This window comes from Streptomyces sp. NPDC007905, from assembly GCF_042959345.1.
GTDB lineage: Bacteria > Actinomycetota > Actinomycetes > Streptomycetales > Streptomycetaceae > Streptomyces.
Genome location: NZ_JBIBKS010000006.1, coordinates 237,064 through 292,509 on the forward strand (window position 1 = coordinate 237,064; position 55,446 = coordinate 292,509).

At 67.9% G+C, this 55,446-nt stretch carries 59 protein-coding genes and 1 tRNA gene (1 of these 60 only partly in view); 46 read left to right on the forward strand and 14 right to left on the reverse strand.

What is annotated here, in order from left to right:
- Positions 1-242, reverse strand: partial view of a non-homologous end-joining DNA ligase gene (ligD, locus tag ACFZDC_RS13380; protein WP_391323225.1) — the 5' portion only. It extends 640 nt beyond the left edge of the window; the window shows 242 of its 882 coding nt (coding positions 1-242); its start codon is at positions 240-242; its stop codon lies beyond the left edge, outside the window.
- 62 nt (positions 243-304) lie between these two features.
- Here ligD and ACFZDC_RS13385 point away from each other — a divergent pair, with 62 nt between their 5' ends.
- The 5 genes from ACFZDC_RS13385 (at position 305) to ACFZDC_RS13405 (ending at position 6,422) form a co-directional block, all read left to right on the forward strand.
- Positions 305-1,453, forward strand: coding sequence for a Ku protein (locus ACFZDC_RS13385; RefSeq protein WP_391323227.1), 1,149 nt, complete (start codon positions 305-307; stop codon positions 1,451-1,453).
- Positions 1,454-1,629: 176 nt separating this feature from the next.
- Positions 1,630-2,715: a hypothetical protein gene (locus tag ACFZDC_RS13390; RefSeq protein ID WP_391323229.1), complete on the forward strand. Its 1,086-nt coding sequence runs from the start codon at positions 1,630-1,632 to the stop codon at positions 2,713-2,715.
- A gap of 172 nt (positions 2,716-2,887) precedes the next feature.
- Positions 2,888-3,826, forward strand: coding sequence for a Ku protein (locus tag ACFZDC_RS13395; RefSeq protein ID WP_391323230.1), 939 nt, complete (start codon positions 2,888-2,890; stop codon positions 3,824-3,826).
- 193 nt (positions 3,827-4,019) lie between these two features.
- Positions 4,020-4,385 carry a hypothetical protein gene (locus ACFZDC_RS13400; protein ID WP_391323232.1) on the forward strand — a complete coding sequence of 122 codons (366 nt, stop codon included), beginning with the start codon at positions 4,020-4,022 and terminating at the stop codon, positions 4,383-4,385.
- Between the two features lie 369 nt (positions 4,386-4,754).
- Entirely contained in the window at positions 4,755-6,422 is a 1,668-nt protein-coding gene (locus tag ACFZDC_RS13405; RefSeq protein WP_391323234.1) for an SWIM zinc finger family protein, read from the forward strand.
- A 355-nt stretch (positions 6,423-6,777) separates the two neighbouring features.
- Here ACFZDC_RS13405 and ACFZDC_RS13410 read toward each other — a convergent pair whose 3' ends face one another.
- On the reverse strand, positions 6,778-7,053 hold the full coding sequence (locus tag ACFZDC_RS13410) for a DUF6191 domain-containing protein (RefSeq protein WP_391323462.1): 276 nt from the start codon (positions 7,051-7,053) through the stop codon (positions 6,778-6,780).
- Here ACFZDC_RS13410 and ACFZDC_RS13415 point away from each other — a divergent pair.
- The 3 genes from ACFZDC_RS13415 to ACFZDC_RS13425 all read left to right on the forward strand — a co-directional run bounded on the left by ACFZDC_RS13415 (position 6,976) and on the right by ACFZDC_RS13425 (position 9,190).
- Entirely contained in the window at positions 6,976-7,143 is a 168-nt protein-coding gene (locus ACFZDC_RS13415; RefSeq protein ID WP_391323483.1) for a hypothetical protein, read from the forward strand. The two genes, ACFZDC_RS13410 and ACFZDC_RS13415, sit on opposite strands and share 78 nt — an antisense overlap.
- Before the next feature lie 785 nt (positions 7,144-7,928).
- On the forward strand, positions 7,929-8,450 hold the full coding sequence (locus tag ACFZDC_RS13420; protein WP_391323236.1) for a DUF3995 domain-containing protein: 522 nt from the start codon (positions 7,929-7,931) through the stop codon (positions 8,448-8,450).
- Positions 8,451-8,518: 68 nt separating this feature from the next.
- Positions 8,519-9,190 (forward strand): hypothetical protein, encoded by a 672-nt coding sequence (locus ACFZDC_RS13425; RefSeq protein ID WP_391323238.1) that lies wholly within the window; start codon positions 8,519-8,521, stop codon positions 9,188-9,190.
- A gap of 240 nt (positions 9,191-9,430) precedes the next feature.
- Here the strand turns inward: ACFZDC_RS13425 and ACFZDC_RS13430 are convergent, their stop codons facing one another.
- Complete coding sequence (locus tag ACFZDC_RS13430) at positions 9,431-9,901, reverse strand: GNAT family N-acetyltransferase (RefSeq protein ID WP_391323240.1); 471 nt, start codon at positions 9,899-9,901, stop codon at positions 9,431-9,433.
- Between the two features lie 586 nt (positions 9,902-10,487).
- Between ACFZDC_RS13430 and hsdR the strand changes: the two genes are divergently transcribed.
- The 5 genes from hsdR (at position 10,488) to ACFZDC_RS13455 (ending at position 17,161) form a co-directional block, all read left to right on the forward strand.
- On the forward strand, positions 10,488-12,953 hold the full coding sequence (hsdR, locus tag ACFZDC_RS13435) for an EcoAI/FtnUII family type I restriction enzme subunit R (RefSeq protein WP_391323242.1): 2,466 nt from the start codon (positions 10,488-10,490) through the stop codon (positions 12,951-12,953).
- 85 nt (positions 12,954-13,038) lie between these two features.
- Positions 13,039-13,638 carry a hypothetical protein gene (locus ACFZDC_RS13440; RefSeq protein ID WP_391323243.1) on the forward strand — a complete coding sequence of 200 codons (600 nt, stop codon included), beginning with the start codon at positions 13,039-13,041 and terminating at the stop codon, positions 13,636-13,638.
- Positions 13,635-14,531 carry a nucleotidyl transferase AbiEii/AbiGii toxin family protein gene (locus ACFZDC_RS13445; RefSeq protein ID WP_391323245.1) on the forward strand — a complete coding sequence of 299 codons (897 nt, stop codon included), beginning with the start codon at positions 13,635-13,637 and terminating at the stop codon, positions 14,529-14,531. The genes ACFZDC_RS13440 and ACFZDC_RS13445 overlap by 4 nt, the downstream gene beginning before the upstream one ends.
- Position 14,532: 1 nt before the next feature.
- Positions 14,533-16,032, forward strand: a complete 1,500-nt coding sequence (locus ACFZDC_RS13450) for an N-6 DNA methylase (protein ID WP_391323248.1) — start codon at positions 14,533-14,535, stop codon at positions 16,030-16,032.
- A gap of 46 nt (positions 16,033-16,078) precedes the next feature.
- Complete coding sequence (locus ACFZDC_RS13455; RefSeq protein ID WP_391323250.1) at positions 16,079-17,161, forward strand: restriction endonuclease subunit S; 1,083 nt, start codon at positions 16,079-16,081, stop codon at positions 17,159-17,161.
- Between the two features lie 19 nt (positions 17,162-17,180).
- On the opposite strand, the gene ACFZDC_RS13460 is transcribed toward ACFZDC_RS13455, so the two are convergent.
- Genes ACFZDC_RS13460 through ACFZDC_RS13470 form a run of 3 tightly spaced genes read right to left on the reverse strand, consistent with a single transcriptional unit; the run spans position 17,181 to position 19,646 of the window.
- Complete coding sequence (locus ACFZDC_RS13460) at positions 17,181-17,660, reverse strand: JAB domain-containing protein (protein ID WP_391323252.1); 480 nt, start codon at positions 17,658-17,660, stop codon at positions 17,181-17,183.
- On the reverse strand, positions 17,657-17,854 hold the full coding sequence (locus ACFZDC_RS13465) for a UPF0758 domain-containing protein (RefSeq protein ID WP_391323254.1): 198 nt from the start codon (positions 17,852-17,854) through the stop codon (positions 17,657-17,659). Before ACFZDC_RS13465 ends, ACFZDC_RS13460 begins: the two co-directional genes overlap by 4 nt.
- Before the next feature lie 19 nt (positions 17,855-17,873).
- Positions 17,874-19,646, reverse strand: coding sequence for a DUF262 domain-containing protein (locus tag ACFZDC_RS13470; RefSeq protein ID WP_391323256.1), 1,773 nt, complete (start codon positions 19,644-19,646; stop codon positions 17,874-17,876).
- 511 nt (positions 19,647-20,157) lie between these two features.
- Between ACFZDC_RS13470 and ACFZDC_RS13475 the strand changes: the two genes are divergently transcribed.
- Entirely contained in the window at positions 20,158-20,766 is a 609-nt protein-coding gene (locus ACFZDC_RS13475) for a hypothetical protein (protein ID WP_391323258.1), read from the forward strand.
- A gap of 158 nt (positions 20,767-20,924) precedes the next feature.
- Here the strand turns inward: ACFZDC_RS13475 and ACFZDC_RS13480 are convergent, their stop codons facing one another.
- The 3 genes from ACFZDC_RS13480 to ACFZDC_RS13490 form a co-directional block, all read right to left on the reverse strand.
- Entirely contained in the window at positions 20,925-21,362 is a 438-nt protein-coding gene (locus ACFZDC_RS13480) for a hypothetical protein (RefSeq protein ID WP_391323260.1), read from the reverse strand.
- Between the two features lie 315 nt (positions 21,363-21,677).
- Complete coding sequence (locus ACFZDC_RS13485; protein WP_391323262.1) at positions 21,678-22,328, reverse strand: hypothetical protein; 651 nt, start codon at positions 22,326-22,328, stop codon at positions 21,678-21,680.
- Entirely contained in the window at positions 22,325-23,032 is a 708-nt protein-coding gene (locus tag ACFZDC_RS13490) for an HNH endonuclease (protein WP_391323264.1), read from the reverse strand. Before ACFZDC_RS13490 ends, ACFZDC_RS13485 begins: the two co-directional genes overlap by 4 nt.
- Before the next feature lie 312 nt (positions 23,033-23,344).
- On the opposite strand from ACFZDC_RS13490, the gene ACFZDC_RS13495 reads away from it, so the two are divergent.
- Complete coding sequence (locus ACFZDC_RS13495; protein ID WP_391323266.1) at positions 23,345-23,776, forward strand: DUF6924 domain-containing protein; 432 nt, start codon at positions 23,345-23,347, stop codon at positions 23,774-23,776.
- Positions 23,777-23,964: 188 nt separating this feature from the next.
- On the opposite strand, the gene ACFZDC_RS13500 is transcribed toward ACFZDC_RS13495, so the two are convergent.
- Positions 23,965-25,167, reverse strand: a complete 1,203-nt coding sequence (locus ACFZDC_RS13500; RefSeq protein WP_391323268.1) for an IS110 family transposase — start codon at positions 25,165-25,167, stop codon at positions 23,965-23,967.
- Positions 25,168-26,034: 867 nt separating this feature from the next.
- Here ACFZDC_RS13500 and ACFZDC_RS13505 point away from each other — a divergent pair.
- Positions 26,035-26,616: an NERD domain-containing protein gene (locus ACFZDC_RS13505; RefSeq protein ID WP_391323464.1), complete on the forward strand. Its 582-nt coding sequence runs from the start codon at positions 26,035-26,037 to the stop codon at positions 26,614-26,616.
- Positions 26,617-26,619: 3 nt separating this feature from the next.
- On the opposite strand, the gene ACFZDC_RS13510 is transcribed toward ACFZDC_RS13505, so the two are convergent.
- Positions 26,620-27,087 carry an NUDIX domain-containing protein gene (locus ACFZDC_RS13510; protein WP_391323270.1) on the reverse strand — a complete coding sequence of 156 codons (468 nt, stop codon included), beginning with the start codon at positions 27,085-27,087 and terminating at the stop codon, positions 26,620-26,622.
- Positions 27,088-27,105: 18 nt separating this feature from the next.
- On the opposite strand from ACFZDC_RS13510, the gene ACFZDC_RS13515 reads away from it, so the two are divergent.
- The 15 genes from ACFZDC_RS13515 to ACFZDC_RS13585 all read left to right on the forward strand — a co-directional run bounded on the left by ACFZDC_RS13515 (position 27,106) and on the right by ACFZDC_RS13585 (position 35,715).
- Positions 27,106-27,885, forward strand: coding sequence for a UTRA domain-containing protein (locus ACFZDC_RS13515; RefSeq protein WP_391323272.1), 780 nt, complete (start codon positions 27,106-27,108; stop codon positions 27,883-27,885).
- A 138-nt stretch (positions 27,886-28,023) separates the two neighbouring features.
- A complete protein-coding gene (locus ACFZDC_RS13520) occupies positions 28,024-28,380 on the forward strand; it encodes a hypothetical protein (protein WP_391323274.1) in 357 nt (118 codons plus the stop codon).
- 2 nt (positions 28,381-28,382) lie between these two features.
- Complete coding sequence (locus tag ACFZDC_RS13525; RefSeq protein WP_391323276.1) at positions 28,383-29,735, forward strand: FtsK/SpoIIIE domain-containing protein; 1,353 nt, start codon at positions 28,383-28,385, stop codon at positions 29,733-29,735.
- An 82-nt stretch (positions 29,736-29,817) separates the two neighbouring features.
- Positions 29,818-30,090 (forward strand): hypothetical protein, encoded by a 273-nt coding sequence (locus ACFZDC_RS13530; RefSeq protein WP_391323278.1) that lies wholly within the window; start codon positions 29,818-29,820, stop codon positions 30,088-30,090.
- Between the two features lie 2 nt (positions 30,091-30,092).
- The gene (locus tag ACFZDC_RS13535) at positions 30,093-30,743 is read left to right on the forward strand and encodes a DUF2637 domain-containing protein (RefSeq protein WP_391323466.1); all 651 of its coding nucleotides are present in this window, start codon (positions 30,093-30,095) and stop codon (positions 30,741-30,743) included.
- Between the two features lie 20 nt (positions 30,744-30,763).
- Entirely contained in the window at positions 30,764-30,958 is a 195-nt protein-coding gene (locus ACFZDC_RS13540; protein ID WP_391323280.1) for a hypothetical protein, read from the forward strand.
- A gap of 1 nt (position 30,959) precedes the next feature.
- On the forward strand, positions 30,960-31,151 hold the full coding sequence (locus ACFZDC_RS13545; protein ID WP_391323282.1) for a mobile element transfer protein: 192 nt from the start codon (positions 30,960-30,962) through the stop codon (positions 31,149-31,151).
- Between the two features lie 11 nt (positions 31,152-31,162).
- The gene (locus ACFZDC_RS13550; protein WP_391323284.1) at positions 31,163-31,321 is read left to right on the forward strand and encodes a hypothetical protein; all 159 of its coding nucleotides are present in this window, start codon (positions 31,163-31,165) and stop codon (positions 31,319-31,321) included.
- Between the two features lie 23 nt (positions 31,322-31,344).
- A complete protein-coding gene (locus ACFZDC_RS13555; RefSeq protein ID WP_391323285.1) occupies positions 31,345-31,659 on the forward strand; it encodes a SpdD-like protein in 315 nt (104 codons plus the stop codon).
- 93 nt (positions 31,660-31,752) lie between these two features.
- Positions 31,753-32,304, forward strand: a complete 552-nt coding sequence (locus ACFZDC_RS13560; protein ID WP_391323287.1) for a diguanylate cyclase domain-containing protein — start codon at positions 31,753-31,755, stop codon at positions 32,302-32,304.
- Positions 32,305-32,389: 85 nt separating this feature from the next.
- A complete protein-coding gene (locus tag ACFZDC_RS13565; protein ID WP_391323289.1) occupies positions 32,390-32,572 on the forward strand; it encodes a hypothetical protein in 183 nt (60 codons plus the stop codon).
- Positions 32,572-32,784 carry a hypothetical protein gene (locus ACFZDC_RS13570; RefSeq protein WP_391323291.1) on the forward strand — a complete coding sequence of 71 codons (213 nt, stop codon included), beginning with the start codon at positions 32,572-32,574 and terminating at the stop codon, positions 32,782-32,784. Before ACFZDC_RS13565 ends, ACFZDC_RS13570 begins: the two co-directional genes overlap by 1 nt.
- Positions 32,785-32,795: 11 nt before the next feature.
- On the forward strand, positions 32,796-34,160 hold the full coding sequence (gene repSA / locus ACFZDC_RS13575) for a replication initiator protein RepSA (RefSeq protein ID WP_391323468.1): 1,365 nt from the start codon (positions 32,796-32,798) through the stop codon (positions 34,158-34,160).
- An 11-nt stretch (positions 34,161-34,171) separates the two neighbouring features.
- The gene (locus tag ACFZDC_RS13580) at positions 34,172-34,345 is read left to right on the forward strand and encodes a helix-turn-helix domain-containing protein (RefSeq protein ID WP_391323470.1); all 174 of its coding nucleotides are present in this window, start codon (positions 34,172-34,174) and stop codon (positions 34,343-34,345) included.
- Positions 34,342-35,715 (forward strand): tyrosine-type recombinase/integrase, encoded by a 1,374-nt coding sequence (locus ACFZDC_RS13585; protein ID WP_391323293.1) that lies wholly within the window; start codon positions 34,342-34,344, stop codon positions 35,713-35,715. The genes ACFZDC_RS13580 and ACFZDC_RS13585 overlap by 4 nt, the downstream gene beginning before the upstream one ends.
- A gap of 73 nt (positions 35,716-35,788) precedes the next feature.
- Here the strand turns inward: ACFZDC_RS13585 and ACFZDC_RS13590 are convergent, their stop codons facing one another.
- Together ACFZDC_RS13590 and ACFZDC_RS13595 are read right to left on the reverse strand one after the other, a co-directional pair.
- Positions 35,789-36,397 carry a hypothetical protein gene (locus ACFZDC_RS13590; RefSeq protein ID WP_391323295.1) on the reverse strand — a complete coding sequence of 203 codons (609 nt, stop codon included), beginning with the start codon at positions 36,395-36,397 and terminating at the stop codon, positions 35,789-35,791.
- A gap of 313 nt (positions 36,398-36,710) precedes the next feature.
- Positions 36,711-36,782 (reverse strand) — tRNA-Arg (locus ACFZDC_RS13595).
- A gap of 112 nt (positions 36,783-36,894) precedes the next feature.
- On the opposite strand from ACFZDC_RS13595, the gene ACFZDC_RS13600 reads away from it, so the two are divergent.
- The 9 genes from ACFZDC_RS13600 to ACFZDC_RS13640 all read left to right on the forward strand — a co-directional run bounded on the left by ACFZDC_RS13600 (position 36,895) and on the right by ACFZDC_RS13640 (position 49,732).
- A complete protein-coding gene (locus tag ACFZDC_RS13600) occupies positions 36,895-37,455 on the forward strand; it encodes a response regulator (RefSeq protein WP_391323297.1) in 561 nt (186 codons plus the stop codon).
- A 416-nt stretch (positions 37,456-37,871) separates the two neighbouring features.
- Entirely contained in the window at positions 37,872-38,843 is a 972-nt protein-coding gene (nrtL, locus tag ACFZDC_RS13605; protein ID WP_391323299.1) for an ArgS-related anticodon-binding protein NrtL, read from the forward strand.
- Between the two features lie 52 nt (positions 38,844-38,895).
- A complete protein-coding gene (lysA, locus tag ACFZDC_RS13610; RefSeq protein ID WP_391323301.1) occupies positions 38,896-40,287 on the forward strand; it encodes a diaminopimelate decarboxylase in 1,392 nt (463 codons plus the stop codon).
- 167 nt (positions 40,288-40,454) lie between these two features.
- Positions 40,455-41,747: a homoserine dehydrogenase gene (locus ACFZDC_RS13615; protein ID WP_391323303.1), complete on the forward strand. Its 1,293-nt coding sequence runs from the start codon at positions 40,455-40,457 to the stop codon at positions 41,745-41,747.
- 6 nt (positions 41,748-41,753) lie between these two features.
- Positions 41,754-42,812, forward strand: coding sequence for a threonine synthase (thrC, locus tag ACFZDC_RS13620; RefSeq protein WP_391323305.1), 1,059 nt, complete (start codon positions 41,754-41,756; stop codon positions 42,810-42,812).
- Positions 42,813-43,080: 268 nt separating this feature from the next.
- Positions 43,081-43,998, forward strand: coding sequence for a homoserine kinase (gene thrB, locus ACFZDC_RS13625; RefSeq protein ID WP_391323306.1), 918 nt, complete (start codon positions 43,081-43,083; stop codon positions 43,996-43,998).
- A gap of 403 nt (positions 43,999-44,401) precedes the next feature.
- Positions 44,402-46,429 (forward strand): transcription termination factor Rho, encoded by a 2,028-nt coding sequence (gene rho, locus ACFZDC_RS13630; protein ID WP_391323308.1) that lies wholly within the window; start codon positions 44,402-44,404, stop codon positions 46,427-46,429.
- A 235-nt stretch (positions 46,430-46,664) separates the two neighbouring features.
- Positions 46,665-48,398, forward strand: a complete 1,734-nt coding sequence (locus tag ACFZDC_RS13635) for a trypsin-like serine protease (RefSeq protein WP_391323472.1) — start codon at positions 46,665-46,667, stop codon at positions 48,396-48,398.
- 197 nt (positions 48,399-48,595) lie between these two features.
- Positions 48,596-49,732, forward strand: coding sequence for an LCP family protein (locus ACFZDC_RS13640; protein ID WP_391323310.1), 1,137 nt, complete (start codon positions 48,596-48,598; stop codon positions 49,730-49,732).
- Between the two features lie 9 nt (positions 49,733-49,741).
- Here the strand turns inward: ACFZDC_RS13640 and ACFZDC_RS13645 are convergent, their stop codons facing one another.
- Complete coding sequence (locus ACFZDC_RS13645) at positions 49,742-50,212, reverse strand: hypothetical protein (RefSeq protein WP_391323311.1); 471 nt, start codon at positions 50,210-50,212, stop codon at positions 49,742-49,744.
- A gap of 156 nt (positions 50,213-50,368) precedes the next feature.
- Here ACFZDC_RS13645 and rpmE point away from each other — a divergent pair, with 156 nt between their 5' ends.
- The 6 genes from rpmE (at position 50,369) to glyA (ending at position 55,417) form a co-directional block, all read left to right on the forward strand.
- Positions 50,369-50,590: a 50S ribosomal protein L31 gene (gene rpmE / locus ACFZDC_RS13650; protein WP_030740744.1), complete on the forward strand. Its 222-nt coding sequence runs from the start codon at positions 50,369-50,371 to the stop codon at positions 50,588-50,590.
- A 105-nt stretch (positions 50,591-50,695) separates the two neighbouring features.
- On the forward strand, positions 50,696-51,763 hold the full coding sequence (gene prfA, locus ACFZDC_RS13655) for a peptide chain release factor 1 (protein ID WP_391323474.1): 1,068 nt from the start codon (positions 50,696-50,698) through the stop codon (positions 51,761-51,763).
- A 74-nt stretch (positions 51,764-51,837) separates the two neighbouring features.
- On the forward strand, positions 51,838-52,677 hold the full coding sequence (prmC, locus tag ACFZDC_RS13660; protein WP_391323476.1) for a peptide chain release factor N(5)-glutamine methyltransferase: 840 nt from the start codon (positions 51,838-51,840) through the stop codon (positions 52,675-52,677).
- Between the two features lie 52 nt (positions 52,678-52,729).
- Complete coding sequence (locus ACFZDC_RS13665) at positions 52,730-53,377, forward strand: L-threonylcarbamoyladenylate synthase (protein WP_391323313.1); 648 nt, start codon at positions 52,730-52,732, stop codon at positions 53,375-53,377.
- Positions 53,374-54,051, forward strand: a complete 678-nt coding sequence (locus tag ACFZDC_RS13670) for a protein-tyrosine-phosphatase (protein ID WP_391323315.1) — start codon at positions 53,374-53,376, stop codon at positions 54,049-54,051. Before ACFZDC_RS13665 ends, ACFZDC_RS13670 begins: the two co-directional genes overlap by 4 nt.
- A 127-nt stretch (positions 54,052-54,178) precedes the next feature.
- Positions 54,179-55,417, forward strand: a complete 1,239-nt coding sequence (glyA, locus tag ACFZDC_RS13675; protein ID WP_391323317.1) for a serine hydroxymethyltransferase — start codon at positions 54,179-54,181, stop codon at positions 55,415-55,417.
- Positions 55,418-55,446: the final 29 nt, after the last annotated feature.

Consider the following 55,446-nt stretch of genomic DNA (forward strand, 5'->3'; position numbering starts at 1 on the left):
GTCGTGACCCACTCGGGCGTACCCGGCGGCACATTCTTGGTGAAGAACACCTGCCCGTCCGGCCCGTCCGGATAGCGCAGGAAGGACACCGCGCGGTCGCGCAGATGCGGCAGCAGCACCTCGGCGGTGGTCGCGTAGTAGTGCACCAGCTCGCCCTTGGTGAAGCCGGTCTCCGGATACAGCACCTTCTCCAGGTTGGTGAGCGTGACCCGTCGCCCGTCCACCTCTGTGATAGGCGTCATAGGATTACAATTCCAGACATTTAGCTACGTAACACCAAGAACCGAAAGGAAGGCTGCTGCACGTGCGATCCATCTGGAACGGCGCCATCTCCTTCGGTCTCGTCAGCATCCCGATCAAGCTGGTGAACGCCACCGAGAGCCACTCGATCTCCTTCCGCCAGATCCACGCCGAGGACAACGGCCGCATCCGCTACCGCAAGGTGTGCGAACTGGACGACCGCGAGGTGAGCCAGGCGGAGATCGGCAAGGGGTACGAGGACGCGGACGGGACGGTCATCCCGATCACCGACGAGGACCTCACCCACCTCCCGATCCCGACCGCCCGCACGATCGAGATCGTCGCCTTCGTGCCGGCCGACCGGATCGACCCGCTCCAGATGGGCCCGGCCTACTACCTCGCCGCCAGCGGAGACCCCGCCGCCAAGCCGTACACCCTTCTGCGTGAGGCCCTCAAGCGCAGCAACAAGGTCGCCGTCGCCAAGTACGCGCTGCGCGGCCGGGAGCGCCTGGGCATGCTGCGCGTTGTCGGCGACGCGATCACCATGCACGGCCTGCTCTGGCCGGACGAGGTCCGCGCCCCCGAGGGCGTGGCCCCGGACGCAAGCGTCACCGTCCGGGACAAGGAACTCGACCTCGCGGACGCCCTCATGGACACGCTCGGCGAGGTCGACCTGGAGGACCTGCACGACGAGTACCGCGAGGCGCTGGAGGAGGTCATCGCGGCGAAGGCGGCCGGTGAGGCCCTGCCCGAGGCTCCGGAGCCCGCCGCCGGTGGCAAGGTGCTGGACCTGATGGCCGCCCTGGAGAAGAGTGTGCACGCGGCCCGGGAGTCCCGGGGCGGGGAAACGGCAGCGGCATCTGCTTCGGCCAAGCAGGCCGAGGTCAGCCCCATTGCCCGGCGCCGCTCCACTCCCAAGGAGACCGGCGGCAAGAAGTCGACGTCCACGACGGCGAAGAAGGCCGCCGCCAAGAAGACCGCGGCCCCGACGAAGTCGACGTCCAAGGCCGCCCAGGGCACGAAGAAGACGACGGCGGGGAAGACGACGGCGGGGAAGACGGCCGCAGCGAAGACGACGGCGGCCAAAACGTCCAAGTCGACGTCCAAGGCCACCTCCAAGAGCACATCCAAGACCGCGTCCGAGGCCACGGCGAAGACAGCCGCGAAGAAGACCCCGGCGAAGAAGGCGACGTCCCGCAAGCGCTCGGCGTGAGACCGCTCCCTCCTCTTCGCCTCCTCTCCTCTCCTCTCCTCTCCTCTTCCTCCTCCTCTCCTCCTCGTCGGCTTCTTCCTCGACTTCGGCGCTACGGCGTTCCCCGCGTCGGCCCCGGATCGAGAACGGGCCGGATTCCCTCCCCTGAGGTGGGACGACTCGGGCACGATGAGGGTGTGACATACGTGGTGACCGTGGCCATGGCGCTCCCCAAGGGGGCCCCGGAACTCGACGCGCTCCAGCAGGAGGGCGTCATCTTCTTGCTGCGGAAGGGGTTCGACTCACTCGAAGCGGTCGAGGGACCCGACGGGATGGAGATCGAGCTGATGGAAGACGTCATCGCCGTCCACCCCGGCGGTGCCCTGCTGAAACTCTTCGTGGACGCACCGGCGCTGGAGTTCGCGGAGGACGCCGCTCGTGAGGTGGTGGCGGCCCTCCTGGAGCGAACCGAACCCCTGGCCGACTGGCAGATCACCCGCTGCGGAGTGGAGCTGAACTCCGACCTCCTCCAAGAGAGCCTCGCCGCGGCCGACGGCCCCGACGCCCCGCCGGCCGACCCGGCGGAACGCGCCCGCCGCCACGCGGCAACCGAGCCCTCCCCGGCCCCGGACCGTCTCCACCCCGCCGAAGTCGAGGCCATGCGCGCCAGGCTCCGCGCGCTGGCGCCCACCCTGGCTGCCTTCCCCCTGGAATCCTTCGGCTACTGCGACGACCCGGAGGAGCGGACGGTCGGCCGGGAGGCGGCTCAGATCGCGGCCGGCGCCCTCGTGTTCGCCATCGACCTCCTGGTCGACGAACTCTTCACCGACCTCGCCGGTCTGGAGGAGGACGGCCCCACCGTGGCGGCGAGCGATGCCACCTTCATGCTCCTGGACGACCTGCCCCCGCAGTTCGCCGACGACTACACCGTCCTGTTCGCCCGCCGCCTCACGGTCACGGCAGTGACCCTGACGGGCCGCCTCACCCAGCCCCACCCCACGCGCCCGACCTGCCTGGCCGAGGAAATCCTGCTGAGATTCCTGGTCACCCAGGCCGAGGTGACGGCCGACCTCTACAACCTGCTCACCGACGAGGTGGCCACGGCCCTGGAGACGTTCGCGGACGGCATCGACGAGGACCCCACCCCCGACCCACCGGACCTGGCGCCGCTGGGAGTCGAGGACTGGTTCACCCCCTTCGACGACGAGGGCTTCGTCCACCCGTACGCCGCCCATGACGACGAGGAGTCCCTGCAGGGGCCTACCGCCCGTCAGGTGGAGTGAGGTGGACGGCCGCTTTCCCGGTGACAGCCCACCTGCGCCCCTACCTGGAACGGGCTCTGCGGGGCATGAAGACTGGTACCGCTGACGTGGCTCCAGTTGGGCGTACGTGGCCTGCGTGGCTGCGGAGGCTCTCGTAGCCTGGTGGTGCTCGGGGCCATCGCGGAGGTCTGCCATGCCCCGAACCATCTGGTCAGGCGCCATCTCGTTCGGCCTGGTCACGGTGCCCGTCAACGTGGTCGGGGCCACCGAGGACCACAGCATCCACTTCCACCAGTACCACCTGGTGGACATGGGCCGGGTCCGCTACCGCAAGGTGTGCGAGCTGGAGGACCGCGAGGTCCCCCAGGAGGAGATCGGCAAGGGCTACGAGCTGACCAAGACGCAGGTCATCCCCATCACGGACGAGGACCTGAGCAATCTGCCGCTGCCGACGGCGAAGGCGATCGAGATCGACGCGTTCGTACCGCTGGGGTCGATCGACCCGATCCGGATCGCCGAGGGCTACTACCTGCAGCCGTCGAGCCAGGTCGCGGCCAAGCCGTACAAGCTGCTCGTCCAGGCCCTCGGCCGTTCGAGCAAGGTGGCCGTCGCGAAGTACGCGTGGAGCGGCAGGGAGCGACTCGGTCTGCTGCGCGTGCGCGACGACGTCCTGGTGCTGCACGCGATGCGCTGGCCGGACGAGATCCGCGATCCCGCCGAGCTGCTCCCACCCCCGGTCGAGGTGACCGACGAGGAGATCGAGGGCGCGCTCGCGCTCATGGACACCATGACCGCAGACTCCCTCGAGGGCCCCGAGTTCCAGGACCGGTACACCGAGGCGCTCGCGCAGATCATCGAGGCGAAGCGCGAGGAGAAGCCGCTCCCGGAGGCACCCGAGCCGGAGGAGCCGGCCCAGGTGCTCGACCTCATGGCCGCGCTGAACGCCTCCGTGCAGCAGGCCAAAGCGTCCCGCGGTGAGCAGGCGGGGCCCGCCGAGGTGCACGAGCTTCCGAAGCCGAAGAAGAAGGCGACGGCGAAGAAGCAGCCGGCGAAGAAGACCCCGGCGAAGAAGACCCCGGCGAAGAAGACGACCGCGAAGAAGACGACGGGCCGCAAACCGAGAAGCGCCTGAGGCGCGACCGGGTTCGTGAGCGTGTCAGGCGCCTCCTGACCGTGTCGGGCGTGTCCTTGGGGTTGCGGGCCACCGGAAGCAGGGCTCTGCCGGAGCGTCTCCGGCAGTCCCTCAGGAATCGGCGGCCCCGCCTGCCTGCCCGTGGTCGGGCGAAGCGGACTTCGTCGGCAGTTCGAACCACACGGTCTTCCCGGTGGCCGTGCGGGAACTGTGGCGGCTGTTCAGTACCCCCGACCGGCGCGCTCTGCTTCCCCTCTCCCTCGAGGTGATGGCGGCCAGCCTGCTCCACCCCGACCGGTACGGGGCGCTCATGCACGACGTGGTCGGCGGGTGGACGCACCTGCTGACCTCCGTGTTCTGTGACCTGGGCATGCCTGAGGAACGAGCCCGCACGGAGGCCACGCTCCTGGTGGACGCGGCCTTCGGCCTGCTCATCGCGCCCCTGGCCGACGGCGACTGGGACCGAGCCGGCGCAGCCTTCCACACCCTCCTCGACCGCCTCGAGCCCGGCTGGTGGAGCACCTCCCCACCGCAGGAAGCCGGTCCCGGAATCCCATGAACAGGCGGGAAGATCCTCTGGGTTGATCGTATTGCCAGTCCCACCGCGCCCACCACGCCCACCGCGCCCACCACGCCCACCGCGCCCACCACGCCCGCCGCGCCGGACCGCCGCTCGACGAAGTCGTGGACCTCACCGCCAACCCCGACTTGGTCTTCATCAAGCTGGTTGCCCTTGCCGGGGGCTGAGAGCCGGGGCCTTTCTCGGGGGAGGGGGCGGAGTCATGGGGTGGGAAGCGGAGGGGCGGTGCGATGCGTGGAAAGCGGTCCCTCGTAGGGCTGTAGGCCGCGCTGACCGCTGGCTCCGGTTGACCGGCGGCCGTTAGGGTGAGGGCCGTTGAACGGATCCCGAGTCGGACTACGGAGAGGCGTGGACGGTCTTACCGAGGCGAAGCTGAAGACGCTGGCCGGGGCGCGTTCGTTCGAGCGCGGGCTCGGTTACGTCGACGCAGTGTCAGGGGTCGAGGTCGGTGCCGACTGGATCAGGGCTTCGGTGCGTGGCTCGGAGCGCTATGAGGTGGAGCTGGTACTGGGTGGACGCAGGGGGCTGGCGGGGGAGTGCGACTGCCCGTACGGCCAGGAGGGCAACTTCTGCAAGCATCTGGTGGCCCTCGGCCTGACGGTGATCGCTCAGCAGGACGGTCTGCCGGAGCGGCGGGAAACGGCCCGGGAGCGGGCGCGGGACCTCGACACCTGGCTGTCCGGCCTGTCGGCGGACGAACTGCTCACTCTGGTACGGGATGAGATCGCCGAGGACCGGAACCTGCGGCGCCGTCTGGAGTTGCGGGCCGCGAGCGCTGGAAGAGACGTGGCCGGGGTCCGGTCCCGCATCCGTGAGCTGCTCGACACCGGCCCTTTCGCCCGGTACGGCTACGTCGAGTACTCCGACGCTCGCGCCTACGCGGAGCAGGCCGGGCAGGCGGTGTCCGCGATCCGGTCGCTGACCGGCTCGGGCCGGGCCGCCGACGCGATGGTGCTGGCGCGGGAGGCGATCGGCCTGCTGGCCGGGGTGGTGGAGAGCGTCGACGACTCCGACGGATGGCTCGGGCAGATCGGCGCCGATCTCGCCGACGCCCATCACGACGGCTGTCGCGCGGTGTGCCCCGATCCGGAGGAGCTCGCGCACTGGCTGGTCACTCACGCGCTCGACGACGCGGCCGACCTGACCGACATCGACCCGCTGGACTACGAGGACCTGCTCGGAGAACAGGGGATGAACGCGCTGCGCCGACACACGGTCGAGGCATGGAAGGCCAACCGCACGGGCTGGGCGGAGAAGCATCTGATGCAGCGCCTGGCGAAGTCGGGACGGGACATCGACACGGTGATCGCCGTGCACGCCGCCGACCTTGCGCCGAACGGCCATACCCACCTGGTCATCGCCCGCGAACTGGACACCGCCGGCCGCCCCGGTGAGGCCCTGGAATGGGCCGAGCGTGGCATCCGGGACATCGAGGACCTCGCCGCCGTCGACACCGCCCTCGTCGACCACCTCTCCGATCGCTACGCACAGGCCGGCCGGCTCGCCGACGCCGTCGCCCTGCGCCGCGACCACTTCGCCGCACGCCGCACCCTGCTCACCTACCGTCAGCTCCGCGCCGCCGCCCAGGCCGCCGACCGCTGGCCGGCCGAACGCGAGAACGCCCTCTCCCTGCTGCGTGCCGACGCCGAACGGAAGGGGCACCACGGCGGCCGCGTCCTCGTCGACGCTCTCCTCGACGACAAAGACACCGCAGTGGCCTGGCAGGCGGCCACGGAGTTCGGCGCCCACGACGGCCAGTGGCTCACCCTCGCCGACCAGTCCCGCGCCACCCGCCCCGCCGACGCGCTAGCGGTCTACCGGCGCCTGATCGGGCCCCTCACCCGTCAGGCGGGCAACGGCGTCTACGAGCAGCTCGTCGGTCTGCTGCTGAGCATGCGCGACTGCCACCACCACCTGGGCACGCCGGACGACTTCACCGCGTACGTCACCGCCCTGCGCACCGCCCAGAAGCGCAAGCGGAATCTGATGCGGCTGATGGACGAACACGGGCTGTGAACCACGGCGATCACCGGGCCGTGTCACCGTTCCCCTCGGCTTCTCCTGTCCGCTGCGGAGCGCGCACTGCGGATCTGGCTGGTGGGGGATCGCCCTCCGGTCGTGCGCACTGCGCGCCCAGGGGAATCACGTCTGCAACTCGGTCGCTGTCCGGGTGGAACTGGCAGAGGGGATGTCGACCACCGCGGCCTTCACGCCCCAAGCCTTCAGCACGCGGGGCGCTCGGACCAGGGACACCCGGGCGAACGCGAACAGGTTCCCCGACGCCAGGGCCGGTCGGGGACGGTCCGCCGGCCGGCAGACCGGTCTGGCCGAGTGGAGGGTGCCCGGCCTCAAGCAGGGACACAAGGTCGTCTCAAGAGCTCACCGGGACTGATGCACGGGCCGGTCCCCCAAGGAGCCCATTACGCGCGCAAGGCCGAGGATCAGAGCCAGGTCCAGGAGGAGATACAGGGTCTGCGCGGCGCCACCGGGAGGGATCTTCCTCGACGTCCGACGGGCGGCCGGCGGCCGGACGGGGACCAGAAGCCCCGTCCGGGCTGGGCAGGACGACATGCGCGGTGCCGTTGGCCAGGTCGACGCGCGTCCGCGGCGGGGCGCCGTCGCCCACCTCGTCACGCTGCAGTTCCAGCCGCTGCTGCTGCTTGATCTCGACCAGCTTGTTGCCGTTGAAGATCAGGTTGAACTCGTCGAACGCGGAACCGGTCAAAGGGCGCCGTGAACTGCCGCGCCGGAAAAGGACGCTGCGCTTGAAGAAGCGCCGTAGCACCAACTCCCTTCCGCAGCAGATGAACAGCACCAACGCGAGCCCGGGGACTACAGCCTGGCTCCACATACCTGGCATCGGATAAGCCTTCTGCCTGAAGATTCGAGGCTATCCGCCAACCGAGGGCCGTCCCCGCGGGATTCGCCGTCCCGTTCCGTCCGGTGCCGTCTCGGGCCTTGCACGGCACGTCGACACAGCGGAGTCTCCTGGGGAGATCCCGCCGCAGGCGGCGGGGCAGGAGCTCGACTACGGCCGGGTACACACGTTCCGGCGTGAGACCGAGCACCCGCCGGCCGGTGTGGGCCGGCGCGGCCTGGCCGCACTGCCGGAGATCCTCGGTCGGCAGACCGCGATGCTGAGAGAGCCGTTCGGCCGTGCGGTCGACACCGACCTGCTGTTCTTCACGGCGAAGCGCACCCACCTCGATGAGCCCGACTGCGCATTGAGCCGGCAGCCCTTTATCACGGGGCCGGATCACAGAGATCGAGATCGACGGTGAACATGGTGAACACCGTCAGTTGACGGAACCGAAGGCGTTGTCGCAGATCGCCCCAGCCCTGCGGGCAAGGCTTTCAGGGGCCGATTGCTGAGATACGTCGTGCCGACGGGACGAGAAGCCCCCGCCTGGTTTGCTCTTCAACATAACGCACATCACGGGCAGTTGACTGCTGTACCGCAGATAGGCGCTTGCCTCGGCTGACGCCGCTGGGAAAGAATTGGCAGTGTCACAGGGTGCTGCGATGCGGCTGCAAAACGGGGGTTGCGAGTTGCGGTCCGTTTCGTCGCGCTGCTACGGGTACCTTGCTGCCGGTTGGGCAGTGGCTTTCGCTGGTTTGCATTTCTTCTGGGCCCTCGGCGGAGAAGTCGGGCTGGACGTCTCGTCCGGCGAGCGTCTCGCGTCCGAACGACCGGCCTGGTTCGTAGCCGGAGGCCTCTGGGGAGTGGGCCTTCTGTGCCTGGTCGGCGCCGCGGTGGCACTCGGGCTGCAGCGGCGCGGTGTGCACGGGCACCAGTGGCGTGCGCTGCGGTGGCTCGGCGTCGCGATCTGCGTACTGCTGCTGGTCCGGGGGCTTCTTGTCGAAGTGCTGCTCATCGCCGGGGTGTCCGCCGTCGGCGGGGTCAGTGCCGCGCAGAAGTTCTGGACGCTCGCCTTGTGGAACCCCTGGTTCATTCTCGGCGGCTTGCTGTTCGGACTGGCAGCGCGCGGCTTCGGCAAGGGCATGGCGGACCGGGCGGCAGAGAGAGCCGCAGCCATCCATTGACCAGGCAGCCGTCCATGCGCCGTCTGCAACAGTTGAGAGGACAGACCAAGGCAGCCAACGGCGACGAGGTGGACGCGCTGCCAAGGAGTACCGTCTCGACGGTCCTGCGTGGAAACAAGCTGCCGCGATCGGAGCTCGTCTCCGCGTTCGTGACCGCCTGCCTGGTGTACGGCGGGCAGCCTCCGGAGAAGGTGGCGAAGGAGACCGAGTGCTGGCTCACCCACTGGCGCGTGCTCTACGCGGCAGAGGCGAGGGAAGGTCCGGAGGGGGAGACCTCCCGGGGCGGTCCGGCCACCGAAACGCCGAAGGCGGAAAGCGTGCCCCGCCATCTCCCGCTCGAGGTACGGGTTTCTCTCGGGCCGCGGGCCGCGGGCCGCGGGCCAACGGTCAAGGATGCTGACAAGCTGGCCCAGCGGCACGGAAGCAGCGTCTTCCTCGTTTCGGGCCCGATCGGCGTCGGGAAGTCCGCGTTCGCGATCCGGTGGGCGCACCGCATGGTCGACGACTTTCCGGACGGCCGGCTGCATGTCGATCTGCGGGGCGCGCACGGGCCGCTGGACACTGAGCATGCCCTGGGCGTACTGCTCGGAGGCCTGGGTGTGCACGAGGAAGACTGCCCGGCGGATCCGTGGCGGCGGGCCGAGCGCTATCGCTCGCTGATCACCCATCGCCGAATGCTCGTCGTCCTCGACAACGCCAGTGACACTGACCAAGTGCGCCCGCTGCTGGTCGACTGGTGACCATTTCCAGGTAGAGCCGCTGTTGTTTGCCCTCGTCCCGCCTCGTTGATGTCAGACGGTGATGTCAGCTGGGGCGGTCCATGCGCTGATGAGCAACACTCCTGCCGCCCGCTTACGGGGTTCGGCCCGCGACTCAACGGCTGTACCAGGCAGCTCCGACCTGCGCGGCGCGCGGGGGTCAGCAGCTCTCCCCTGCCGGCCGCCCGGCGAAGCACGCTGTCTGCGGTTTCCCGTGTGGGCTTACTGAGTGGGGAAGATGAGCCGCAGAACGATCTCGCCGTCGTCGATCTCCCCGGTGGGTTCGAATCCGAACTTCTGGTAGAAGGGCCACGGTTCGCCGTCGCCGGGATCGTAGCTGGTCAGCAGCTCGGTGGCACCGTCCGCACGAAGCAGGGCGGCGATCTGCGTGAGAGTCTCTCGGCCGATCCCTCGCCCCTGGTGCCGCTTGTCGACGAGGAGGCGCCAGATGAAGTGCCGTCCTTCGTATGGACCAGTCGGCGGCTTCCACGACAGCATCACGAAGCCGACTGGCTCGTCGCCGATGTACACGGCGCGGTACCAGGGATTGGCCTCCGGTTTCTTCGTCGCCTCCTTGAGCGACTTGGACACGGAGGCGACGAACTGCTTCTGATCACGTCGGACGCGCAGGGCACGAACGGCATCCCGGTTGTCGTCGGTGATCTCCCGCAGGTGCACGCCTGGAGGCCTCATGCCACACCCCTTCCTGTATGCGGCGGCTGCGCCGTCCCGGCCGACGTGAAGAGCCGCCGCCGTGCGGCAGTCAGTTGTGTGCACGCACTATCAAGGACGTCAGGTTGGACGTCCTCGCAGCGTATTCGACGCCGCGGATGTGGCGGGGACTGGCACGCCGGGCTGTGGCCGCTCCGAGGCAGCTGCTGTGACCTCGACGGACGTGCTCAGACCCTCTCCACGAATAGCCCACAGACCCCGACATACGCCCGCTCCGAGTGGCACATGCCCGCACATACGCGAAGACCCCGGCCTCAGCGTTTCCGCTGGTGACGGGGTCTTTGGCACCTCATGCTGGGTGCCCCCGGCAGGATTCGAACCTGCGCACACGGCTCCGGAGGGGGCTTCTGCTTGCTGCTTTCCCCCTGCTCAGCCAGCTGTAGGGCGGCAGTTGCCGGTGACTCGTCCACGAATGGTCCATGGGCGCCCACCGGCACCACCTCGAGCTGTCGGGGGGCGACACCGTCCCCTACACGTCAGTGAGAGGCAGAGGCTGATCTAGCCAATGATGAGGACACCCGCGATCACCGGCACTACTCTCCGTGTGGTGACAGCTTCACAGGGGATGACAGAAGACGAGACGTGCCGGGCCCTGGTCATACCTGCCCTCGCGGATTCCGGGTGGACCAGTGATCAGATTCGCCCGCAGTTCCGTATCAACAACGGGCGGCTCACACCCACGCCGAAACGGCACGTCTACGGCGACCCTCTGGTTGCCGACTATGTGCTGGAGTACGCACCGGACGTCCCTATCGGGGTTGTCGAGGCCAAGCGCTACCGAGTCGATGCCAACGATGGTGTGGAGCAGGCTCGTCGGTACGCCGCAAAGCTCGGGCTGTCCTTCGCCTACGCCACCAACGGCCGACAGATCGTGGAGATCGACTATAGCGGTGCTGCTCCCACGATCCGGGACATCGACCGTTTCCCCACGCCCGAGGAGCTGTGGAGCCGCTATCTGGCCGACCAGCAGGCGGACTCCAGCGTCGGGCGCGAGCTCCTGGCTGCGCCCTACGATCACACGCTGCGAAATTCGGACAACACCGCCAAGCGGCCCCGCTACTACCAGCGCGTCGCGGTAGCCCGCACCCTCGCGGCCATCGCCGCTGGGCAGAAGCGGATACTTCTCGTGCTGGCCACCGGTACGGGGAAGACCATGGTGGCCCTTCAGACGGTTGCCAAGCTCTACAGGTCCCAGTGGATATCGGGTCGCAAGCCCAGGGTTCTGTACCTGTCGGACCGCTCGATGCTTGTCGACGACCCCAAGGACAAGTACTTCCTCCCCGTCTTCGGCCAGGACGACGTCCACAAGATCAGCGGCGAACCTGTGCGAGGGCGGAAGATCTACTTCGCTCTGTACCAGGCCCTGGAGAAGGGCGATGAGGAAGAACTTTTCCGCCGCTACGAACCCGACTACTTCGACCTGATCATCGTGGACGAGTGCCATCGGGGCAGCGCCCGTGACAATTCGCAGTGGCGCCGCGTGCTGGAGCACTTCTCTCCTGCGACCCAGCTCGGGCTGACCGCCACCCCGGTCAGTAAGAAGGAGGCCGACACCTTCGACTACTTCGGCGAGCCCGTCTACACCTACTCGCTGGCTGACGGCATCGAGGACGGCTTTCTGGCCCCGTACCGGGTGCGCCGGGTCCGACTCAACGTGGACATGGAGGGTTACCAGACGGAGCCCGGGCAGCGGGACAAGTACGGCAACGAGATCCCGGAGGGCGTCTACGGCCCGAAGGACTTCGAGCGGGTCATGGTAATCCTGGAGCGCACGGAGGCGGCGGCGCAGTACGTCATCGACTACCTGCGCTCCACCGCGGAGGACGGCAGGCACGGCAAGACCATCGTGTTCTGCGAGGACAACAACCACGCCGCACGCATGCGCACGGCCCTCTTCAACGCGGCCTCGGCGGAGGTGCAGGCGCACCACGACTATGTCGTACGGATCACCGACGCCGACGGCCCCCATGGCCGGGCTCTGCTGGATGACTTCCGCAAGGACGACTCCGACGAACCAGTGATCGCCGTGACGTCGAAGCTACTCAACACCGGTATCGACCTGCCGGCCGTACGCAACATCGTCCTGTTCCGGCGCATTGGCTCGATGCCCGAATTCAAACAGACCATCGGTCGGGGCACCCGTCTGTGTCCGGAGATCGGCAAGGGGTCCTTCGACATCATCGACTTCGTCGAGGCCACCCGGCTCTTCAACGACCCCGGGTTCGACGGTCCTCCGCTCCGTGTCGTACGCGATACCGCCGACGACCAAGGGCATGTGGTCGGGAGCGCACCAGAGACCCCAGATGGCGACGAGATCGACCCGGAGACCGTTGCGGAGCCCGAGACCGCGTACGACCAGTCGGACGGCGGCAGCTTCGACGCGCACCGCGCCGAGGGCAGGGTGGATGACCCTGACGAGGTGGACCGTATCCAATCCCGCGGCAGGCGCTACGTGGTCAACGGAGTCCGTGTCTACAAGTGGGGCGAGCGGCGCTACCAACTCGACACGGATGGCCGGACGATGAGGCTGGTGACCATCCAGCAGTGGGTACACGACCGCGTACTCGAACTCGACCTCGCACCGGACAGGCTGCGCGCCCAGTGGGCCGTCGCCAAGAGCCGGCGCGAGCTCATGACCATTCTGCACACCGCCGACATCGAGGCAGAGGAACTGCCTGCGGAGTTCGGCAGCCCGGATGTCGATCCGGTCGACCTGCTCCTCAACGTCGCCTGGGGACTGCCGCTGGTCAGCCGGGAGGAACGGCTATACCGATTCCTGCACGAGCACCGGGACTTCCTGGAGTCCTTCCAGCCTCGAGCCCGACAGGTGCTGGAGGAGATGCTGCTGAAGTTCGCCGAGCATGGCTCGCCCCAGCTCAAGCCGGAAACCCTCGGGGTGCGCCCCTTCACCGAGATGGGTTCGGTGGTCGAACTGGCGAACCGCTTCGGCGGTGCCAAGCCTCTGCACGAGGCCATTGACGAGCTGAGTAAGCGGCTACTGGAAGCTTCGTAAGTAAAATAAAACTTTAGTTTGATGTCTATGGACGACGCTAAACTAAAGGCGAGTGTTAGATATTCGTCCCTGATAGTGTGGAGGTGTGCTCAGGGACCGTACGGACACCAGGGCTGCCCTTTGGCGTATCGCCGGCGGGCAGCGTGGCTACTTCACGGCATCTCAGGCGCTTGAGGCTGGGTACTCGTATCAAGCGCAGCGGTATCACGCCCAGCGCGGCAACTGGACGGCCGTCGACCGTGGCATCTACCGCTTCCGCGAGTTCGACGCCCTGCCCGGCGGTGAGGACGACCATCTGGTCCGTTGGTCCCTGTGGAGCAAGGGGCGCGCGATCGTTTCCCACACCACTGCCCTGTCTGTCCACGACCTGGGGACGGCCAACCCCTCGCAGCTCCACTTCACAGTGCCTCCCGGCTTTCGGCAGAAAGACGATGCCGTGATCCTTCACCGGGCCGAACTCGCCCAGGATGAGATCGAGGAGCGTGACGGCTACCGCGTGACGACGCCAGTACGGGCGATCATCGAGTGCGCGGCTGTGCAGATGGACCAAGACGTAGTGGACTCCGCCGTCGCCGAGGCTCTGGAGCGTGGGCTGGCCACCCGGCGACGCCTCCTGCATACGGCCCAGCGGCTGGGCGCGCGAGCGGAACTCGGTATCGAGCGGGCGCTTCAGGAGGCGCAGTGACTGATCGCTATGGTGACGCCACTGCGCTCCGGCGGGCCCTTGAGGTCCGGCTCAGACAGGAGGCAGCCGATACCGGTACAGACCTAGCTAGGCGGCGCCGTCTTGTCGTTTTTGATCGAGTCGCGGCCCGGCTCTCCGCTGACCCGGCAGCGGGCTGGGTCCTCAAGGGCGGGGCGGTGATGGAGTTCCGTCTGCGTGGCAAGGCGCGCACAACCAAGGACATGGACCTGGCTGCCCGCTCGGACGGTGAACCAGGACTTGACGGCCCAGCAGTGCGTGAACTCCTCATCGACGGGCTCGCAGTAGACGAGGACAAGGATGGCTTTCTATTCCAGGTGTCTCCTCCCATCGAGCTCAAGGCGGACACGGCGGGCCGAGGCGGCTGGCGTTTCTCCGTCGAGTCCCGACTGGCGGGCAGGATCTTCGCGACCGTACGCGTCGATGTCGTTGCCCGGGGAGAGGAGATCGCCCTGACCGAGAGGCTTCCGCTCCCCAACACCCTGGGCTTCGCCGGAACTCCGCCCCGAGACATCGAGGCTGTGGACCGGCGCCAGCACTTCGCCGAAAAGCTGCACGCCTTCACCCGCGACTACGGCGACCGACCCAACACCAGAGTGAAGGACCTGGTGGACCTGGTACTACTCATCGAGAGCGGCCTGGCCCCAGACACATCCGTGGTTGATGCCGTACGGCACGTATTCGCCGTACGGGCGACACATGAGGTGCCGGCGGCGCTCCCTGAACCGCCGCCGAGCTGGGTCGACATCTACCCCGAACTGGCCGAGGGCCTCACCAACGCTCTCCCTCGACTTGACGCCTCGCTCGACCTGGTGCGCGGATTCTGGCGCGAGGCATCTGACAACAGCGAAGCCGAACCGAAGCAGAAAGACTGAGATGGCGTCCCCCAAGAAGAAGGCGGCTGCGGCCACCACGTCAAGGGCGCGGCTCGCGTCCGTCATCAAGTCGGCGCGCGACACTATGCGCAAGGATGCCGGCCTCAACGGCGACCTCGATCGCCTCCCCCAGCTCTCCTGGCTGCTATTCCTCAAGGCATTCGACCAGCGTGTTGATCAGGTGGGACCGCTGCTCGACCCCGACTATCGTCCGGCGATTGAGAAGCCCTACCGGTGGGAGGACTGGGCGACGAAGCCGGACTTCAGCGGCGACGAACTGAAGACCTTTGTCAACGACGAACTCATCCCGCATCTCGCCGGCCTGAAGGGCGCTGACGGCGACGCCGAGGATCCGCGGAACGTCCTGTCGACCATCTTCAAGGACATCACCAACCGCATGCAGTCCGGAACCCTCCTCCGGGACCTAGTGAACCTGGTGGACCAGATTCACTTTGACTCTTCGGACGACATCCACACGATGGCGTTCCTGTACGAGTCGATCCTCAAGGAGATGCGAGACGCGGCCGGCGACTCCGGCGAGTTCTACACGCCTCGCCCGGTAAACCGCTTCATGGTGCAACAGTCCTTCCTCGAACTCGGGGAATCGATCCTCGACCCGGCCTGCGGTACTGGGGGCTTCCTGGTGCAGGCATACGAGGATTTGGTGCAGCGTGTGGACACCGACACCCAGCGCAGGCAGCTGCACGACGACATCCGAGGCGTCGAGAAGAAGTCTCTTCCGTACCTGCTGGCCAGCATGAACCTGCTGCTGCACGGTATCGGTGCGCCGCGGCTGGTACGAGAGAACGCCCTGTTGCAGATGCGGGACGCGACGGCAGCGGACCGGGTGGACGTGGTGCTGACGAACCCGCCGTTTGGCGGCGAGGAAGAGCGGTCAGTGGTCGAGAAGTTCCCGAAGGGCTATCAAACCCAGGAGACTTCGTGGCTCTTCCTGCACGCCATCCTTGACCGGTTGAAGAAGGGCGGGCGCTGCGCGATCGTCCTGCCGAACGGGAGCCTCTCCGATGGGGGTGTCGGTGCCCGTATCAAGCAGAAGCTGATGAAGGAGTGCGACCTGCACACTATCGTCCGCCTGCCTCAGGGCGTCTTCGCGCCGTACACCCTAATCCCGTCGAACCTGCTGTTCTTTGATAAGGGCAAGCCGACGGAGGAAGTCTGGTTCTACGAGGTCTCGCTGCCGGAAGGACGCCGCGGCTACACCAAGACGAAGCCGATGCGGGTCGAGGAATTCGACCCGTGCGTGGAGTGGTGGGGTGGCAAGAAACGGGAGGGTCGCGAAGAGGGCAGTAACGCGTGGAAGGTGTCGGCCACCGCAATCGAGCGGGCTGGGTTCGACCTCGACATCTCAAACCCGCATGTCGGACAGGACCTTGTCCATCGCTCACCAAGGGAGCTTGTAAACGAGCTCATCAAGACCGAGAGTGGGATTCTAGAGCTACTTGAAGAGCTGCGCGGGACGCTGGAGGGTAGCAATGAATAGCACCCGAGTTCGCCCTCTTTCCGATGCCCTCTATGAGGATGCGCAGATGACCGACGTGCAGCCAGGTGGCATCTATCCGATCACGGGTATTTATAGCTTTGGGCGCGGCCTGATCAAACGTCCCGCGATCCAAGGAAATGAGACCTCTTACCAGCGAATGGCCAGGCTGAGGGCTGGTCAGATCGTTATGAGTAAACTAAACGCCTGGGAGGGTGCGCTGGCTGTCGTTGATGAGCCATTTGGCGATACGTACGTGTCGCCGGAATATCCGGTGTTCAGCATCAATTCAGAGAACGCTCATGTCGGATATGTTGAGCATTTGTTGACGTGGCCAGAACTGTGGAGTCGGCTGACACCTCGCGGATCGATGGTGCGGCGAAAGAGGACAACCCCGTCCACGCTTCTCGCCACTGAGGTTCCACTGCCTGATCTGGCAGAGCAGCGCCGTGTTGCCGACAAGCTCGACGCCGCAATGTCACGAATCACCCAGTTCGCTACCTTGCGAGAGTATTCAAGTCAGCTCGCCGATCAGTACATGGACTCACTGTTTCGGCCCATCGAAGACCAGTTGTCGCTTTCCGTGGCACTGCGCCCAAGCAGCGACTTCGTGGACGTGGAACCCGACGATAATTATCAGACTGCAGGTATTCTCAACCGTGGGCGCGGCCTCTTCCATCGTCCAGTCATCTCGGGCAGTGACACTAAGTACCCTCGGTACAATAGGCTGCACACCGGTCAGTTCGTCTACAGCAAACTCTTTGGCTGGGAGGGCTCGCTCGCCGTCGTTCCTGCAGAGTTCGAAGGCATCCACGTTTCGCACGAGTTCCCTACGTTCGATATCGACCCCTCCGTCGCCGACGTCGAGTACATGACCCACCTTGCTCGGTGGTCCGGGCTGCATGATGCCCTCAAGGACAAGGGAACAGGCATGGGATCCAGACGGCAACGTGTGAATGTTGATCGACTTCTAGCTACCACGGTCCCGCTTCCCAGCCTCCCCGAGCAACGGCGCATCGCACGGCAACTAAGCGTGGTTCGGCGGACAACTGAAGCCGGAGCAGAACAGACTGCACAAGTGGCTGCTCTCCGCCCCGCCCTCCTCAACGCCGCGTTCTCCGGGCAGCTGTAGTCGGCCCCGGAGCTGACTCTCAACCGGAGGTCGTTTCCACCCGCCGCCACTCCCGGTCCGTGACAACCACATGGTCCAGGAACCGGAGCCCGACCGCTTCCGCTCCCGTCGCCAGGCGGGCTATCGCGTGGCGGTCGGGCTCGCTGGGCTCCACGCGGCCTGTGGGATGGTTGTGGGCCACGCCTAAGGCTGTGCCGCCCGTGGCCAAGACCAGGGCCAGCACATCGCGGACAGGAAGGAGGGAGCAGTCAACCGCGCCCTCGGTTAGCGTTGCCTTCCGTAGTAGCACGCCAGCCGTGTCGCACACGACGACCACAACCCGCTCGTGCCTCAGGCCAGTCAGCAGCGGAGCTGCGATCCTGGCCAGGTCGGCGGATCCGCGGACGTATTGCCGACTCTGGACCTCGGCTGGTGCTGCCCGGCGCTCCAGCTGAAAGGCGGCTTCGACGCGCGCCGCCTTCGCCGGCCCCATCCCCCGGTAGCCCCGCCAAGAGCTCATGTGCCGGTGTCCGGGAGAGTTTGTAGAGCCCGCCGTGCCGGCGATGAGCTGCCCCGCCAGCTCCACCGCATCGCAACGCCTGTGCCCGAGCTGATCAGCAGGGCGAGGAGTTCGCGGTCGGAGAGCGCTTCCGCTCCTCGGTCCAGCAGCCGCTCCCGGGGCCGATCAGCAACCGGTACATCCGCCATCCGCATTCCGGCCCCACCTCACCCATCAGTCCGCAGAATCGCGGTCGATCGGTTCGTCCAAGAGGGAGTCGGAGTCCGCTTCCTCCTCCAGCCCCTCGTCATCGGGCAACGACTGCGCCTCACCCCTCGCGGCAGGACTCACCAGTCCCGCCGCTCCACCGATCAACTGCATCAACCGCTGGTGCAACGTCTCCGACCTCACGCGCAGAAATGTGTCGTAGTCGTCCCGCAGCGCCGCCTGGTACGCGTCTTCCTCTACCAGGCAGGTGCTCAACCGCTCACGTAGCGGCCCCTCGCCCTCGATATCGGCCAGGTCCCGCAGATACTGCGAGGGCGGCCGGTCGGTCACCCAGATGTTGCTATGAGAGGTCAGCATGACCAGATTGCCGCAGACGTTCGCCCCGGCGCTGCTCACCCCGCGCGACCGCAGAAATGCCTTGGGAAAGAAGTGGTGAAACTCCTTATCGTTCTGCCATGACAAGGCCCTGCCCACGTCGATCCGTTGTCCGGTGAGCAGGTCCAGCGGGTCCTCGTACGCAAGGAGGAGAGCGAGGAGCTTGCTCGGTGCGTTCCGTTTGGAGAAAGCGCTCCGCCGCCACACAGCGCTCCGCGGGAGTGCCGCTCCCGTCTCGATCTCTTGAGCCTCACCCTTGGCGAAGGAAGTGATCGCCTGCAGGTCGGGACCCATCTGGGCCTCGCTCCAGCCCTTGAAGTACTCACCGCTCGCGGTCAGCCAGAACCAGCGGCGCAACGCGTCGTACTGCGCGGACGAAGGCTTTGGTAGCTGCCGGAACACTTCGACGAGCACCGCGAACTGGTTGTAGTAGGGCAGCGCATCGGCCTTCGGTGTACGGATCTGGGTGCTGAGGAAGTCCACCGCCCGCTCGGCCGCCTTCGCCGCCTCGGCCACAGCCTCGCGCAACCGCTCCTTGTCGAGTTCTCTCAGACGGTTGATGTCCTTGGTGGAGAACCCGAATCCGGAGGCAACCGCGATCGTGCGGAGCATGGTCTTGGTGTCGACCCGGCCGTAGCGCTTCGCGTCGAGGACCTGGAGCAGTGATTCGATCTCCTCCTTGAGGTCGAAGTCGGGGCTCCATGTGCCCGCCCGCGCCACGTCGACGATGTTCATCGTCGTGCCCGTGCTGTTGATTCGTACGAAAACCTCCGCCGACTCCTCAGCCGACATGTGGTCCAAGGTCACCACTGGCACCAGGTAATTGGCGAACTGCTCGTACAGCTCGGTCGCGCGCTCGCGCAGCTCGGGGGACAACTCGGCCACCTGCCCGAAGAGAGATCCCGCCGAGCTCACCTTCCGCATGGGAATGATGTGTGGCCCCGTCGGGCTTTCCGGGGTGCGCTGGAAGAAGCGCTCCTCTTCCAGGTCGTAGGCGATGTCCCAGGGGCCGGCGCCGCCGTGCAGTGCGCCGATGATGCTGGCGAGCCTCTGCTGGCCGTCAAGGATGTACTTGACCGGGCGACCAGGACGCGGCGGGTCCACATCCAAGCCAGCGACGGTCTCCTCGCTCGCGAGTTGCTCCGTGGTGTCCCACAGCAGCAGGCTGCCGATGGGGTAGTTGCGCAGCACCGAGTCCAGGAGATGGAGGATCTGGTGCGGCCCCCACACGAACGCCCGCTGGTACCTCGGAAGCACGATCTCGCCGGTCAGCACACGGTCGGCGAGCCGAGAGACCGGCACAATCGTCGGTTCCGGGCTGGCGGATTGGCGCCTGCGGCCTGTTGCGCTCACTGAGCATGCCCCCCGTAAGCCGTGATCCTTGGAAGAGTGTTCACTGTGCATCCTAGGGAGTAGCACTGACAGACAGACGTGCTCGAGACCGGATCGGCACGGATGCTTCGGCTGCCGTGCCCAGCAGAGCTCACTCTCGCGGCAGCCGGACGCTGGCGGCCTTCAGAAGCACTGAGACCTTTACCTATGGTCTGCGGGAGCCGGGGGCGAGATGCTCCGGCCAACCGACAGGTTCCCAACACACTTTCCAACTGTGATAGTGCCTTGCGGGGGCGCGTCCAGGGGCGTTCACGGGTTCGGCTGCCTGTGCCCGGATAGCTGCGGAACGCGTCTGAACGCCGATGAATGAGCGGGAACTGAGACGGGCCCCTGCCCTCTTACGTCGGGTAAGTTGAGCCCAAGCCCTGTTATTAGCGTGTGAGTTAACGCCAGCCGAGTCCGTGCCATTTGTGTGGTGCCCGATCGGCCGACCAGGCCAGGCCAGGTCACTACGGGGAAACTAGGGCGTCACGGCTGCGCAACAGATCAGACGCCTGACGGCGGCGCTCGCAACTCTGTGGTTGTGCATATCGACATCAACAGCCTCGTCAACATCGGCGGCACGCTCGCATCCGTCGCCCTCGGTGCTGGGTTGACCGCCGGCATCAATTCCCGTGTGGCCGCCCGTACCGAAGCCAGGCAAGACCGAGACACCCTCGGTGCTCAGTTCGACGCCATGGTGCTCGCCGTCGCCGGACTTCGCGCAGCGATCGAGGCGGACCATGTCCTGTGGAGCGGCTGGAAGGAACAGGCGCGCACCTTCGCACTGGCGGCGGTGACCGGTCTCGCCCCGGCTGCGTTCGTCAAGGGCTCCGACCGCCGGGAAGTCGCCGCCGCGCTCGGCGGCGCAGGCTGGTTCCTGGTCCACGAGCGGCATCAATCAAGGACAGCCTCGGCCGCCATAACACCGAAGCTCGAAGCAGTCATAGCCGCCGCCGCTCCGCTTCAGCGACACCCCAGCAGTGATGTCGTCGACGCCACCGACGGACTCGTGGCGGCCACCTTTAGCTATCACGCGTCGCGCGACTCTCAGCACCTAGACTCAGCAGCCGCCGACTTCGGAAACGCGGTGCGCGCTGTGCTTCACCCCGCCCCACGACGGCGTCTCTCGCGGCGCCGCCGCGGCCAGTAACTCCGGGCAGCCTGAGGCGCACGCTGATGGCGAGGCCTCGAAAATGTAGGCGTAAAGGGGCGTGAATCGTGTGCCGTGAGTGCTAGAACCTCACCTCAGAGGCGCGTCTGTTCGTCATTGCGGCACAGAAGGGATCGCAGAGTTGCAGCACACCCCGCTCAGGCGTTGACGATCTTCTGGACCTCGCGCAGCTTCTCATCCGCAGTCAGTGACGAGTAGTCGCCGCTCACCAATCCGTCCAAGGCGCTGCGTACGTTGTATGACTGGGGGCGCAGAATGGCATCCAGAATACGGGCACGCTCGCCCCCATCCCGCGTGTACACCCACAACTGCTGGTCTTTACGCGGCTCCGTGTTGCACCGAGGATCCAAGACGGCGAGCGGGAAGTACCCGAGACCGACGGATTCAAGCTCACGAGCGATGGAGCTGAGAACATGCTTGCCGAGTCTGTCGAAACCCAATGAGGTCCGCAGACGCCCCAAGTTGTCTTGCATCAATCCGCCCTCGTCCTCGCATGCCCCAGCTGTCTTCTGAAGATCAGCCACTTCGCCCTCCCCCTTGTGCAGTACCGAGCTGGAAAATGCCGCAAAGTTCAAGTAGCTTATTCTGATGGCCAAAAGCGCTTCGCGTTTACGACTTCGATGAAATTGGTCTCTCTTTCTTCCTCAAGATTAAGTGCCAGAATGTCAATCGGCGGGTAGGTGATAAGTTCCCTTATTTTGTCGCAGATTTCATGCGCCAGACTTAGATCTCCTTCCCTGTACACGAGAAGAATGTCGACATCCTTGGGATGGTGATTGCCAGGCTTTGTGGCGGAGCCGAATATGTATAGCTGCACCTCGGTGAAGTGTACTGGCCAACAGGCAAGCACCTGGCCGAGGATCCGTTCGGTGCACCGCAAGGTGGCTCGGTTACGGATTTTTCAGCGCTCCCATAAGGGAGCTTAGGTTCAGTAGACGAACGCCGGCGTGTTTGGCGTGCTCGAGTGCGGCCGCTGTCATCCTTCCATTGGGATTTGAGTTCAAAACGACGTCCATCCCTGGGTGGCGATCCAACGCCTTCACTAGAGCCTCCTCGCTGAACTCGTATCCATATTCAACGGATACTGTGACGTCGGACATGTTCCCCGCTCGGACAATCCGCATGGAAGACTCGCAAATCATCTCGACTTGATGAACTTGTGAATGCTGACGCAAGATTCGTCTGGTAACGGTCACATCGTTCGACAAGAACCCCTGTGGGTTCTCCTCGGTCATCGACCAAAATACTTCGCTCATTGTCTGTACGTCTGAACCCAACGTGGCGGCGCGCTCGCGGGCAGTCCACAGGTAGTGCGAAGCTTTAGGGACCAGGCAGATAATCGTCGCTATGTCCTCCCGAAGGATTTCCTCCACCAGATCCGCGGACAGGACCTCCACCTGCACCGGCGCGATCGTCAGAGCAACACCATCTTTTCGAAGTACACTGAGACGCTTGTCGGAAAGAGGCTTTGTTGATGCAACTGCGCTGTGCTGCCCGATTTTAGGGCTGAACCAGTCGGTGAGATATCGGATCTCAGTCATTTGTTCGCCTCACTGAAGAGCGCTTCTGCTCGCTCCGGGAAGCGAGGTGCCGGCCCGAGGAGGGTTTCTCCTCTGTGTTTACGCTCAAGAGCGTCAGTATGTTGTCTAAGTAGTTCTGCCGTTTCCATCTCTTCAGCAGTGGCCAAGTCCTCGTTCACCTCTATAAGCGCCACTAGGAGCCGATTATTTGGTACGATTTCATTCAGAACACAATCGGACCAGGCTGCGGCCCGCTCGCGCGAGCCGATTGCCCCTGTCTCAGGATTCGGGCCCTTCGTCCTGAATGACGTCATGTTGCGCAACAAAAGGCGCTTTGCTGCTTTCCGGGCATCGCTGCGGTTGGAGAATGTCGGCGTCCCGCCGATGTAAGCAATGGCCTGCTGGCGGTCCTTCTTTGCTTTGAGTAGAGACTCGACAGGGTAACTCTCGGGCGCCTTGTCAATTTTGGTGTGACAATTCGGGCAAAGGAGAACGATATTTGCCGGGTCGTCTCGGAACTCTTGGGATGCATCAGCATTCGCCCGTGGGCCCTCGTCGCTGTATGCGACAATGTGTGCCCGTTCGGCGATAGGAATGGATCTCTTGCGTGCGGGGTCGCTTGGGAAAAGAGTGGTATTGCATAGAAGGCAAGTTCCCGCCGATTCGGCAAATAGGGCGCGATCGGCGTCTTGGCTCAGGCTCGGCCGCCCCGAGATGCACGCCATCCGGCACTCCCCCTTGTGAAGATAGTGTGTGTGCCATGGATCATGTCAGAGCCCCAACCTACTGGCCACCGGTTCGCCTATAAAACCCGACGAGGTCGGCGGAGCGGCTTTGGGCGGGAGTTTCAATGGGCGAGTCAAGCGTGTGCGACCAGTAGCCGAAGAAGTGAAGCGCTAGATCTCTGACCTGCGGCCGTGTAATCGATCAACGCTGCGACCTGCGACTTAGATGTGGTTGTCAGCGTTGGTCGTCGTTGAGCGCCCTCATACGGCCCCGAGACGGCCCGAGCCCGACAGCTTGTCCCAGGTGACAGGATGGCCAGCATGCCCCTGCCTGCACCGAAGGATCTGACTTCGACGGTCCTGCGAACCGACTTCAGTGATGACGCGGCCTGGTCCGCAGTACAAGCAGCGATCGACGCTGCAGACGGGTCCCCACACGCGACGTACGTCAGTGATCCCCGCTTCACCGACGTGAGCATCCAGGCGCTGATCGACGAGGAGGCCTCCACCGAGGAAGACGACAAACTCACCTACGTGTTCCTCGCGGATGCGACCACCATGACCGACCCTTCGTCCCCGCTCTTGGCCGTCGACCTCTACGACGAACCTGGACGGACGTGCCGGGTCCCGGCCCGGTGGTACCCCGACATTTCCGCCAATCTGAGTATCGCCAACATAGACTTCGCTGACTTTGCCGACGCAGTTGACGGTTCAGGGACGTTCCGCGGCTGGGGTGACGACTGACCCGCCGTCCCTCATGGTGCACGGTACCGAGCGGTCGGCGCCCGTGAGGACGGCACCTCGTCCCGGATCGGCTGTGCCTCAGCCGACGAAAGTCAGCCACGACGGCGGGCACGCCGACCGATCAGGTGCGCGTGTGTCTCGCTGCAGCCCCACCGGCCTCAGCCACGCTGCCGGCTTTGTGGCCATGCTCAAGCCGTCTGCGTGATGGGCGGTGTGGGGGTGAAGGCCCGGTCGTCGCGCAGGAGGGCCCACAGCACACTGGTGCGGCGTCGTGCGAGGGCGATGACGGCTTGGACGTGTTTGCAGCCCTCGCCGCGTTTCTTGAGGTAGTACTCGCGGTTGGGGCCGTCGCGGATGATGCTGGTCTGCGCGGAGAGGTAGAAGACTCTGCGCAGGCGGCGGCTGTAGCGCTTGGGGCGGTGCAGGTTGCCGGTGCGGCGGCCGGAATCGCGTGGGACGGGGACCAGTCCGGCGGCTGAGGCGAGGTGGCCGGCGTCGGCGTAGGCGGTCATGTCGCCCGCGGCGACGACGAACTCGGCTCCGAGGATGGGGCCCATGCCGGGCAGCGACTCGATGATCTCGGCCTGGGGGTGGGTGCGGAAGGCGTCCCGGATCTGCCGGTCGATGTGCTTGAGTCGGTCGTCCAGGGCCAGGATCTGAGTGGCCAGGTCGGCGACGATCTGTGCGGCGGCGTCTTCGCCGGGCAGGGCGGTCTGCTGGGCCTGGGCGGCTTCCATGGCCGTGGCGGCCACGCTGTCCGCGTCGCGAACCCCTCGATTGGCCAGCCAAGAGGTCAGGCGGGCCAGGCCGCGTCGGCGCAGGGCGGCTGGGGACTGGTAGCGGGTCAGCAGCACCAGTGCGCCCTTGCGGGCCGAGTAGTCGAAGGCGCGCTCCAGGGCGGGGAACATGCCGGTGAGCACGTCGCGGAGCCGGTTGACCGTTCGCACTCGGTCGGTGACCAGGTCGGTGCGGTGAGCGGTCAGGAGCGCGAGGTCGGCGGCCAGTTGTGCGGGGGCGTCGAGGGTGGCGAAGTCCCGGCGGTGGCGGGCGGTTTCGGCGATGACATAGGCGTCGCGGGCATCCGTCTTGGCCTCGCCCCGGTAGGCGCCGGCCATGCGGTTGACGGTCCGGCCGGGCACGTAGACAGGCTGCTGCCCGTGGGCTGCCAGCAGCGCCAGCAGCAGTGCGGAGGACCTGCTGGAGATGTCCACCGCCCAGTGCACCTCTTCGGCCAGGTCCAGGATCTCGCCGAGTGCGGTCAGGATCGCCGACTCGTCATTTTCGATCTTCTCCGACCAGAGAGTCGCGCCGGTCTCGTCGACCACCGCGGCCCAGTGATGGACCTTGCCCGCGTCGATACCGACCCATATCCGGGCCCGTCGTTCGCTCACGCGTCCCTCCCACAGCCGAGTTCCTTCCGTCGGCCCGTAGGACACCCCGTCGTCAGCTCCGTAAACAGCGACGCGTTCCGCGTATTTCAATCAGCGACCAGGGCGCCCCGAAGGACCGGACGGCCACTCCAGCCGAGCCACGGTCGGCAAGCTGCTTTGAAGCCACATCCGGCCCTCCCGGGCCACCGAACAACTTACGGAGCTGCTTTGGTGCGAGTGATCATGGCCCCGTAAGCTTCCGGCGCGTCGGGCAGTCTGTGGACCTGCCCGGTAAAGCACGACGTTGGGGCCATGATCTTCGAGGCTCGCACCAAAGCGGCTGCCTAAAGCCGTGGAGCCGACCGCCCCAGCCGCGACGTACCCCATCTCTGACTTCATGCGGCTGATCGCTGTAGAGCGCGGCACGGGCGCCGGCGGGGCTGGAGCGGGGCGGAGACAGGAGCGCAGGCCCGGCCGGGGGCCGGGCCGCGCGCGGGGAGCGAAGCGAGCCGCCTTGATGAAGTAGGGAAAGTCTTATCCCGATCGCGCTCTTGTGGTCGGACGCTCCCGCTGTTGGCATGGCGGCATCGATGCTGACGAGTCTCAGGGGGAACCATGGTCGAGCTGACAGTCACACGCTGGAAGAGGCACGGTCACGACCGTCTGTATGCCAACCTTCCCGACGGCACAGCCGCCGGATGGGCTGACTGCAAGACGGGCCGGATCACTGTCCTGCTCAGGCAGTACGAGGGACCGGTAATTGCCGTGCTGCAGCAGCACTTATCGAGCCTGGACCAAGCGCCAGCGGCCAGCGGTGCGGAACTACGCCGGACGTCCGTTCTCCCACCGCTGCGTGCAGACGACGACCTTGCAGCTAACCCGCCAGGTATGGCGTTGCAGAAGCGGCTCGCAACAGAGACTGCGGGTCCTTTAAATCGGCTGCTGGCTAGGCTCCTGCGGCGTCCTGCCGCTGGGGACTCGTGGCGCAAGGGCCTGGCTGGGGAGCGACGTGTGGGAGCCGAACTCGATCGGCTTGGGCGTCAAGGATGGCGGGTGCTGCACTCCGTACCGCTACCGCGGGATGTGGACCTCGACCACCTGCTGATCGGGCCGGGCGGTGTGTTCAGCATCAACACGAAGCATCATCCGAAGAGGGCGGTCTGGGTCGGTGACGATGCAGTCAAGGTCGATCACGGCCCTGCCCAACCGTATGCCCGCAAGAGTCGGGCGGAGGCGCAACGCGTGCAGCGGGTGCTTGAAAGCTATTGCGGCTTCGCCGTGCCAGTTGAGCCGGTCCTGGTGTTCGTTGGCGTTTCCGACCTGAAGGTCGTGGCCACACAGCTATCCGTGAGGGTGTACCGCGAGCGTGAAGTATCGGCCCTGGCTCCACTCGCCGGCGCCCTGTCCGCTGATCAGATTGAGGCGATCTACACGGTCGCCCGGCATCGACAGGCCTGGTTGGCCGCCTGACCGTCATCGGGCACTGAGGAGCCTGCGGCCGTCGTGGCTTCGTACGTGGGGGCCGTTGTCGTCCAGAGCATCCAGGAGACGGATCGCGAAGACCTCGGACATGCTTTCGCTGACCTCTTCGGGCGTGAGCCAGACGACGGCTGTCGACTCACTCGACGTGCGCTCGGTCCCGCCGGAGGGCTTGCAGCGGAAGACCAGGGCCACGATGCCTCGCGTCGTGTTCTTGTAGACCCCGGTGAGTTCGTCCACCTCGACGTGGATGCCGGTCTCCTCCAGGACCTCGCGGGCGACGCCGGCCTCCGGGGTCTCTTCGAGCTCGAGCACTCCGCCGGGGAGTTCCCAAGTGCCGTTGTCGGCACGACGGATGGCAAGAAGCCGACCGTCCTCGCGCACCACGGCTCCAGCTACGGATACCGAGTGCAGCGATGGTGTTGACCTTGCCTCCCGTGATTGACTCATGTACAGGAGCATAGGAGGAAGAGAAGGACTATGGGAACCGCAGTAGGAGGTGAGAGGTCCGTACCTCGGTACGTTCAGATCGCCGAGGAGATCGTGCAGCAAATCCGCGCGGGCGTCCTCAAGCCCGGTGAGATGGTGCCGAGCGAGTCCGAGCTGGTCGAACGCTACGGCGTCTCGGGCGGCACGATCCGCAAGGCCATGGTTGAGGTGCGTGCCAGCGGGCTCGTGGAGACCCGGCACGGCAAGGGTTCGATCGTGAAGGACCGCCCGCCGGTGCGGCATCGGTCCTCTGATCGCTTCCGACGCTCGCATCGCAAGGGCGGCAAGGCTGCGTACCTGGCCGAGTCCGCGCAGTCCGGCGCCACGGCCAAGGTCAGCGTCCTGTACATCGGCCCCATGGAGGCCCCCGAGGATGCAGCCCGGCGACTCGGCGTCCCCGCCGGCACCCAGGTGCTAGCCCGCCGTCGCCTTTACTTCCGCAACGGCATCCCGGTCGAGACCGCCACGTCGTACCTTCCGTGGGACGTCGTGAAGGACATCCCCGAGCTGTTCGCCGAGAACCCCGGCGGTGGCGGCATCTACGCCCGACTCGAAGACCACGGACACGAGTTCGCCGAGTTCGTTGAGAGCCTGCAGGCGCGTCCAGCCTCCAAGGCCGAAGCCTCCGAGCTGGCGCTGAGCGCTGGCGCACCGGTGGTTCATCTGATCCGGGAGGCTCATACCACCGCGGGGCATGTCGTCGAGGTCTGCGACACCCTCATGGCAGCTGACCAGTTCGTTTTTGAGTACCGGATCCCTGCTGCCGACTGACGCCCACTCAACTCCCTGCAGCCCGTCGCGAGTTCTTTTTCGCGGCGGGTTGACTCATGTACAGGAGTGGGGCACTCTTCTTCATGTCACTCATGTACATGAGTGGCGGAGTCCAGCACATCTATAGGAGTGATCCCTGTGCGTCAGATCCCCGTCGACACCTCTGCCGCGACCGTGATGGTCGCCAAGACCCCGCAGCCCAAGATCAAGGACCGCCGTACCGGTGAGATTGCGACCGACATCGAGACCGGCGCGCAGCTGATGACCGTGGACGTGATGTTCGCGGCGAACGACGAGGTCGAGATCCTCTCCATCACCGTCCCGGAGCCCGGTATCTCCGGTGAGCTGGCCATGGGTACGCCGGTCGCGCTGACCGGCTTGATCGCCCGTCCGTGGGAGAACGACTTCAACGGGCAGAAGCGGCACGGTATCGCGTTCCGCGCAGTCGCGGTCACCTCGCTGGCGGAGCCTGCCGCGAAGCCGAAGGCGGCCTGATCATGACCGGCTTCACGGTCGCTCTCGTGCTGGTCGTCGCCGCTGCGGGTCTCCTGCGGTGGCGGCGCCCCACCTGGTACTGGCTGTCCTTCGGCGTCACCCTTGCCGCCCTGCGGGTCCTGGTCCGCTACGCCTCCGTCATGGACGCCTGCGACCTGACCGTCCCGCCCTCGCGGTGGCGCCTGGCGTTAGCCCGGATAACCAACCGGCCCGCGCCGGCCTCCCGCCCGCCGCGCATCCTCCGGCTGCGGCCGACAAGGACCGGCCTGGTCCTGCGGCTTAAGCTGCGGCCCGGTCAGGACGCCTTCGACATCGCTGCCGCTTCTGACCGGCTGCGGCACTCGTTCTCGATGTACGGCGTCACCTGCCGGGAACTGCGCTCCGGTGTCGTAGAGGTGCGCCTGACCGGCTACGACGTCCTCAAGCGGGTGCAGATGCCCGCCAAGCTCGACACCCGTCCGATGCGGGTCCCGGTCGCCCTGCGCGAAGACGGCTCTGTCCACTACCGCGACTACCGGGCGATACCCCACGCCCTCACCCTCGGCGCCACCGAATCCGGCAAGTCCGTCTACCAACGCAACCTCGTCGCCGGACTCGCCCCGATGGACGTCGCCCTGGTCGGCATCGACTGCAAGCAAGGGGTGGAGCTGTTCCCACTGGCACGCCGGTTCTCCGCGCTCGCCGACAACCCCGACACCGCCGCCGAACTCCTCGACGCCCTCGTGGCCCGGATGCAGGACGTCTACCAGCTCATCCGCGCCGAGCAACGCATCACCTCGGCCGTGGCGGACGCGGAGATCGCCGCCGACATCTGGGACCTGCCCGACCACCTGCGCCCGACCCCGGTCGTGGTCCTGGTCGACGAGGTCGCCGAACTCGCCCTGAGCACGAAGAAGAACGACCCCCGCCGGGACCGGATCATCAAGGCCCTGGTCCGCCTCGCCCAGCTCGGCCGGGCCGCCGGAATCTACCTGGAGATCTGCGGGCAGCGCTTCGGCTCCGAACTCGGCGACGGCATCACCATGCTCCGCGCCCAGCTCACCGGCCGCACCGCGCACCGCGTCAACGACGAAGCCTCCGCCAAGATGGCCTTCGGTGACATCTCCACGGACGCCGTCCTGGCCGCGATCCAGATTCCCGCCGAGATTCGTGGGACAGCCATCGCAGGCGACTCCACCGGAGGCTGGCACCGTATCCGCGCCCCGCACACCTCACTGCGCCAGGCCGCCAACATCTGCAACCGGCACGCCCACCGCACACCGGACCTGCCCGAACTGGCCGCCTTTCGGCCCGAGCTGACCGGCACCTCTGGAGTCCGGGTGTCGCTGTCCAAGCCGGCTCCCGCCACGACCTGATTCCTCCCGCTGCACGGTCGGCGCGCCCGCCTTCGCGCCAGGTCCCTACCCCTGCCATGCCTGAAGAAGGAGAGGCCCTCTCATGCCCCAGTCACTGACAGCGCTGGATGACCTCCTTCCCGACGACTTCCTCGGCCAGCTCGCTGCCCTGCGGGATGCACGTGATGAGTTGGACCAGCAGATTCGCGCCTACCTGGCCTACGGGCGGGAGTTCACCGGCCCCCGGCCCTACACGCTTGCTTCACTGGCTGAGGCGGCCGGGCTGTCGATCTCCGGAGTTCGCACTGCCTACACCCCCGCCGACCGCGACGCCGTGGCTCGCGCCCTGGGCCGGGGTCCCCGGAGCCGGCCATGAGGATGTCCGCCCGCCCGCTCCGCGTGGACGCCGTCCTCGTACAGGCTGTGATCGCTGGGGCGCTGTCCTTCGCCCACCTGCACGATCTGGCCGCCGCTGCTGGCCAGGACGGCTGGAAGGCCTGGGCCTACCCGATCAGTGTGGACCTGCTCCTGGTCGCCGCCTGGCGCCGCCTCCGTACGGATGGCCCGTCCCGGCTCGCCTGGTGCTGGTTCGTCATCGCCTTGTTCGCCTCGCTCGGCGCCAACGTCGCCACCGCCGGATTCCTCGACCTGGCCGACCCGCCCGCCCTGCTCCGCCTCGGCGTCGCCGGATGGCCTGCCCTCGCCTTCCTCGGCGGCACCCTCCTCGCCCACACCGCCAACCCACACACTCCCGAACCGGCCCCGGAACCCGACTTCGCCCACAGCGCTGACACCGAGCCGCCCGAACCTGCGCCTGATCCCGAGCCCGCCCCGGTTCCGGTGGAGGGAGCCCCGGCCCTCCCGTCTGTTGCTGCACCCGCGGTTCCCGCTGTCCTCGTGGACCACGCCCGCAAGGTCGCCGCCGAGTACCGCGACCGCACCGGCGCCCCGATCGACACCGACACCCTGCGCACCCGCCTCGGCGTCCCGCCCCACCTCGCCGACGCCATCGCCGCCCACCTCACCTGACCCGGAAGACAGGACGACACATGCCCTCCGACCCCGCAGACCTGACCGCTGCCGACTACCTCGACGGCGCCCGCGAGATGACCGCCGCCGACCGCCCTTACCTCGCCCACCTGCTCGCCGAGGAAGCCGCCCGGCGCACCACCGACCCGGCCACCGCCGCCGGCATCCGTGCCAGCTTCCCCGACCCCACCACCGCCCAGAAGAGGAGCGACTGACATGCCCGCCCGCGACAACTTCCACTCCGTCATGCGCATCGGACCCGTGCAGATCGGCACCCACCGCGACCGCACCGGCCAGACCAAGCACGCCGCCGTGTGCACCTCCGACGGCTGCGGCTGGTCCGCCGACTACACCAACCAGACCGCCGCCCAGCTCGCCGCCCGCACCCACCGCTGCAAGGTCCGCTAGGAGACACCGTGATGCAGGTCCCGCTCTGGTTCGCCCTCGCCGTCGTCGGCTACCTCGGCGTCAAGTTCCTCCGCCCGCCCTGGTGGCTCGTCGCCGTCCTCCTGTTGGGCGGCTACCTCCTCGCCGACAGCGTCCTCGCCCCCGCCATCGACACCGCCATCAAGAAGTAACCGCACGCGAAGGGAGAGCCGCCATGTTCCGCCCGAAGATCCCGACCATGCCGACCCCGACCGGCCTCATCTCCCCGCCGGCCGTTGTTGAACCGACCGACGTGGTCCAGCACGCTCCCACCGCACCTGCCTCAGCCGCTCAGGGTGCTTCCAGGCCCACCATTCAGCTCAGCCCGGGTGCCGTGATCGCCCTGGTCGGCGGCGGCACCGCCGTGGTCCTGGTGGTCGGCGCCGTACTGGTCTCGATGCTTCTCGCCGTCGCCATCACCGGCGCGTCGGTTGCCATCTGTGCCCTGGTGATCCGCTCCCTGATCAGCACCGAAGCCAAGCGCCGCTGACCGGCTTCTGAGGCGACGTACAAGCCGCCAAGCACGCCGCCGCCTCCGGAACCGGGCTCCTCAAGCCAACCGCCATCGCCAAGGAGAACACCCGTGGATCTGCTGATAGCTGCCAGCGCCGTGCCGTTACTCGGGTGGGCCGTGCACGGCGGCATCCTCAGCTGCCGTCTCGCCTCCGCCCGCCGTGACCCGCTGACCGGCCTGCACACCCGCGCCGGATGGACCGCCCGCGCCCAGCATTGCATCCGTCGGCACCCGACCGCCGCCGTCCTCCTGGTCGACCTTGACCACTTCAAGGTCCTGAACGACACCCATGGCCATGCCGCCGGAGACGCAGCCCTCATCGCGACCGCCGACCGGCTGCGCACCTGGTGCGGACGGACCGGCACCGCCGGACGTCTGGGTGGAGACGAATTCGTCGCCGTCGTCCAGGACCTCGCTGCCACCGACCTCGACGCGCTCACCACTGCGCTCCACCAGCCGCTGCACCACCAGGGCAGTCCCCTGCCGCTGGCCGCCTCGGTCGGCGTCTGCCCGGTCGCCGAACTCCCGGTCCCGGCTCTGCCCGATGCGCTCGCCGCTGCCGACGCGGCCATGTACGCGGCCAAGGGCCGTAGCCGCCGGGGCTCTCGCACCTCTCGCTGACCGGCCACCGGGTGGCGCACAAGCCGCCAAGCACGCCGCCACCCGGGGCCGTTCCCTCCAACCGCAATCGAAAGGAACCACCATCATGGCCCACCACACCCCGCCCCCGCCGAGGATCTGCCCGGCCTGCGACGGCTTCGCCTCCGCCGCCATCACCCTCGGCAGCCGCGACGCACACGGCCACCTGCGCACCATCACCGCCCACTGCCCGGCCTGCCACGGCACCGGCATTGCCCGCCGCGCCCGCCGGCAGGGGGTGAACGCCTGATGCCCCACCGCTGGAGCCAGGGAGTCGACCGCATCCTGTCCGACGGACTGGACGGCGAGTACGACCGCCTGAAGAAGACCGCCAAAGCCCACGAGCTGCACGACACCGGCCGGGACACGAAGCCCGCCCGCGGCGGCCGCTCTTCCAACGAGGCGTCCGGCCCCGCCAGTAGCAACGCAAACACCCCGCAGAAGCGAGGATGGCGCCGTTGAACCTGAACACGATGGACCCGACCACCCTCGGCGACCTGCTGAGGGTGGCTTCGGCCCCCGACTATGCCCGTTGGGAGGACCAGATCCGCCGCACCGGCGGCTGCGCCGACCCCATCCACCTGACCGGCTGGGTCCTGCACAAGGACAAGACCACCGGCGAGACCCTGCACCACTACTCCACCAGGAACGAGCCAGGCGGACGCCTCCGCCTCGCCTGCGGCAACCGCCGCGCCTCCCGCTGCCCCTCCTGCGCCTGGACCTACGCGGGCGACACCTACCACCTCATCCGGGCCGGCCTCGCTGGTGACGACCGCCGCGACATCCCCGCGACCGTCCGCGATCACCCCCGCGTCTTCGCCACCCTCACCGCCCCCTCATTCGGCCCGGTCCACAACCGCCCCGACCGGGGCACCTGCCGCTGCGGCACCCACCACCCGGCCGATGCCCCCACCCTCGGCACCCCCATCGACCCGGCCACCTATGACTACGCGGGCACCGTCCTCTTCAACAACCACGCCGGACAGCTCTGGCAGCGCTTCACCACCCGCCTACGCCGCGAGATCGCTACCCGGGCCGGACTCACCCGCCGCGAACTCCCCGAACACCTCCGCGTCTCCTACGGCAAGGTCGCCGAGTTCCAGAAGCGCGGCGCCCTGCACTTCCACGCCGTCATCCGCCTCGACGGACCGGAAGGAGCCGACACCGAGCCCCCGGCCTGGGCAACGGTCGACCTCCTCGCCGACGCCATCCGGGCCGCCGCCGCGCACTCCTACACCTCGGTCTCGGTGCCGGCCGCCGAGGACCAACCGGCCCGCACCTTCCGCTGGGGCACCCAGCTCGACATCCGGCCCGTGAAGAGCTTCGGCGACGGCTCCGACATCACAGAACAGGCCGTCGCCTCCTACGTCGCCAAGTACGCCACCAAGGCCGCCGAGAACACCGGCACCCTCGACCGCCGCATCGGCGAACTCGCCGAACTCGACCGCCACCAGGTCCCCGATCACACTCGCCGCCTCATCGAAGCCTGCAAGGTGCTCGACCCGCTCTACCCCGACCGCCGCCTGTGGGCCTGGGCTCACATGCTCGGCTTCCGCGGCCACTTCAGCTCGAAGTCACGCCGGTACTCCACCACCCTCGGTGCCCTCCGCCAGGAACGCGCCGACTACCGCGCTGCCCAGGAACGCGAAGCCCGCGGCCTGGACGACACCGAGCCGGACACCGTCCTGGTCCTGGCCGACTGGCAGTACGCCGGCCACGGCCACACCCCCGGCGAATCCGCCCTCGCCGCCACCATCGCCCGCGACCTCCAGCTCAACCGCGAAACCGCCCGCGAAGCCCAGCTCGATCAATTCATCCAGGAAGGAGCGTTGAGGTGAAGGACGAGCTCATGACCGTTCGGGAGGTCTGCGCCGAATTGAAGGGCATCTCACGGCGGACCTTCTATCGATGGCGCGAGCTGGGTGAGGCTCCCCAGGCCTTCAAGTTGCCCAACGGGGAGTTGCGCGTCTGGCGCAGTGACTTTACTGCCTGGCTGAACGCTCGTGAGCGTGCCGCGGCATGAAGTCTCTTGATGTGAGGGTGTGGGGAGTTCGGAAGCGGAACACCCAGAAGTCGTCTTATGACGTCAGGTGGACCGTTTCGGGGAGCGTCTTCTCTGAACAGTTTCGTACCAAGGGTCTTGCGGACCACTACCGGGCCAAGCTCCTTCGAGCCACACGTGATGGCGAAGAGTTCGACACGGTCACGGGGCTGCCTGACTCGATGGTGGAGAAGGCGCCTTCGGCTACCTGGTACTCATTCGCTCTCAAGTATCTGGCCATGAAGTGGCCGCATGCCGCGCCGAACACTCGCGCCGGGATCAATGAGTCTCTGGCAGCTGTAACTATGGCCCTTCTCGATGATCGTCCGGGGCGGCCGTCCGATGAACTGCTCAGGAAAGCATTGCGGAACTGGGCCTTTGTCCTGCCTGGCCCTGCTGATCGTGAGTTGCCGACTGAGATCGCGAACACCCTGCATTGGGTGACCAAGGCTTCTCGTCCTCTGTCCGACCTCGGTGATGCTGCGATTGGCAGGGCGGTCCTGGACTCGCTCAAACTGAAGTTGGACGGGACGGCGGCGGCCGCGGAAACTGTTCGGCGAAAGCGTCGCACGCTTGTCAACGCGCTGCATTACGCGGTGGACCTTGGCGAGTTCAAAGAGAACCCGATCACTGCGATTCGATGGAAGAAACCTAAGGTGGCCGGGGAGGTAGACCCGCGGGTGGTCGCCAATCCGGAGCAGGCTCGGTCCCTGTTGACGGCGGTCTCGTATGTCGGTGGGTTTGGCCGGGCGCGTGGTCGTCGACTCGTCGGCCTGTTCGCCTGCATGTACTACGGCGCCTTACGCCCTGCTGAGGCAGTCGGCCTCACCAAAGCAGACCTGAAGCTGCCGGAGACCGGCTGGGGGACGGCTCTGCTGAACCGGACACGTCCCAGCGTCGGCAAGCAGTGGACGGACTCTGGCGAGACCCACGACGATCGCGGCCTGAAGAACCGGCCGGCCGAAGAGGTCCGGCTCGTGCCGATCCCGCCCCAGCTCGTCGCCATCCTTCGGCAGCACCTCGACACGTTCGGCAGCGCGGAGGACGGGCGACTCTTCACGAATGAACGTGGGGGAGTGGTGGGCTCCTCGACTTACTACCGCGTGTGGCAGGAGGCTCGGGGGCTGGCGCTCCCGCCGGCCGCGGTCGCCTCGCCGCTCGCTGCCCGACCGTACGACCTTCGGCACTCGGCCCTGTCGACTTGGCTGAACTCCGGGGTGGATCCGACCGAGGTAGCCGAACGCGCGGGCAACAGTGTCGAGGTCCTGCTGAGCCGGTACGCCAAGTGCATCGACGGGCGGCAGGAAATCGCCAACCGCAAGATTGAGGACCTGTTGAGCGAGTACGAGTGATCGCCAATGCGTCAGACGGAAGCTCCCGGGTAACCCGGGAGCTTCCGTCTTGGCCCGGGTAGGCCGACGCACCTTAGTAGTCGGCCAACTGGTTCTGTGCCAGCCCAATCTCCGGGTTGTACCAGTCCGGAAGCTCCTGGGATGCGGTCACCTCAACACGCATAAGCGCTCGCACATGTCCCAGCTGCGGGATAATCGAGTCCAATAGGTCAATGACCTGCTTGAGCCTCGCCTGCCGAGTGGATGAGTCCGACTCGCCTGTTGCCTCCATCAAGCGCCTGTAGGCGATCGTCAGCTGGGCGTTCACCCGGCTCTCGAGGTCGAGCACTGCATCGCTTGCGATCAACTGAGCTTCAGCGCGGGTATCCCGTTGAGTACGCCGCGCGCTAGTTACTTCTGCTGCATCCGTCTCGGCGGATCCAGATTTGAGCGCGTAAGCGTACGTCAGCATCGCGTCTCTGTAGTGCCGATCGTGTGCATTCATCTGCACGTAGCAGTTCCGAAGCTGATCGATCCTGCGCTGATCATCAGCAGTCCGTTGCTCTGCGAGACGAATTCGCTCTTCCCGCTCCAATCGCTGTAACTCGGCCCGCTGAGTCAGAATCTGAGTGATCACTGCCGAGGCGAGCGTGCCGCCTACACCAACGATTGCAATGATCACAGAGATGGTCGCGCCGGACATCCCCACCCCCTGACACTCGCATGAGTTCCCTTGATGGGTAGACGGTAGCCAAAGCGCCCGCGTGGCCTGGAGTAAACGCCGGTGATCGGCTGCAGGCACGGTGCCGGTCTGTTACTCGACATGGCTGTCGACCTGTCCGTGGATCTCACGGTTTGCGTGGGCTGACCAGCGGCGATGCCTCAACATCCTGTCCACGAATAGTCCACAGACCCCGACATACGCCCGCTCCGGGCGGCACACGCCTGCACATACGCGAAGACCCCGGCCTCAGCGTTTCCGCTGGTGACGGGGTCTTTGGGCACCTCATGCTGGGTGCCCCCGGCAGGATTCGAACCTGCGCACACGGCTCCGGAGGCCGTTGCTCTATCCCCTGAGCTACGGGGGCGTGTCGGGCGCTGAGCTTCTCGCTCGCGGCGACGTGTAGAACCCTAGCAGGTCTTCCGGGGTGATCAGGAACGGGTTTCCCGGGGCGGGGCGAGGGCCTTCCCCCGCAGGGGTTGGAAGTGGGGAAAACCCGGACGCGGTGGCCGGTCCGGACCTACTCTCGAGTTGTGCCAGGCGCGTCCGGCCGGGTGCTTGTTGTGGACGACAACAAGGTCATCCGGCAGCTGATCAGGGTCAACCTCGAGCTGGAGGGGCTTGAGGTCGTGACCGCGGCCGATGGTGCCGAGTGTCTGGATGTGGTGCATGAGGTGCAGCCCGATGTGGTGACCCTCGATGTCGTCATGCCTCGACTCGACGGGCTCAGGACCGCCGCTCGGCTTCGGGCCGATCCGCGTACGCATGATCTTCCCCTCGCCATCATCAGCGCGTGTACGCAGTATGAGGTCGAGACCGGTCTCGGCGTCGGCGTCGACGCCTTCCTCGCCAAACCCTTCGAACCCGCGGAACTCGTTCGGCTCGTCAAGCACCTCATCGAGCGCAGGCCCGGGGGCAGGGAGGTAGGGGGAGGCGGAGAGGCTGACGGTGACGGTGGTCGTGATGGTGATGACCGGGACGGTGAGGATGACGGCGGGGTGACCGGAGAGGTCCCCGGCGGCGTCTCCTTCGGCGGATAGCCGGCTGCCGTCCGCCGGACAGCTGGTCGCCGCTCACCCCGTGGTCGCCCGATGACTGGCTGCCGCTCATCGGGTGGTCGCCCGATGGCTGGTCGCCGCTCATCGGGTGGTGATTCCCATGCTGGGTTCGCCGTTCCGGCTTTCGCCGTACGTCCCCCGCTGCTCGCCATTCCTCGTTCGGTGCGCGCCGCCTCCCCTCTCGCCGCCCGCCATGCGTCGTTCGGCGCTCCCCATCCAGATTCAGAATTCGTCCGCTTCTTCCCTCCACACGCCACACGCCACGCCTCCCCACCTCACAGTCCACTCCCACACCCCCACCCGCACCCTCAGCTGTCATGCCCCCCTAGAACCCCCGCCCATCTCACCCCGTAAAACCACCTCGCATACCCACCCCCCACCTCCCCTACGCTTGTCCCGTGACCCCCGTCGAGCTCTCCCGCACCGTGCTGCGCGCGGTGTGTCGTGCTGTGGAGCAGGGGGAGCTGAGGGTGACCGTGCCGGAGCGGGTGGTGGTGACCGAGCCGGGGCCCGGGGGGTGCGGGGACTACGCCACGAATGTCGCCCTGCGGCTCGCCCGGCCGGCGGGGCAGCCTGCGCGGCGGGTCGCCGAGGTCCTGCGGGCGTATCTCGTCGAGGCGGAGGGAGTGCGGGACGTCGTCGTCACCGGGCCCGGGTTCCTCAACATCAGCCTCGGCGGCCAGGCCGACCCTGCCGTCGCGCTCGTACGCGAGATCCGGGAGCGCGGTGCCGCGTACGGGCACAGTGACGCTCTCGCCGGGCAGGTCGTCGTGCTGCGCGTGCCGTACGAGGCGCGGGCCGAGGCCATCGCCGACGCGGTCGTACGGATCGTCGCGACCCAGGGCGGCAGGGCCGAGGTCGAGCACGGTGAGCCCGTGAATCTGCGGCCCGTCCCGGCGCCGGAGGATCCCGCTCCGCTCGGGGCCGACGCCGCCCAGTGGGCGCTGCTCCGTCCCGCGCCGCACGACCGGCCCCGGATCACCGCGGATCATCTGGTGCAGCGGGAGAGCAACCCGTTGTTCCGGGTGCGCTACGCGCACGCCCGTGTCCGGTCCGTCGCGCGCAACGCCGGCCGTCTCGGGTTCGCCGCCGAGCCCGGGCCGGTGGAGGCCCGCGACCTCCTGATTCCGCTCGCCGATCACCCCCGTATCCTCACCGCGGCCGCCACCCACCGCGCCCCGGACCGGCTGGCCCGGCATCTGGTCACCGTCGCCGATGCCGTCCTGCCCTTCGTGCCCACCGTGCTTCCGCGCGGCGAGGAGAAACCCTCGGCCGCCCACCGTGCCCGGCTCGCCCTCGCCGAAGCCGCCGGGACGGTGCTGGCCGGCGGCCTGTCCCTGCTCGGCATCGACGCACCCGAACACCTCTGAGGGCCCGAGAGCAGATGAGCCCCGCAGAGACAGAGAGTCTGAGAGTCACGTCATGAGCCGTTCCGCCCATCCCGCCGGGCCCCGCCACGCCGACGTCCTGCCCGAGGGGCACTACTCCGCCCCGCCCGCCGACCTCAACACCCTCGACCCCAAGGTGTGGGCCGAGACCGTCGCCCGGAACGAGGACGGTGTCCTGACCGTCGGCGGCATTCCCGCGACCCGGCTCGCCGAGGAGTTCGGCACCCCCGCCTACATCCTCGACGAGGCCGACTTCCGGGCCCGGGCCCGCGCCTGGCGCACCGCCTTCGGTGCCGATGCCGACGTGTTCTACGCCGGGAAGGCGTTCCTGTCGCGTGCGGTCGTGCGCTGGCTGAAGGAAGAGGGGCTCAACCTGGATGTGTGCTCCGGCGGGGAGTTGGCCACCGCCCTGTCCGCAGGTATGCCGGGCGAGCGCATCGCCTTCCACGGCAACAACAAGTCCGTCGAGGAGATCACCCGGGCCGTGGAGTCCGGCGTCGGGCGGATCGTGCTCGACTCCTTCCCGGAGATCGTGCGGGTCGCGCACATCGCGCAGTCCCTCGGCAGGCGGCAGAAGGTGCAGATCCGGATCACCGTGGGCGTCGAGGCTCATACGCATGAGTTCATCGCCACCGCCCACGAGGACCAGAAGTTCGGGATTCCGCTCGCCGGGGGGCAGGCCGCCGAGGCCGTACGGCGGGCCCTGCAGCTCGACGGGCTCGAGCTGATCGGGATCCACTCGCACATCGGGTCGCAGATCTTCGACATGTCCGGCTTCGAGGTCGCCGCCCACCGCGTGGTCGGGCTGCTGAAGGACATCCGCGACGAGCACGGCGTCGAGCTGCCCGAGATCGACCTCGGTGGCGGGCTCGGGATCGCGTACACGAGTGACGACGATCCCCGTGAGCCCCATGAGATCGCCAAGGCCCTGACCGAGATCGTCAGCCGCGAGTGCGATGCCGCCAGGCTGCGCACGCCCCGGATCTCCGTCGAGCCCGGGCGCGCCATCGTCGGGCCGACCGCCTTCACCTTGTACGAGGTCGGCACCGTCAAGCCGCTCGAGGGGCTGCGGACGTACGTCTCCGTCGACGGCGGCATGTCCGACAACATCCGCACGGCGCTGTACGACGCCGAGTACAGCGTCGCCCTCGTCTCGCGCACCAGTGACGCCGAGCCCATGCTCGCCCGGGTCGTCGGCAAGCACTGCGAGAGCGGGGACATCGTGGTCAAGGACGCGTTCCTGCCGGCCGACCTGGCACCGGGCGACCTCGTCGCCGTACCCGCCACCGGCGCCTACTGCCGGTCCATGGCCAGCAACTACAACCATGTGCTCCGGCCGCCGGTGGTGGCCGTGAAGGACGGCGAGGCCCGGGTCATCGTGCGGCGCGAGACGGAGGAGGACCTGCTGCGTCTCGACGTCGGATGAGAAACAGCGGGACCAGCAGGAACGTGCGGGAAGGCGGGCCGGAAGATCTTCGGTCTCTGCGTCCCGGCAAAATGAAATAGATGTCTCACGATCCGGACGAAGGGTAGAAACTCCCGTCCGGTGAGTGAGACTGGTCCAACCTAGACGGTAAGAGGAAACGAGGTCGGATGATGCGTACGCGTCCGCTGAAGGTGGCGCTGCTGGGCTGTGGAGTGGTCGGCTCAGAGGTGGCGCGCATCATGACGACGCACGCCGACGACCTCGCCGCCAGGATCGGGGCCCCCGTGGAGCTCGCGGGCGTGGCCGTGCGGCGGCCCTCGAAGGTGCGTGAGGGCATCGCCCCCTCCCTCGTCACCACCGACGCCACCGCCCTCGTCAAACGCGGCGACCTCGACGTCGTCGTCGAGGTCATCGGCGGGATCGAGCCCGCCCGTACGCTCATCACCACCGCCTTCGAGCACGGCGCGTCCGTGGTCTCCGCCAACAAGGCCCTGCTCGCCCAGGACGGGGCCGACCTGCACGCCGCGGCCGAGGAGCACGGCAGGGACCTCTACTACGAGGCCGCCGTCGCCGGTGCCATCCCGCTGATCCGGCCGCTGCGCGAGTCCCTCGCCGGTGACAAGGTCAACCGGGTCCTGGGGATCGTGAACGGCACCACCAACTTCATCCTCGACAAGATGGACTCCAGCGGCGCCGGCTACCAGGAGGCCCTCGACGAGGCCACCGCGCTCGGGTACGCCGAGGCCGACCCCACCGCCGACGTCGAGGGGTTCGACGCCGCCGCCAAGGCCGCCATCCTCGCCGGCATCGCCTTCCACACGCGCGTGCGCCTGGACGACGTCTACCGCGAGGGCATGACCGAGGTCACCGCCGCCGACTTCCGGTCGGCGAAGGAGATGGGCTGCACCATCAAGCTGCTCGCCATCTGTGAGCGTTCGAAGGACGGCGCGTCCGTCACCGCGCGGGTGCATCCCGCCATGATTCCGCTGAGCCACCCGCTCGCCTCCGTGCGCGGCGCCTACAACGCCGTCTTCGTGGAGTCCGACGCGGCCGGGCAGCTCATGTTCTACGGCCCCGGCGCCGGCGGTTCCCCGACCGCCTCCGCCGTGCTCGGCGACCTGGTCGCCGTCTGCCGCAATCGACTCAACGGCGCAACGGGGCCCGGTGAGTCGGCGTATGCCGCCCTGACCGTCTCGCCGATGGGCGACGTCGTCACGCGCTACCACATCAGCCTCGACGTCGCGGACAAACCGGGTGTTCTCGCCCAGGTCGCGACCGTGTTCGCCGAGCACGGCGTGTCGATCGATACGGTTCGCCAGCAGGGCAAGGACGGCGAGGCCTCCCTCGTCGTCGTCACCCACCGGGCCTTGGACGCCTCCCTGACCGGGACCGTCGAGGCGTTGCGCAAGCTCGACACCGTGCGGGGTGTCGCCAGCATCATGCGGGTTGAAGGAGAGTAACCAGCAATGACCCACCAGTGGCGCGGAATCATCGAGGAGTACCGGGACAGGCTGCCGGTATCCGACACCACGCCGGTCGTGACGCTCCGCGAGGGCGGCACGCCCCTCGTGCCCGCGCAGGTGCTCTCCGAGCGCACGGGCTGTGAGGTCTACCTCAAGGTGGAAGGAGCCAACCCCACCGGGTCCTTCAAGGACCGCGGCATGACCATGGCCATCTCCAGGGCCAAGGAGGAGGGGGCGAAGGCCGTGATCTGCGCCTCCACCGGCAACACCTCCGCGTCCGCCGCCGCCTACGCCGTCCGTGCGGGCATGGTCTCCGCCGTGCTCGTGCCGCAGGGCAAGATCGCGCTCGGCAAGATGGGCCAGGCCCTGGTGCACGGCGCGAAGATCCTCCAGGTCGACGGCAACTTCGACGACTGCCTCACGCTCGCCCGCGCTCTGAGCGAGAACTACCCGGTGGCGCTGGTCAATTCGGTCAACCCGGTGCGTATCGAGGGCCAGAAGACGGCCGCCTTCGAGATCGTGGACATGCTCGGGGACGCCCCCGACCTCCACGTCCTCCCGGTCGGCAACGCGGGCAACATCACGGCCTACTGGAAGGGCTACAAGGAGTACGCCGCCGACGGCATCGCCTCCACGACCCCGCGGATGTGGGGTTTCCAGGCCTCCGGCAGTGCCCCGATCGTGCGCGGCGAGGTCGTCAAGGACCCCTCGACCATCGCCACCGCGATCCGTATCGGCAACCCCGCCTCCTGGCAGTACGCGCTGGCCGCGCGGGACGAGTCCGGCGGTGCCATCGATGAGGTGACGGACCGTGAAATCCTGCGCGCCTACCGCCTGTTGGCCGCGCAGGAGGGCGTCTTCGTGGAGCCCGCCTCCGCCGCCTCCGTGGCCGGTCTGCTCAAGGCCGCCGAGCAGGGCAAGGTCGACCCGGGCCAGCGCATCGTGTGCACCGTCACCGGCAACGGTCTGAAGGACCCCGACTGGGCCGTCGCCGGCGCCCCGCAGCCGGTCACCGTGCCGGTCGACGCGGCCACCGCGGCCGAGCGCCTCGGCCTGGCCTGAGCAGGGGAATCCCGGCAGGGTGCACAGGGGCCTTACGACACGCATCGTGCGCCTCCTGTGCGCCCTATGTCGCCACAGAACCTTCCTTCGATAGGCTGTACTGAACCCGCCTACCGCATATGCCCCCGCGTGTGGGCACGGGGCCGCGCTGTCTCCGCGACCCGACGGGTCTTCGTACACCATCGAATGTCCATCGAATCGACCGAACGACATTCGCCTCCATCGGATGTCCTCGACAGTCACGCAGCTCAAGGAGAGTCTTCGAGCGATGGCCGGTCCAGCCTTCCGCGCCGCCGCCGTCCGGGTGCGCACTCCCGCCACCAGCGCCAACCTCGGTCCGGGCTTCGACGCCCTGGGCCTCGCGCTGGGGCTCTACGACGACGTCGTCGTCCGGGTGGCCGACTCCGGGCTGCACATCGACATCGCGGGCGAGGGCAGTGAGACCCTCCCGCGTGACGAGAATCACCTCCTCGTCCGTTCCCTGCGCACCGCCTTCGATCTGCTGGGCGGACAGCCCCGCGGCCTGGAGATCGTCTGTGCCAACCGCATTCCGCACGGCCGTGGCCTGGGCTCCTCCTCCGCCGCCATCTGCGCCGGCATCGTCGCCGCCCGCGCGGTGACCATAGGCGGCGAGGCCCGGCTCGACGACGCCGCGCTGCTGGAGCTGGCCACGGAGATCGAGGGTCACCCGGACAACGTGGCGGCCTGTCTGCTCGGTGGCTTCACCCTGTCCTGGATGGAGGCCGGCGCCGCCCGGGCGATCAGGATGGACCCGCACGATTCCATCGTTCCGGTGGTTTTCGTACCCGGAAAGCCGGTCCTGACCGAGACCGCGCGCGGCCTGCTCCCGCGCACCGTGCCGCACGTCGACGCCGCCGCCAACGCGGGGCGTGCCGCACTGCTCGTCGAGGCCCTCACCCGGCGCCCCGAGCTGTTGCTGCCCGCCACCGAGGACCGCCTCCACCAGGAGTACCGCGCCCCGGCCATGCCGGAGAGCGCCGCGCTGGTGGAGCGGCTGCGGGCGGACGGGATCCCTGCCGTGATCTCCGGCGCCGGGCCCACCGTCATGGCGCTGGCCGACGCCGACAGCGCCGACAAGGTGGCCCACCTCGCGGGTGCGGGCTGGGCCGCGAACCGGCTGGACCTCGATGTCGAGGGAGCGAGCGTGCTGCCGCTTGCGACCTGACACACGGTTGCCGGATTTGGAGAGGGGGAATGTTTGTTGGATCCGGTAGTGTTAATCTCAAGTCTGCACCCGACCCCACCATGGCGAGGTGCTTCGTGTCCCCGTCCGGGACAGACATTCTTCCGGGAGCCTCCCACACCACTCCGTGTTCCGTGCGCCGTACCTGGGCAGTACGACGCATGCGGACACTGAGCGGGACACCGGGCACGCTCCGGAATCGGTGCTACCACGCCACGTGACACTGGGTGTCACGGCTCGCGGAAGCGCCATCACCAGCAAATCTCTTCCGCCGCTTTGGCGGACCACCGCCCCGGCACGGTTCACAGAGACAGGACCGTAGCCGGACAGCACAACCGGTCGCCGAGCCAGACAGGCCGACGTCCGCTCCAGGGAAGGACCCTTCGTGAGCGACACCACCGATCTGATGGGCGCACGTGTCGAGGAGACCGCTGCCGCGCCCGCCACGGACGCCTCCGCGCCTGCCACCGGTGCCGGCTCCCGGCGGCGCCGCGGTACCGGCCTCGAGGGCATGGTGCTGGCCGAGCTGCAGCAGGTCGCCTCGGGCCTCGGCATCAGGGGCACCGCGCGCATGCGCAAGAGCCAGCTGATCGAGGTCATCAAGGAGGCCCAGGCCGCAGGGGGCGCCGCCCCCAAGGCCGAGGACGCCACCGAGACCAAGCCCAAGCGCCGGGCCACCTCGAAGGCCCGTACGGGCGAGGACGCCGCCGGGAAGAAGGCGGAGAAGGCCGCGGAGGCCCCCGCCGAGAAGGCCGTGGCCCAGCAGCAGATCGAGATCCCCGGCCAGCCTTCCCCCAAGCTCTCGGCTCCGCTCGAGCAGGGTGCCCCCACGGACGACGCCCCGACCGAGCGCCGTCGCCGCCGCGCGACCGCCGACGCGGGCAGCCCGGCCGGGAGCAGCGCCGAGACCGTCGCCGCCGAGGCGAAGAGCGAGCCCAGGACCGAGACGCCCGCCCAGCAGCAGGGCGAGCCCAAGGGGGACGCCGGTGACGGCGAGGGCCGTGGCCGCCGCGACCGCCGCGAGCGCGGGCGCGACCGCCGCAACAAGGGCGACGAGCAGCAGGGTCAGGGCGGTGGCCGGCCGGACCGCCAGGACCGCCAGGACCGTCAGCAGCAGGGCCAGCCGCAGGGCGGCGGCCGTCAGGACCGCAACACCGGTCCGCAGGACGACGACGACTTCGACGGCGGCCGCCGGGGCCGTCGCGGGCGCTACCGGGACCGCCGTGGCCGCCGTGGCCGCGACGAGATCGCCGAGCCGCAGCTGGCCGAGGACGACGTCCTGATCCCCGTCGCGGGCATCCTGGACATCCTGGACAACTACGCCTTCATTCGGACCTCTGGCTACCTGCCGGGCCCGAACGACGTGTACGTCTCCCTCGCCCAGGTCCGCAAGAACGGCCTGCGCAAGGGTGACCACATCACCGGTGCGGTCCGTCAGCCGAAGGAGGGGGAGCGGCGTGAGAAGTTCAACGCCCTGGTCCGCCTCGACTCCGTCAACGGCATGGCGCCCGAACACGGCCGCGGCCGCCCGGAGTTCAACAAGCTGACCCCGCTCTACCCGCAGGACCGGCTCCGCCTGGAGACCGACCCGGGCGTGCTGACCACCCGCATCATCGACCTGGTGTCGCCGATCGGCAAGGGACAGCGCGGTCTGATCGTGGCCCCGCCGAAGACCGGCAAGACCATGATCATGCAGGCGATCGCCAACGCGATCACCCACAACAACCCCGAGTGCCACCTGATGGTCGTCCTGGTCGACGAGCGTCCGGAAGAGGTCACCGACATGCAGCGGTCGGTGAAGGGCGAGGTCATCTCCTCGACCTTCGACCGCCCGGCCGAGGACCACACCACGGTCGCCGAGCTGGCCATCGAGCGTGCCAAGCGTCTGGTGGAGCTGGGTCACGACGTGGTCGTGCTGCTCGACTCCATCACGCGTCTGGGCCGTGCCTACAACCTGGCCGCGCCCGCCTCCGGCCGCATCCTGTCCGGTGGTGTCGACTCGACCGCGCTGTACCCGCCGAAGCGGTTCTTCGGTGCGGCGCGGAACATCGAGGACGGCGGTTCGCTGACCATCCTGGCCACGGCTCTCGTCGACACCGGCTCCCGCATGGACGAGGTGATCTTCGAGGAGTTCAAGGGCACGGGCAACGCCGAGCTCAAGCTCGACCGGAAGCTCGCCGACAAGCGGATCTTCCCGGCGGTGGACGTGGACGCGTCCGGTACCCGTAAGGAAGAGATCCTGCTCGCCCCCGACGAGCTCGCCATCGTCTGGAAGCTGCGCCGGGTGCTGCACGCCCTCGACCAGCAGCAGGCGGTCGAGCTGCTTCTCGACAAGATGAAGCAGACGAAGTCGAACGCCGAGTTCCTGATGCAGATTCAGAAGACGACGCCGACGCCCGGCAACGGCGACTAGTCGGTACTAGTCGGTAGGGACTGGGTAAGAAGCCAGGGCCGCCCCCCGTCACCAAGTGACGGAGGGCGGCCCTTTGGCGCTGAGAGGTACGGGAGGCAACACGCGTCCCCTTCTGCTCACTCTTTCGGGGGGAACTCCCTTGCCCACGCCCCAGCCCGGGCGGCACAGACGCCGGATACGTCTTGCCCTGCCCCTCGCCGCAGCCGGTGTCGCCGCCGCGGTGACCGCCGCGCTCATGACGTCGTCCGCCGGTGCGGCCACCGTGCTGCCGAAGCCGACCACCGCGCCCGCCGTCAACCAGCCCTCACAAGGCACCCTGGACAAGCGCATCGCGGGCGCCGCCGCCACCGACGCGACCGGCTCGTCGGCCACCACCGGCAACAGCCCCTCCGCCGTGTCGCCGAAGATCATCGGCGGCAAGGAGACCACCATCTCCACGGCTCCCTGGATGGCCCAGCTCTGGTACTACGACGACAAGGGCACCAGCGACACCAGCGACGACATCGGCTTCTTCTGCGGCGGCTCGGTCGTCTCGCCGACGAAGATCCTCACCGCCGCGCACTGCGTCTGGGACGAGGAGCACGCCAAGGCGTACGACTGGAAGGCCAACGGTGCCGTCGTCACCGGCACCGACCAGCTGCCCACCACCGACACCTCGAACAACACCGACCTGCACGGCGGCCAGGCCACGGGCGTCCTGCGCCAGTGGAAGAACCCGTCGTACAACCCGGACGCCATCGACAACGACATCGCCGTGCTCACCCTGGCCGTCCCGGTCAAGGCCACGCCGATCCGGATGGTCACCTCCGGCGACACCGCGTCCTACACCGGCAGTGCCGGCGCCGGCGCCACGGTGTACGGCTGGGGCCGTACCAGCTCCACCAGCCACGACATCTCCCAGACGCTGAAGACGGCCACGCTGCCCATCCAGTCGGACACCACCTGCGCCGGCTACTACCGGAGTGACTTCGTCAAGGGTCACATGGTGTGCGCGGGCGACCCCGCCAGCGGCAGCGACTCCGGTACCACCTCGGCCTGCAACGGCGACTCGGGCGGCCCGCTCGTGGTCAACGGCCGTATCGCCGGTGTCGTCTCCTGGGGTGTGGAGAACTGCGTCGAGAAGGGCGCCTACAGCGTCTTCAGCAAGGTCTCCACGTACGTCGGCGCGGTCTACCCGCAGATCGACGACAGCAACCTGAGCTACGACGACGGCAAGGCCGACCTCTTCGTGCGGGCCTCCTCCACGAAGACCGGCTACGAGAAGGACTCCAAGGGCACCTCCTTCGGCTCCCGGATCTCCTGGGGCGACTGGAGCGGCGTCAACCTGGTCCTGCAGACCGACCTGAACCGGGACGGCTACCAGGACATGATCTACCGGGTCAGCTCCACCGGTGACGTGTACTGGGACCACATCGTGCTCAACAGCACCCGTACCCAGGGCACCTGGACCACCACGAAGATCTTCACCGGCTGGAAGACCCGCACCCGGATCGTCGCCCCGGGCGACATCACCGGCGACTACCTGCCCGACATCCTGTCCGTCGACTCCGGCGGCACGCTGTGGATCTACCCGGGCAAGGGCAACGGCACCTTCGGCTCGCGCGTCTCGGTCGGCACCGGGTGGAACCAGTACAACTCGGTGCGCGGCCACGGCGACTTCACCGGTGACGGCAAGGCCGACCTGCTCGCCCGCAAGTCCGGCAGCGACGACCTGTACCTCTACAAGGGCACCGGCAAGTCCGGTTCCGGCGCCTTCTCCACCCGGATCAAGGTGCGCAGCGCCTGGACCGGCTACAACGCCTTCGACGCGGTCGGCGACGTCAGCGGCGACGGCAAGGCCGACTTCCTGGCCCGCACCTCCGGCGGCACCCTTTACCTGTACAAGGGCACCGGAAAGGCTACAAGCGAGATCTTTGCCACAAGGGTCTCGGCCGGTACCGGTTTCCAGGCGTACGACCTCTGGGGCTGAAGCCGCAGGTGAGCATGGCTCACCCTGGACGAGACGGTCACGCACAGTGCCCACCGCCGCACGCGGTGGGCACTGTGCGTTGTGCGACGCTGTCCCGAGTTTCTCCGTCCGACCCGGCGGGGCGACGATGGAGCGGTGACGACCGCGCCTGACCCTGAAAGCAGGGGGTAACCGACCGGACGAGACCTAGGAGTGACGTGTCCGCCGAGAGCACGCCGGAGCCCGGCATACCGGAGCCGGCCCAGACCGGCCCCCGCCGCCGAGGCAAGGGCCACCGCCGCAAGGCCCCCAGCACGGGCCGCAAGGCCCTGCTCGCCACGGCCTGGGCGGCCGCGGGTGTGGTCGTGCTGGGCGGCACCGGCGCCGGGTACGTCTACTTCAAGCTCAACGGCAACATCAGGAGCGTCGACATCAACCAGGCCCTCGGCGCCGACCGGCCGCACAAGGTCGACAACGGCTCCGAGAACATCCTGGTCCTGGGCTCGGACTCGCGCTCCGGTTCCAACAAGAAGCTCGGCGGCGGCACCGACGACGGCAGCGCCCGCTCCGACACGGCGATGATCGTCCACGTGTACAAGGGCCACAAGAAGGCCGCCGTGGTCTCCATCCCGCGCGACACCCTCATCGACCGCCCCGCGTGCACGGACGCCGACGGCACCGCGCATCCGGCCGGGTCGGGGGTGATGTTCAACTCCGCCTACTCCACCGGCGGCGCCGCCTGTGCCGTCAAGACGGTCGAGTCCCTCACCGGCATCCGCATGGACCACTACCTGGAGGTCGACTTCGCCGGCTTCCAGAAGCTCATCGACGACCTCGGCGGGGTCCCGGTCACCACGACCAAGCACATCGACGATCCGCAGAGCCATCTGAACCTCAAGGCCGGCACCCATGACCTGACCGGGCAGCAGGCCCTCGGCCTGGTCCGCACCCGGCACGGGGTCGGCGACGGCTCCGACCTGGGCCGCATCCAGCTCCAGCAGGCGTTCGTCAAGGCGCTGATCAACCAGGTCGAGCACGTCGGCGTCCTCAGCAACCCCAAGAAGCTCTACGACCTCGCCGACACCGCCACCAAGGCCGTCACCACCGACTCCGACCTCGCCTCGGTGAACTCCCTGGCCGACTTCGCGAACGGCCTGAAGGGCATCAGCTCGTCCCACATGAAGATGGTCACGATGCCGGTCGAGTACGACCCGGCCGACCCCAACCGTGTCCTGCTGGAGAAGGCCAAGGCCCGGCTGGTGTGGACGGCCCTGAGGGACGACCGGCCGATCCCGGCGAGCGCCACCAGGGGCACGGCCACGGGTGAGGCCAAGGGCGTCGTCACGTCGTCGTAGCGGCCGGGGTCAGCCCAGCCACCGCGCAGTGTGCCGGTTGCGGCCGAGGCCGACCGCCGAGAACTCGTCCTGCCCGGCCCGGGCCACGGCGCCCAGCCGCCGCAGCGCCTGCGAGATCGGGCTGCCGGCGCGGGCGAAGGGCTCTGCCTCCGCCACCCGCAGGGGTCCGAGCACCAGGGAGCGGTCGGCCCAGACGGCGGCCTGCTGCTCGCCCGCCCCGCCGAAGTACTCCGCCTCCACGAAGGCGATCGGCCCGAGCGCCGACCACGTGGCGAGACGCCCGTCGAACCCTCCGGGCAGCGACCGGCAACCGAGGGGCCTGGCCGAGTCGCCGTTCGTGACGGAGTCGAACAGGTCGTCGGTCATCGGCAGCAGCGCCAGGCCCTGGCGGAGCGGCACCGACCGGGCGCCGGTGAGCTCGTCCGTCACCGTGCTCAGGACGCTCCCGGCCGCGATCACCCCGCAGAGTTCGTAACTCATCCCCGCTCCCCCACCCCGGACCTCGGGGAATAGTTACCACAGCCCCCCGGTTTTGGGGGATGGCGCCAGTCCTGGCAGACTGGTACGTCGGCTCCGGTTCACGTCTTCGCATCCCGCGGCGGCGACCCGGCGCCCTCCCGAAACCTAGGAGACACCTTGAAGCGCGACATCCACCCCGCGTACGTCGAGACGCAGGTCAGCTGCACCTGTGGCGCGTCGTTCACCACCCGTAGCACCATCGAGTCCGGCACCATCCGGGCCGAGGTCTGCTCCGAGTGCCACCCGTTCTACACGGGCAAGCAGAAGATCCTCGACACCGGTGGCCGTGTGGCCCGCTTCGAGGCCCGCTTCGGCAAGGCTGCCGGCTCCAAGAAGTAGCGAGCCCCATTTCGCCGGTCCACGGTCGCGCCCCAGCGGGGTGTGCCCGGGACCGGCGTTTTTGGTCGCCCGCCAGCCGTTCACCCGCAGTACAGGAGCCGCATGATGTTCGAGGCCGTCGAGGAGCTCATCGTCGAGCACGCCGACCTGGAGAAGAAGCTCGCCGATCCGTCGGTCCACGCCGACCAGGCGAACGCGCGCAAGCTGAACAAGCGCTACGCCGAGCTGACCCCGATCGTCGCCACGTACCGCTCCTGGAAGCAGACCGGTGACGACATCGAGACCGCGCGCGAGTTCGCCGCCGACGACCCCGACTTCGTCGCCGAGGTCAAGGAGTTCGAGAAGCAGCGCGAGGAGCTGACCGAGAAGCTGCGCTTCCTGCTCGTCCCGCGCGACCCGAGTGACGACAAGGACGTCATTCTGGAGATCAAGGCCGGCGCCGGCGGCGACGAGTCCGCGCTGTTCGCCGGTGACCTGCTGCGCATGTACCTGCGCTACGCCGAGCGCGTCGGCTGGAAGACCGAGATCATCGACGCCACCGAGTCCGAGCTGGGCGGCTACAAGGACGTCCAGGTGGCGGTCAAGGCCCGCGGCCAGCTCGAGCCGGGGCAGGGTGTGTGGGCCCGCCTGAAGTACGAGGGCGGCGTGCACCGCGTGCAGCGTGTGCCGGCCACCGAGTCCCAGGGCCGTATCCACACCTCAGCGGCCGGTGTTCTCGTCACCCCCGAGGCGGAGGAGGTCGAAGTCGAGATCAATCCCAACGATCTCCGCATCGACGTCTACCGGTCCTCCGGGCCGGGCGGCCAGTCCGTCAACACCACCGACTCCGCCGTGCGCATCACGCACCTGCCGACCGGAGTCGTCGCCTCCTGCCAGAACGAGAAGAGCCAGTTGCAGAACAAGGAGCAGGCGATGCGTATCCTGCGCTCCAGGCTGCTCGCGGCGGCGCAGGAGGAGGCCGAGCGGGAGGCCGCCGACGCCCGCCGCAGCCAGGTCCGCACCGTCGACCGCTCCGAGAAGATCCGCACCTACAACTTCCCGGAGAACCGCATCTCGGACCACCGCGTCGGCTTCAAGGCGTACAACTTGGACCAGGTCCTGGACGGCGACCTCGACGCGGTGATCCAGGCCTGTGTCGACGCCGACTCGGCGGCGAAGCTGGCGGCCGCGTAAAAGGCACGTACGAGTTACCACGGAGGACTTGCGTGCAGCAATCATTTGGGGGACGCCCCCCAAACCCCCGAAGTCTGCTGCTCGCTGAGGTGGCCCAGGCCACCCAGCGGCTGGCCGACGCCGGCGTGCCCTCGCCGCGCACCGACGCGGAGGAGCTCGCCGCGTTCGTGCACGGCGTGAAGCGGGGCGAGCTGCACTCCGTGAAGGACTCCGACTTCGACGCCCGGTACTGGGAGGTCATCGCCCGGCGCGAGCAGCGCGAGCCCCTGCAGCACATCACCGGGCGGGCCTACTTCCGGTACCTGGAGCTCCAGGTCGGCCCGGGCGTCTTCGTGCCCCGGCCGGAGACCGAGTCCGTGGTCGGCTGGGCCATAGACGCCGTACGCGCCATGGACGTCGTCGAGCCCTGCATCGTCGATCTGTGCACCGGCTCCGGCGCCATCGCGCTCGCGCTCGCCCAGGAGGTCCCGCGCTCGCGCGTGCACGCCGTGGAGCTGTCCGAGGACGCCCTGGTGTGGACCCGCAAGAACATGGCGGGCTCCAGGGTCGACCTGCGTCAGGGCGACGCCCTGACCGCCTTCCCGGACCTCGACGGACACGTCGACCTGGTCATCTCCAACCCGCCCTACATCCCGCTCACCGAGTGGGAGTACGTCGCCCCCGAGGCCCGCGACTACGACCCGGAGCTGGCGTTGTTCTCCGGTGCGGACGGTCTCGACCTCATCCGCGGCATCGAGCGCACCGCGCACCGGCTGCTGCGCCCCGGCGGTGTCGTCGTCATCGAGCACGCCGACACCCAGGGTGGCCTGGTGCCGTGGATCTTCACCGAGGAGCGGGGCTGGGCCGACGCGGCCGACCACCCGGACCTCAACAACCGCCCCCGGTTCGCGACGGCCCGCAAGGCGCTGCCGTGAGCACCCCGACCACTTCCAGCCCGCAGTACGTGTACGAGGAGGCCCGCTAGACATGGCACGGCGATACGACACCAACGACGCGACCGACCGCGTGACGGGTCTGCGTGAGGCCGCGTCCGCCGTCCGCCGGGGCGAGCTGGTGGTGCTGCCGACCGACACGGTGTACGGCATCGGCGCCGACGCGTTCTCCGCGGAGGCGGTCGCCGACCTGCTCGCCGCCAAGGGCCGGGGCCGCAACATGCCCACGCCCGTCCTGATCGGCTCCCCGAACACGCTGCACGGCCTCGTCACGGACTTCTCCGAGCTGGCCTGGGAACTGGTCGACGCGTTCTGGCCGGGCGCCCTGACGCTGGTCGCCAAGCACCAGCCGTCGCTGCAGTGGGACCTCGGCGACACCCGCGGCACGGTCGCCGTGCGCATGCCGCTGCACCCGGTCGCCATCGAGCTGCTCACCGAGGTCGGCCCCATGGCCGTGTCGTCCGCGAACCTCACCGGCCACCCGGCGCCGGAGAACTGCGACGCGGCCCAGGAGATGCTCGGCGACTCCGTCTCCGTCTACCTCGACGGCGGCCCCACCCCCGGCAACGTGCCCTCGTCCATCGTGGATGTCTCCGGCCGGGTTCCGGTGCTGCTGCGCGAGGGCGCGATCTCCCCGGACGAGCTGCGGAAGGTCGTACCCGACCTCGAGGTGGCGAATTGACGGCCCCTGAGGCGGGGCGTGGCATAGGCAACGGGGAACGTGAGGCGGAACGGACGACGACGTTCGGGCTTCCGCGCGACACCTTCCGCATCCTCCACGTCAGTACCGGCAACGTGTGCCGCTCGCCCATCACCGAGCGGCTGACCCGCCATTTCGTCGCGGAGCGGCTCGGTGTGCTCGGCGGCGGGCTGATCGTGGAGAGCGCGGGCACCTGGGGCCACGAGGGCGCGCCCATGGAGGCCAACGCGGAGGCCGTGCTGGCCGAGTTCGGCGCGGACACCTCCGGCTTCGTCGGCCGGGAACTGCTGGACGAGCACGTCATCATGGCCGACCTGGTCCTGACGGCCACCCGTGACCACCGCGCCCAGGTCATCTCCATGGGCCACTCGGCGGGCCTGCGCACCTTCACCCTGAAGGAGTTCACGCGGCTGGTCCGCGCCATAGACCCGGCGACGCTGCCGCCCCTGGAGGACGGCGTGGTCATGCGCGCCCGCGCCCTCGTCCGCGCGGCCGCCGCCCTGCGCGGCTGGCTGCTGGCCCCGACCGCCGAGGCCGACGAGGTGTACGACCCCTACGGCGCGCCCCTGACCTTCTTCCGGTCCGTCGGGGACGAGATACGGGACGCGCTGGATCCGGTCGTCACCGCGCTGACGGGCGTACCGGCCCGGACGTGAGAGCGTCACGGCGCGGCCGTACGGCCGCCGTACCGGCGCTGACCTGAAACGGACGAAACGACCGCGCGTCCGACCCACCCCGGGCCTACATTGGACCTACGTCACCGTCGACCGCCCGGAGCCCGTCATGTCGGTCACACCCGTCCTCGAGACCGATGCCCTGCGGCGGCAGGACCCGGAGCTGGCCGAGATCCTGCAGGGGGAACTGGAGCGGCAGTCGACGACGCTTCAGCTGATCGCCGCCGAGAACTTCACCTCGCCGGCCGTGCTCGCCGCCCTCGGCTCGTCGCTCGCCAACAAGTACGCCGAGGGCTATCCCGGCGCCCGGCACCACGGCGGCTGCGAACTGGTCGACGTCGCCGAACGCCTCGCGGTGGACCGGGCCAAGGCACTCTTCGGCGCCGAACACGCCAACGTCCAGTCCCACTCGGGATCTTCGGCCGTCCTGGCCGCCTACGCGGCACTGCTGCGCCCCGGCGACACCGTCCTCGCCCTCGGGCTGCACCACGGCGGCCATCTCACCCACGGCTCGCCCGCGAACTTCTCCGGCCGCTGGTTCGACTTCGTCGGGTACGGCGTCGACGCCGAGAGCGGCCTGGTCGACCACGACCAGGTGCGCCACCTCGCCCGCAACCATCGGCCGAAGGCCATCGTGTGCGGTTCGATCGCCTACCCCCGCCACCTCGACTACGCCTTCTTCCGCGAGGTCGCCGACGAGGTGGGCGCGTACCTCATCGCCGACGCCGCGCACCCGATCGGCCTGGTCGCCGGGGGAGCGGCGCCCAGCCCGGTGCCGTACGCGGACATCGTGTGCGCCACCACCCACAAGGTGCTGCGCGGCCCGCGCGGCGGAATGATCCTGTGCGGCGGCGATTTGGCCGAGCGGGTCGACCGGGCGGTGTTCCCGTTCACCCAGGGCGGCGCGCAGATGCACACCATCGCCGCCAAGGCGGTCGCGTTCGGCGAGGCCGCAACACCGGCGTTCGGCGCGTACGCCCATCAGGTGGTCGCCAATGCGAGGGTTCTCGCCGGTCACCTCGCGGCCGAGGGACTCACCGTCACCACCGGCGGCACGGACACCCATCTGATCACCGCCGACCCGGCGCCGCTCGGCGTCGACGGGCGCAGCGCACGCGGCAGGCTCGCGGCCGCCGGGATCGTCCTGGACTGCTTCGCGCTGCCGCACAGCGACGGCCGCGGGCTGCGCCTGGGTACGGCCGCGGTGACCACCCAGGGCATGGGTGAGCCGGAGATGGTCCGGATCGCCGCCCTGACGGCGGCCGTCCTGCGGGGCGACAAGGAACCGGCCGGGGCGCGGGAGGAGGTGCGCGAGCTGACCGGTAGATTTCCGCCGTATCCCGGCTGAGCGGGGGTGGGCGCTCCTGCGTACACCCT

What these genes read in the sequence shown, in the direction of transcription:
- prfA (WP_391323474.1), top strand. Translation starts at nt 50,696, where the DNA reads ATGTTCGAGGCCGTCGAGGAGCTCATCGTCGAGCACGCCGACCTGGAG.
- ACFZDC_RS13525 (WP_391323276.1), top strand. Translation starts at nt 28,383, where the DNA reads ATGACCGGCTTCACGGTCGCTCTCGTGCTGGTCGTCGCCGCTGCGGGT.
- ACFZDC_RS13615 (WP_391323303.1), top strand. Translation starts at nt 40,455, where the DNA reads ATGATGCGTACGCGTCCGCTGAAGGTGGCGCTGCTGGGCTGTGGAGTG.
- ACFZDC_RS13545 (WP_391323282.1), top strand. Translation starts at nt 30,960, where the DNA reads ATGCCCGCCCGCGACAACTTCCACTCCGTCATGCGCATCGGACCCGTG.
- ACFZDC_RS13510 (WP_391323270.1), bottom strand. Translation starts at nt 27,087, where the DNA reads ATGCTCCTGTACATGAGTCAATCACGGGAGGCAAGGTCAACACCATCG.
- ACFZDC_RS13645 (WP_391323311.1), bottom strand. Translation starts at nt 50,212, where the DNA reads ATGAGTTACGAACTCTGCGGGGTGATCGCGGCCGGGAGCGTCCTGAGC.
- ACFZDC_RS13430 (WP_391323240.1), bottom strand. Translation starts at nt 9,901, where the DNA reads ATGAGGCCTCCAGGCGTGCACCTGCGGGAGATCACCGACGACAACCGG.
- ACFZDC_RS13495 (WP_391323266.1), top strand. Translation starts at nt 23,345, where the DNA reads ATGGCCAGCATGCCCCTGCCTGCACCGAAGGATCTGACTTCGACGGTC.
- ACFZDC_RS13415 (WP_391323483.1), top strand. Translation starts at nt 6,976, where the DNA reads ATGCGCGGTGCCGTTGGCCAGGTCGACGCGCGTCCGCGGCGGGGCGCC.
- ACFZDC_RS13485 (WP_391323262.1), bottom strand. Translation starts at nt 22,328, where the DNA reads ATGACTGAGATCCGATATCTCACCGACTGGTTCAGCCCTAAAATCGGG.
- repSA (WP_391323468.1), top strand. Translation starts at nt 32,796, where the DNA reads ATGGACCCGACCACCCTCGGCGACCTGCTGAGGGTGGCTTCGGCCCCC.
- ACFZDC_RS13550 (WP_391323284.1), top strand. Translation starts at nt 31,163, where the DNA reads ATGCAGGTCCCGCTCTGGTTCGCCCTCGCCGTCGTCGGCTACCTCGGC.
- ACFZDC_RS13420 (WP_391323236.1), top strand. Translation starts at nt 7,929, where the DNA reads ATGCGGCTGCAAAACGGGGGTTGCGAGTTGCGGTCCGTTTCGTCGCGC.
- ACFZDC_RS13570 (WP_391323291.1), top strand. Translation starts at nt 32,572, where the DNA reads ATGCCCCACCGCTGGAGCCAGGGAGTCGACCGCATCCTGTCCGACGGA.
- ACFZDC_RS13470 (WP_391323256.1), bottom strand. Translation starts at nt 19,646, where the DNA reads ATGCACAGTGAACACTCTTCCAAGGATCACGGCTTACGGGGGGCATGC.
- thrC (WP_391323305.1), top strand. Translation starts at nt 41,754, where the DNA reads ATGACCCACCAGTGGCGCGGAATCATCGAGGAGTACCGGGACAGGCTG.
- ACFZDC_RS13580 (WP_391323470.1), top strand. Translation starts at nt 34,172, where the DNA reads ATGACCGTTCGGGAGGTCTGCGCCGAATTGAAGGGCATCTCACGGCGG.
- ACFZDC_RS13505 (WP_391323464.1), top strand. Translation starts at nt 26,035, where the DNA reads ATGGCGTTGCAGAAGCGGCTCGCAACAGAGACTGCGGGTCCTTTAAAT.
- ACFZDC_RS13455 (WP_391323250.1), top strand. Translation starts at nt 16,079, where the DNA reads ATGACCGACGTGCAGCCAGGTGGCATCTATCCGATCACGGGTATTTAT.
- ACFZDC_RS13515 (WP_391323272.1), top strand. Translation starts at nt 27,106, where the DNA reads ATGGGAACCGCAGTAGGAGGTGAGAGGTCCGTACCTCGGTACGTTCAG.
- ACFZDC_RS13535 (WP_391323466.1), top strand. Translation starts at nt 30,093, where the DNA reads ATGTCCGCCCGCCCGCTCCGCGTGGACGCCGTCCTCGTACAGGCTGTG.
- lysA (WP_391323301.1), top strand. Translation starts at nt 38,896, where the DNA reads ATGAGCCGTTCCGCCCATCCCGCCGGGCCCCGCCACGCCGACGTCCTG.
- ACFZDC_RS13590 (WP_391323295.1), bottom strand. Translation starts at nt 36,397, where the DNA reads ATGTCCGGCGCGACCATCTCTGTGATCATTGCAATCGTTGGTGTAGGC.
- ACFZDC_RS13450 (WP_391323248.1), top strand. Translation starts at nt 14,533, where the DNA reads ATGGCGTCCCCCAAGAAGAAGGCGGCTGCGGCCACCACGTCAAGGGCG.
- glyA (WP_391323317.1), top strand. Translation starts at nt 54,179, where the DNA reads ATGTCGGTCACACCCGTCCTCGAGACCGATGCCCTGCGGCGGCAGGAC.
- ACFZDC_RS13540 (WP_391323280.1), top strand. Translation starts at nt 30,764, where the DNA reads ATGCCCTCCGACCCCGCAGACCTGACCGCTGCCGACTACCTCGACGGC.
- ACFZDC_RS13635 (WP_391323472.1), top strand. Translation starts at nt 46,665, where the DNA reads ATGACGTCGTCCGCCGGTGCGGCCACCGTGCTGCCGAAGCCGACCACC.
- ACFZDC_RS13465 (WP_391323254.1), bottom strand. Translation starts at nt 17,854, where the DNA reads ATGCGGATGGCGGATGTACCGGTTGCTGATCGGCCCCGGGAGCGGCTG.
- ACFZDC_RS13555 (WP_391323285.1), top strand. Translation starts at nt 31,345, where the DNA reads ATGTTCCGCCCGAAGATCCCGACCATGCCGACCCCGACCGGCCTCATC.
- ACFZDC_RS13490 (WP_391323264.1), bottom strand. Translation starts at nt 23,032, where the DNA reads ATGGCGTGCATCTCGGGGCGGCCGAGCCTGAGCCAAGACGCCGATCGC.
- thrB (WP_391323306.1), top strand. Translation starts at nt 43,081, where the DNA reads ATGGCCGGTCCAGCCTTCCGCGCCGCCGCCGTCCGGGTGCGCACTCCC.
- ACFZDC_RS13665 (WP_391323313.1), top strand. Translation starts at nt 52,730, where the DNA reads ATGGCACGGCGATACGACACCAACGACGCGACCGACCGCGTGACGGGT.
- ACFZDC_RS13530 (WP_391323278.1), top strand. Translation starts at nt 29,818, where the DNA reads ATGCCCCAGTCACTGACAGCGCTGGATGACCTCCTTCCCGACGACTTC.
- ACFZDC_RS13395 (WP_391323230.1), top strand. Translation starts at nt 2,888, where the DNA reads ATGCCCCGAACCATCTGGTCAGGCGCCATCTCGTTCGGCCTGGTCACG.
- ACFZDC_RS13585 (WP_391323293.1), top strand. Translation starts at nt 34,342, where the DNA reads ATGAAGTCTCTTGATGTGAGGGTGTGGGGAGTTCGGAAGCGGAACACC.
- ACFZDC_RS13565 (WP_391323289.1), top strand. Translation starts at nt 32,390, where the DNA reads ATGGCCCACCACACCCCGCCCCCGCCGAGGATCTGCCCGGCCTGCGAC.
- ACFZDC_RS13460 (WP_391323252.1), bottom strand. Translation starts at nt 17,660, where the DNA reads ATGAGCTCTTGGCGGGGCTACCGGGGGATGGGGCCGGCGAAGGCGGCG.